Here is a 57,671-nt window from a genome sequence, read left to right as displayed (position 1 = left end):
GTGACGAGAGATGGCGTCCATCACTTCCTCGATGGCGACCATGCCTTGCGGACCGCCGAAACCACGGTAGGCGGTGTTCGACGCGGTATTGGTCTTGCAGCGATGGCCGTTGATGGTGGCATCGCCCAGGTAATACGAATTGTCCGAGTGAAACATGGCCCGGTCGACGATCGAGGCCGACAGGTCCGGCGAGCACCCGCAGTTGCCGGCCAGTTCCAGGGCAATGCCGTGCAGGCGGCCGGTGCTGTCGAAGCCGACATCGTATTCGACATAGAAAGGGTGGCGCTTACCGGTCATCAGCATGTCTTCGACGCGCGGCAGGCGCATCTTGGTTGGCTGGCCGGTGAGGTGGGCGATGACCGCGCACAGGCACGCCGGGCTGGCGGCCTGGGTTTCCTTGCCACCGAAGCCGCCTCCCATTCGGCGCATGTCGACCACGATCTTGTTCATCGACACGTCGAGCACTTCGGCGACGAGCTTCTGCACTTCGGTCGGGTTCTGCGTCGAGCAGTACACAATCATGCCGCCGTCTTCGGTCGGCATCACCGACGAGATCTGGGTTTCCAGGTAGAAGTGTTCCTGGCCGCCGATGTGCAAGGTGCCCTGTAGACGGTGTTCGGCTGTGGCTAATGCGCCGGCCGAATCGCCGCGCTGATGGGTGTGGCTGTCGAGCACGAAGTGGCGTTTGCGCAGGGCTTCGACGACGTCCAGCACCGGTTCCAGGTCTTCGTATTCGATGATCGCGGCCATGGCGGCCTTGCGCGCGGTTTCCAGATCCCTGGCGGCGACAGCCACCACCGGCTGGCCGACGAATTGCACGGTGTCGATGGCCAGCAACGGATCGCCCGGCAGCAGGGGGCCGATGTCTTTCAGACCCGGTACGTCTTCGTGGGTGATGGCGATGCGCACACCTTCGAAGGCATAGCAGGGGGTGGTGTCGATGCTGATGATCCGGGCATGGGCGCGGTCCGACAGGCGTGCATAAACGTGCAGCTGATTGGGGAATTCGAGGCGGTCGTCGATGTACTGCGCTTCGCCGGACACATGCTTGGCGGCGCTGTCGTGCTTGACGCTGCGGCCGACACCGGTGGTCAGGTCCTGCGCGAACAATTGCGCCAGTTCAGCCTGGGTCTTCTCTACGACGTGATGATTAGACATAAGCGGTCACCCGGGTCTCGATGTGCGGCGTTTGCAGTTCGATGAAGTATTTGCGCAGCAGGTTCTGGGCGCTGAGCAGGCGATATTCCTTGCTGGCGCGGAAGTCCGAGAGCGGCGTGAAATCCTCGGCGAGGGCGGCACAGGCACGCTCCACCGTGATGCTGTTGAACGGTGCGCCCCGCAATACGGTTTCGCAGGCATTGGCGCGTTTGGGGATCGCGGCCATGCCGCCGAAGGCCACGCGAGCATCGCTGATCACGCCGTTTTCCAGACGCAGGTTGAAGGCGGCGCAGACCGCGGAAATGTCATCGTCCAGGCGCTTGGACACCTTGTACGCCCGGAACAACTGTTCGGCGCTGGAGCGGGGCACGATGATCTTCTCGATGAACTCGCTGTCCTGGCGCGCCGTGACCCGGTAATCGATGAAGTAGTCCTCAAGGGCGATGGTGCGACGTGTGTCGCCCTTGCACAAAACGATCTGCGCGCCGAGGGCAATCAGCAGCGGTGGCGAGTCACCAATCGGTGAGGCGTTACCGATGTTGCCACCCAGAGTGCCCTGGTTGCGGATCTGCAAGGAGGCGAAGCGTTGCAGTAGTTCGCCAAAATCCGGGTACTCGGCCTTCAAGGCCTCGTAACAGTCGGACAGGGCAGTGGCAGCGCCGATTTCCAGACGATCGTCGAAGCGCTCGATGCGTTTCATTTCGGCGACATTGCCCACGTAGATCATCACCGGCAAGGTGCGGTGAAACTGCGTGACTTCCAGCGCCAGGTCGGTGCCGCCGGCCAGTAGCCGGGCTTGTGGATAGGCGTCGTAGAGGTCTGCCAGGTCGGCAACGGTCAGCGGCACCAGGCAGCGTTTGTCGCCACTGTTGAGTTCGCCGATGTCGGTGGGGGCGATCGCTTTCAGGCGGGTGATGGTCTCGGCCTCGCGGGCATCGAACTGGTCAGGCTTTTTCCCGCAGCACGATTGCTCGGCTGCTTCCAGGATCGGGCGATAGCCGGTGCAGCGGCACAGGTTACCGGCCAGGGCTTCGTGGGCCTTGTGAGGATCGGGGGCATCGCTGTTCTTTTGCAGGGCAAACAGCGACATGACAAAACCGGGTGTGCAGAAGCCGCATTGCGAGCCGTGGCACTCGACCATGGATTTTTGCACGCTGTGCAGTTCGCCCTGGTGCTTGAGGTCTTCGACGCTGATCAGTTGTTTGCCGTGCAGCGACGACACGAAGGTCAGGCAGGCGTTGAGGCTGCGATAGCGAATGTGTTCGCGCCCGGTCTCGTCGGTCTGCAACTCGCCGACGACCACGGTGCACGCGCCGCAGTCACCGCTGGCGCAGCCTTCTTTGGTGCCGGGCTTGCCCACATGGTCGCGCAGGTAATTGAGCACGGTCAGGTTTGGGTCCAGGGCGTGCTCGCTTCGAAGTTCCTGGTTGAGTAAAAACTGGATCACGGAAGGCCTCGCAGATTCATTATTGTTGTTAAGCGACTTGAACCGAATTTATCAGTTCTGACTTTTGGGTCAATGATTTTCTGACTTAAAGGTCAGGAAAAGTCATTTTGTCGATCAACAGCACGTTCCCTCAGTATTGACCCTTGCGGCGTCACCTGCTTTTTTGCGGGTTTCGTGCCAAAAACCGCTGTGTGGGCACTCCGCCACAACCCCTCATGTGCGCTACACTGCGCCGCTTGTGCAGATCGAAGAGTTTGAAGGGACAACCATGACGTTCAAGGCGCCGGACAGCCTCGCCGAGCAAATCGCGCACCACCTCGCCGAACGCATCATTCGCGGTGAAATGAAGCCCGGGGAGCGCATCCAGGAACAGAAGGTCACGCTGGCCCTCAATGTCAGTCGTGGTTCGGTCCGCGAGGCGCTGCTTATTCTCGAGCGTCGCCACCTGATCGCGATCCTGCCGCGACGCGGTGCCCACGTCACCGAGCTCACTGCCCACAAAGTGCGCAGCCTGTGCACCCTCATGGGCGAGTTGTACATCATGCTTGGCAACGCCGTGGCCACTGGCTGGCAAGTGCAGGCCGACCTCGCGCCGTTCGTGCAGATCCAGCAACGCCTGCAGGGCAGTTTCGAACGCCAGGACATCCGCACCTTCGTCGATGACAGCTTCAACGTGATGCGCGCCGCATATCCCTTCGCCGATAACCCGTATTTGCAGGAAACCGTCGAAAACCTGCAGCCGGCCATGAGCCGTGCGTATTTCCTGGCCCTGGACCAGCGCAAGGCGTCGATGAGCGAGTACCTGGCCTTGTTCTCCCAACTGCTGGGCGCGGTCATCGCCCGTGATTTCCAGCAGATACGTGAAGTGCTGACGGCCTATGGCCAGCGCAGCTGTGATCTGGTGATCTCTGCCCTGACGGACGCTTAAGCGTGCGGCTCAAGTGCATCAAGCTGGCGGGGTTCAAATCCTTCGTCGATCCGACCACGGTAAACTTCCCCAGTAACATGGCGGCGGTGGTCGGGCCCAATGGTTGCGGCAAGTCGAACATCATCGACGCCGTACGATGGGTGATGGGCGAGAGCTCGGCCAAGAACCTGCGTGGCGAGTCGATGACTGACGTCATCTTCAATGGCTCGACGAGCCGCAAGCCGGTGAGCCAGGCGAGCATCGAGCTGGTGTTCGATAACAGTGATGGCACCTTGATCGGCGAGTACGCCGCCTATGCGGAAATTTCCATTCGCCGCAAAGTGACCCGCGACAGCCAGAACAGCTACTTCCTCAACGGCGCCAAATGCCGCCGCCGTGACATCACCGATATTTTCCTCGGCACTGGCCTGGGGCCGCGCAGTTACTCGATCATTGAGCAGGGAATGATCTCCAAGCTGATCGAAGCCAAGCCGGAAGACTTGCGCAACTTCATCGAGGAAGCGGCGGGGATTTCCAAGTACAAGGAGCGTCGGCGCGAGACTGAAAACCGAATCCGGCGCACCCACGAAAACCTTGCGCGCCTGACCGACCTGCGCGAAGAGCTCGAACGCCAGCTCGAACGCCTGCACCGTCAGGCCGAGTCCGCCAAGAAATACCAGGAATACAAGGGCGAGGAGCGTCAGCTCAAGGCGCAGTTGTCGGCACTGCGCTGGCAGGCGCTGAACGAGCAGGTTGGTCAGCGCGAGGCCGTGATCGGCAATCAGGAAGTCACCTTCGAAGCATTGGTGGCCGAACAGCGCAACGCCGACGCCAGCATCGAACGCCTGCGTGACGGTCACCATGACCTGTCCGAGCGTTTCAACCTGGTGCAGGGGCGCTTTTATTCGGTCGGCGGCGACATCGCCCGGGTCGAGCAGAGCATCCAGCACGGTCAACAGCGTCTGCGGCAGTTGCAGGACGATTTGAAGGAAGCCGAACGCGCGCGCCTGGAAACCGAATCGCACCTGGGGCACGACCGCACCTTGCTGCTGACCCTCGGCGAAGAGCTGGACATGCTCGTGCCGGAGCAGGAGATCACCAGCGCTGCCGCCGAAGAAGCCGCCGCGGCGCTGGAAGAATCCGAAACCACCATGCACGGCTGGCAGGAACAGTGGGACGCGTTCAACCTCACAGCCGCGGAACCGCGTCGCCAGTCCGAAGTGCAGCAAGCGCGGATCCAACAGCTGGAAACCAGCCTGGAACGCTTGGCCGACCGGCAGAAACGCCTGGGCGAAGAGCGCGATTTGCTTTCGGCGGACCCGGAAGACGCGGCGATCATGGCGCTGACCGAACAGTTGGCGGCGAGTGAGGCGACCCTGGAAGACTTGCAGGCCAGTGAAGAGGCGCAGGTCGAGCGCCTTGAACAACTGCGCCAGCAACTGCAGCAGGCGCTGTCGGCGCAGCAACAGGCCCAGGGCGATTTGCAGCGCCTCAATGGGCGCCTGGCTTCGCTCGAAGCCTTGCAACAGGCTGCGCTCGATCCGGGCACCGGCACCGCCGAGTGGCTGCGCGAGCAACATCTGGCCGAGCGTCCGCGATTGGCTGAAGGCCTGAAAGTGGATGCGGGCTGGGAGTTGGCGGTGGAAACCGTGCTTGGCGCCGATCTGCAAGCGGTGCTGGTGGACGATTTCACCGGGGTCGACCTCGCGGGTTTCAGCCAGGGCGATCTGCGTTTACTCAGCCCCGCGAGCGATGGCGTGCGTGTGCCCGGCAGCCTGCTCGACAAGGTTGAAGCGCAGATCGACCTGTCTCCGTGGTTGGGCCAGGTCAAACCGGTCGACAGCCTGGAGCAGGCCTTGGCGCTGCGTGGTCAACTGGCGACCGGACAAAGCCTGATCAGCCGTGATGGCTACTGGGTTGGCCGGCACTTCCTGCGCGTGCGCCGGGCCAGCGAAGCGGAAAGCGGCGTGCTGGCGCGGGGCCAGGAAATCCAGCGACTGGGGCTTGAGCGCGAAGAGCGAGAGGCCTCGGTCGAGACCCTGGAAACGCAATTGCAGAACCTGCGGGCGCAACAGCGGCAACAGGAAAACGGTCGTGAACATTTGCGCCGACTGCTGCAAGACGAGGCGCGCCAGCAGGGCGAGCTCAAGGCGCAATTGTCCGCTGGCAAGGCCAAGGCCGAGCAATTGACCTTGCGCCGCCGCCGGCTCGATGAGGAGCTGGCCGAGCTGGCCGAGCAGCGCGAACTGGAGCACGAAAATATCGGTGAAGCGCGCCTGCAATTGCAGGACGCGCTGGATGCCATGGCGCTGGACACCGAGCAGCGCGAGCTGCTGCTGGCCCAGCGCGACAGCCTGCGCGAGCGTCTCGATCGCGTGCGTCAGGAAGCGCGGCAGCACAAGGATCATGCCCATCAATTGGCCGTTCGCCTGGGTTCGCTGCGGGCGCAGCACGACTCCACTCGCCAGGCGCTGGAACGTCTGGAAATGCAGTCCGAGCGCCTGACCGAAAAGCGCGAGCAACTGAGCCTCAATCTGGAGGAGGGCGAGGCGCCGCTGGAAGAGCTGCGCCTCAAGCTTGAAGAGCTGCTCGACAAGCGCATGACCGTCGATGAAGAACTCAAGACCGCGCAAATCGCCCTGGAAGATGCCGACCGTGAACTGCGCGACGCCGAAAAACGTCGTAACCAGGCCGAACAGCAATCGCAGCTGATTCGTGGCCAGATGGAATCCCAGCGCATGGAATGGCAAGCCCTGACCGTGCGCCGCAAGGCCCTTGAAGACCAGTTGCTGGAGGACGGTTACGATTTGCATGGCGTACTCGCCACGCTCGCGCCTGAGGCCAACGAGAAGGACGCCGAAGAAGAGCTCGAACGCATCGCTGCGCGCATTGCACGCCTGGGTGCGATCAACCTCGCGGCCATCGATGAATACCAGCAACAATCGGAGCGTAAACGTTATCTGGATGCGCAGAACGACGATTTGGTGGAAGCGCTGGATACCCTCGAGAACGTGATTCGCAAGATCGACAAGGAGACCCGCAACCGCTTCAAGGATACCTTTGATCAGATCAATGGTGGTTTACAGGCACTTTTCCCAAAAGTTTTCGGCGGAGGCAGCGCGTATTTGGAACTGACGGGCGAAGATCTACTCGATACAGGGGTGACAATCATGGCGCGCCCGCCCGGGAAGAAGAACAGCACCATCCATTTGCTCTCCGGCGGCGAGAAAGCGCTGACCGCATTGGCCCTGGTTTTTGCGATCTTCAAGTTGAATCCGGCACCGTTCTGCATGCTCGACGAAGTGGACGCGCCACTGGACGACGCGAACGTCGGCCGCTACGCACGACTGGTGAAGGAGATGTCGCAGACGGTGCAGTTCATCTACATCACCCACAACAAGATCGCCATGGAAATGGCCGATCAATTGATGGGGGTGACGATGCACGAGCCCGGATGTTCGCGATTGGTGGCGGTGGATGTCGAGGAGGCCATGGCGATGGTGGACGCCTAGCGGCGTAGCTTCGAGCTGCAAGCTGTAAGCTGCAAGAGGTTGTGCTTGGAACTTGAGGCTTGTAGCTTGAGCCGCGCGCCTGATTAAACGAGCAAATTGTTGGGCGAAGATGGCAAATCGACACAATTTGCGCGGCGATTTCGACAGACGGTGTAAAGTTGTCTTTGGTCGTGCTAGTTTAATGTCAAATTTTCGTATACGTGGGCAAAACGCCTGTCAGAACATAGAGTTGGCGCCACGTTTTAAAGCGGTTTACCAGTTGTAAACCCCTTATTTTTCAGCATTTTTTATAGAGGCACGGGATTACATGGAAATCGGTCTGCGCGAGTGGCTGATCGTCATCGGCATCATTGTCATTGCCGGTATTCTTTTTGATGGCTGGCGCCGGATGCGCGGCGGCAAGGGGAAACTGAAGTTCCGTCTTGATCGAAATCTGTCCAATTTGCCGGATGACGACGGTAATGCCGAGCTATTGGGCCCGTCCCGCGTGCTCGATACCCATAAAGAACCGCAACTGGACGAGCATGATCTGCCGTCGGTCAGCGCGCCGGCCCGTGAGGCTCGTGAGTCGGGTTCCAAACGTGGCAAGCGTGGCCATGGCGAACCATCCCAGGGCGACATGAACCTCAGCCTCGACCTCGACGGTGGCCCGAGCTTCAACAGCCGTGACGATGATTTTCCTGACGACAGCAAGTCCTCGCCGTCTCTGGGCGACAAGGAGCAGCCGCAAGCCGAAGAAGTGCTGGTGATCAGCGTGATCTGCCGCGACGCGGCCGGCTTCAAAGGACCGGCGCTGTTGCAGAACATCCTGGAAAGCGGTTTGCGTTTTGGCGAAATGGACATCTTCCATCGCCACGAAAGCATGGCCGGTAATGGCGAAGTGCTGTTCTCCATGGCCAACGCTGTCAAGCCGGGTATCTTCGACCTGGACGACATCGACCATTTCAGCACCCCGGCCGTTAGCTTTTTCCTCGGTCTGCCGGGTCCACGTCATCCCAAGCAAGCCTTCGACGTGATGGTGGCTGCGGCGCGCAAACTGTCCCAGGAGCTCAACGGCGAGCTCAAGGACGACCAGCGCAGCGTGCTGACCGCCCAGACCATCGAACACTACCGTCAGCGCATCGTTGAGTTCGAACGTCGCGCATTGACCCAGAAGCGTTGAGAACAGGATCGTGCCACGCGACCTGCACCTGTAGGAGCCGAGCTTGCTCGCGATGGCGTCTATGAGATCGCCATCGCGAGCAAGCTCGGCTCCTACAGTTAGTTTTGCCGCATCAACAGATTGAGCAGCCTCGGCTGCTCTTTTGCTTTATGAGAGAACACCCATGACCGCCGCCAAAAACCGCATTCTAGAGCTGCGCGCTGAACTCGATCAGCACAACTATCGTTATCACGTGCTGGACGAGCCGAGCATTCCGGACGCCGAATACGATCGCTTGTTCCACGAACTCAAAGCCCTCGAAGCGGCCAACCCGGAGCTGATCACCAGCGACTCGCCGACGCAGCGCGTCGGCAGCGCTGCGTTGTCGGCGTTCACCCAGGTGCGTCACGAAGTGCCGATGCTCAGCCTCGGCAACGCCTTCGAAGAAACTGATATGCGCGAGTTCGATCGCCGGGTGACCGAAGGTCTCGACCTGCCGGCCGGTGATCTGTTCGGCGGCGGTTCGGCAGTGGAATACAGTTGCGAGCCTAAACTCGATGGCCTGGCGGTCAGCCTGCTGTATCAGGACGGCGTACTGGTGCGCGGCGCGACCCGTGGCGACGGCACCACCGGCGAAGACATCAGCGTCAACGTGCGCACCGTGCGCAACATTCCGTTGAAGCTGCAAGGCACTGGCTGGCCGGCGACCCTGGAAGTGCGCGGTGAGGTGTTCATGTCCAAGGCCGGTTTCGAACGCCTGAACGCTACGCAGCTTGAAGTGGGTGGCAAAACCTTCGCCAACCCGCGCAACGCGGCAGCGGGTAGCTTGCGCCAACTGGATTCGAAGATTACCGCCAACCGTCCGCTGGAGTTCTGCTGCTACGGCATTGGTCAGGTCTCGCAAGACATCGCCGACACCCACATTGGCAACCTCAAGCAGCTGCAAGCCTGGGGCCTGCCGATCAGCCGCGAGCTGAAGCTGGCGCATGGCATCGACGAGTGCCTGGATTACTACCGCGACATCGGTGAGCGCCGCAATGGCCTGGCTTATGAAATCGATGGCGTGGTGTTCAAGGTCAACAGCATCGCCTCCCAGCGTGAGCTGGGTTTCCGTGCGCGTGAACCGCGCTGGGCGATTGCCCACAAATTCCCGGCAATGGAAGAGCTCACCGAACTGCTCGACGTGGAATTCCAGGTCGGTCGTACCGGTGCGGTGACCCCTGTCGCCCGATTGAAGCCGGTGAAGGTCGCCGGCGTCACCGTGGCCAACGCAACGCTGCACAACATGGATGAAGTGGCGCGCCTGGGCCTGATGATCGGCGACACCGTGATCATTCGCCGCGCCGGCGATGTGATTCCGCAAGTGGTGCAGGTGGTGCTCGAGCGTCGCCCTAAGGATGCACGCGCCGTACAGATTCCCGAGCGTTGCCCGGTGTGCGGTTCCCATGTCGAACGTACCCAACTGGTCAAGCGCAGCAAGGGTCGCGAAACCGTCAGTGAAGGCGCGGTGTATCGCTGCGTTGGCCGACTGGCCTGCGGCGCGCAGCTGAAACAGGCAATCATTCACTTCGTGTCGCGCCGCGCCATGGACATCGAAGGCCTGGGCGACAAGAGCGTCGAGCAACTGGTCGATGAAGGTCTGGTGAGTTCGCCGGCCGACCTTTATGCGCTGAAGTTCGAAGACATCGTCGAGCTCGAAGGTTTTGCCGAGCTGTCGAGCAAAAAGTTGCTCAGCGCCATCGAGGACAGCAAGCGCCCGAGCCTGGCGCGCTTCATCTATGCCCTGGGCATTCCCGATGTCGGCGAGGAGACGGCCAAGGTCCTGGCGCGCTCGCTGGGGTCGCTGGAGCGGGTCCAGCAGGCATTGCCAAACGTGCTGACCTACTTGCCGGACGTAGGGCTGGAAGTGGCCCACGAGATTCACAGCTTTTTTGAAGACAAGCACAACCAGCAAGTCATCGCCGATCTGCTCAAGCATGGTTTGCAGATTCAGGATCAGGGCGAGCTGAGTGCCGAGTTCGCTGCCAGCACGACCCTCGGTGGTTTCCTGGACAAGCTGCACATTCCGTCGGTCGGGCCGGGTGGCGCGCAGAAACTTGCGGAAAAATTCGGGTCGCTGGAAGGCGTGTTCAATGCCGATTGGCTGGACATGCGCCAGGCCCTGCCGGAAAAGCAGGCCAACTCGGTTCGGGAGTTTTTTGCCTTGGCCGAAAACCGGGAGTTGGCGCAAGCGGCGGAGCAACAATTGCGCGATTTCGGCATGCACTGGTTGAGCGAGAAAAAAGTCGTCGAAGGCTTGCCGCTGACGGGCCAGACCTGGGTGCTGACCGGCTCGCTGGAGTTGATGAGTCGCGACGTGGCCAAGGACAAGCTGGAAAGCCTCGGCGCCAAGGTGGCCGGTTCGGTATCGGCCAAGACCCACTGCGTGGTGGCGGGGCCCGGTGCGGGCTCCAAATTGGCCAAGGCGAATGAGCTGGGGTTGAAGGTGCTGGATGAGGAGGCGTTTGTCAGTTTCCTGGGTGAGCACGGCATATCTGCGTAGCTACCTCCTGTAGGAGCGAGCTTGCTCGCGATGATGATCGTTCCCACGCACGGCGTGGGAACGATCTCGATGGAGCAATGATCTAGTCTTGGCAACCCCCAAGGAAGAGATCGCCATGCTCCGTTTCTTCGAACAGCTCAGTTCGCGCATCGCCGCGCCCTTCATCGGCGAGCGTTCGCGCAACAGCAAGGTGTGGAACTGCCGCTGCGGGCAATCGCTGTTTTTTCCCAACAGCCAATGCCTGGCCTGTTCGGCGGCCCTGGGTTATCAGCCACAGCAAGGCCGCCTGACCTCCATGCAACCCGCCGAACAGGCGGGCACCTGGCTACTCGACGCCGACCCCGACGCCGGTGCCTGGCGCCGCTGTGCCAACCTCGACTCGCCGGCCGCCTGCAACTGGCTGTTTCCGGCCAGCGATTCTCACAGCTTATGCATCGCGTGCCGACTCAATCGCACCATCCCCGACCTGTCGATTGACGACAACCACGAGCGCTGGCGCAAGGTCGAAGCAGCCAAGCGCCGGCTGGTCGCCCAGTTGCTCGGCCTGGGCCTGCCGATCGTGCCCCGGTCCGAAGACGCCGAGGCGGGCCTGGCGTTCGACTTCATCGGCGTCGACCTGGAAGGCAAGCCGCCCACCACCGGCCACGCCAATGGCCTGATTACCCTGGATATCAGCGAAGCTGACGACGCCCACCGCGAACAGGTGCGGGTGCACATGCATGAGCCGTATCGCACGCTGCTGGGGCATTTTCGGCACGAAGTCGGCCACTATTACTGGGATCGATTGATTGCAAACACCGAGTGGCAGGCGCCGTTTCGTGACCTGTTCGGTGACGAGCGGGCGAGCTACGCCGACGCGCTGGAACGCCATTACCAGCAAGGTGCGCCTTTGGATTGGCAGCAACACTTCGTCAGCGCTTACGCCACCATGCATCCGTGGGAAGACTGGGCGGAAACCTGGGCGCACTACCTGCACATGATGGACGCAGTGGACACGGCCCTCGGTTTCGGCATGAGCGCCCGGGAGATGGACCTCGACTACCAGCCGTTCCCGGCCAGCGTCCTGTTCGATTCACAGCACCCCGGCGGCGCGGCGTTCCTCTCGTTCGTCAACGCCTGGATCGAACTGGCGAGCATGCTCAACGAACTGTCGCGCAGCATGGGGCAGGCAGATTTCTACCCCTTCGTCCTGCCACCGGCGGCCATCGCCAAGCTGCATTTCATCCATTTGGTCATCCAGCAGGCGGGCGGCAGGGCAGATGAAGTGGTGCAGGACATCTAAACCACCGGCCTTGCGGACGCCTTCGCGGGCAAGCCCGCTCCCACAGGATTTCAGGGTGAACAGGCAATTTGTTCACAGCGAAGATCCCTGTGGGAGCGGGCTTGCCCGCGATAGTTTGCATGTCCTTGAACCCACTCAAATTTTTTATCCCGGCCAACGGTTGTAACTTCGTCCCAGACAGGTACAATGGCGCGGCTCGCCGTCAGGCGGGCGTCGTTATGGTGACCCCATCGGTCCCCCCGCAACGATTACCCGTGAACCTGGTCAGAGCCGGAAGGCAGCAGCCACAGCGGGAACATTGTGTGCCGGGGTGTGGCTGGTGGGGTTGCCTCCATAACGCTACGCGGACCCTCTCTCGCGTTATCCCGCTTAAATCATCTTCCTTGCTCTGTCCTGAATGTGCTCAGGGGCGGATTTTTGTCGTTTGCGATTTGGCACACAAAAAAGGAGGCCGACCTGTCGATTCAGGTCGGCCTCCTTTTTTATGTCTGTCGCTCGAGCTTTGAAAGGGCCTGGTCGACCGCGGCGATCAGCTTGCCCAGATCCTTCGGCGCGGTTTTGTGGATGACGGAGAACAGGTAAGCGCGTTGTTCGTCTTCATCATCCAGATCGACAAAAAATGCCTTGAGCTGGACCCCCAGCACAGTGGCAAGCAGGAACAGCGCCTCCACGCTGGGCGTGTAGGTCCCGGTTTCGAAGCGGCTGATGGTTTTGGGGTCAAAACCGGTCCTTTCACCGAGCTCAGCCTGAGTAAGCCCTGCGACCTTGCGGTAACGACGAATGGCTGAACCCAAGCTTGAAATTTGCATCGCTCAATTCCCATTTAGAATCAAGAACTTAACGATAGATTTTCGCATTAGGCAACCGCTCGATTCATCACTTTGCTATGCAAATTGTGATGTAATTCGTAGAATCGTCACTCCCAAGGGGATATTGGGTGTCCGGTTCTCTGAAGTTCGCCTGGTGGCGCAGAGCCAGCACTGCGCTCCTCCCCACCAGTGAGTGGCGGGCTCAGCTTGGCTTTGCCGTGCAAAAAATTACCGAAATGGCCGTTGCTGCGTCTCTGTCGTTGAGGCTAGTAGATCGGCGGCTACCAATGGGCCATCAATGGCTGTACATGGAGTGATCACGTGGCGCTGCGCAAGTGGATTCAACTCTTCTTTACCGGTTATTGCGCGCTGGTCGAACGCGATCGCCGCTAGCGGCAGTGAGCCTGAATCATGGACGAGAAATACCGCAGGGCCGTGGATGCCGCCGCGATTTTTTCCGAGACGGACGTCACCGGTCGGATCACCTACGTCAACGATCAGTTCTGCGCCGTGTCCGGCTACAGTCGTGACGAACTGCTCGGACAGAACCATCGTCTGCTCAATTCCGGGCTGCACCCGACCGAATTCTTCCTCAACATGTGGCGCACCATCGCCTTGGGCAATGTGTGGAAGGGGAAATCTGCAATCGCGCCAAGGACGGCAGTCTGTTCTGGGTAGAGAGCACCCTGGTGCCGGTGCTGGACGACATCACTGGGCGGATTCACCGTTTCCTCGCCATTCGTTTCGACATCAGTGAAAAACGCCAACTGTTGCATTCCCTGCAATGGCGCGTGGGGCATGACGTCCTGACCGGCCTGCCCAATCGTGCGTTTCTTTCCGACTTGCTCGACCAGGCGTTGGCCTTTTCCCGTCAGGAAAACATTCCCTTGGCGGTGTGTATGCTCGACCTCGATGGTTTCAAGGCCGTCAATGATGGCTACGGGCATGCCAGTGGCGATCTGTTGCTGGTGGAAGTGGCCAGGCGCTTGCGCGACATCGTTCGCGGTGAAGACGTGGTGGCGCGGCTGGCGGGTGACGAGTTCGTGCTGGTGTTGCGTTATGTGCGCGACCTGCCGGAGCTGCGCGCGGCGCTCAATCGGGTGCTGGGGGCATTGTCTGCCCCTTATTCGGTGCAGGGCAAGGCGCTCAATGTCTTCGCCAGTATCGGTGTGACGCTGTTTCCCCATGACGACGAAGACGCCGAAACCTTGCTGCGCCACGCCGATCAGGCCATGTACGTGGCCAAACAGAGCGGGCGCAACCGGTTCCATTTGTTCGATGTGGGGCGCGATCAGGAGGTCAAGGCGACGCACAAGACCGTCGAGCGGGTGCGGCAGGCGCTGGCTGCTGGTGAATTGCGCCTTTATTACCAGCCCAAGGTGCATATGCGTCATGGCGTCATCGTCGGGTTCGAGGCGCTGCTGCGCTGGGAGCATCCGCAGAAGGGCACGATCCCGGCTCGGGAGTTCTTGCCGGTGGTGGCGCAAACTGACCTGATCATCGACATCGGAGAATGGGTGATCGATCAGGTGTTGCAACAATTGGGTCGTTGGCAGGCCGCCGGGCAGGGCTGGCCGATCAGCGTGAACATTGCCGCCCGGCATTTCCAGCGTGCCGACTTTGTCGACCGCCTTGATCAGTTGCTCGCGCGGCATGCCCACGTCCCGCCGCAGAGGCTGGACCTGGAAATCGTCGAGTCGGTCGCCGTCGAGAACATCCAGCATGTCAGTGCTTGCCTGCAAGCCTGTCAGGCGCTTGGGGTTCAGTTCTCGTTAGGGGACTTCGGCACGGGGTATTCCTCGCTCAGTTACCTCAAGCGCTTGCGCACGCAGACGATCAAGATCGACCGCTCGTTCATTCGAGACATTCTGCATGATCACGACGATCTGGCCCTGACCAAGGCCGTGATAGGCCTGGCACGGGCGTTTGGCCGGCAGGTGATTGCCGAAGGGGTGGAAAGCATCGAACATGGCCGGATGCTGTTGCAACTGGGGTGCGACATTGGCCAGGGATATTTCATCGCCCGTCCGATGCCGGAGGACGAGGTGCAGCGTTGGGCCGAACAGTATGTTGCGCCACGGCCATGGCGGCTGGACGAGGCCGTTCCGTGAAAAGGGCGCTTATCGATTGTCCGCATTACCCACATACAGCCGGATGATGTCGTCGATCTCCCCGGACATTTTCATCCGCAGCAGCGTGCGCAGGATGCGCTGCACGGGCACGTTCGGATCGTTGCGAACGAAGCAGCCAACACTTTGCTCCTGCAGCACCGCCACGCCTTGCAGTTGCCGATCTGAGGGCTGGCGCTGGTTGAACCAGTCCAGTGTCCACAGATTGCTCACCGCATAGCGATAGCGTCCGGCCAGCAGCTTCTCCAGCGCCTGATCCTGACTGCGCGCGTCCTCGCGCAGCAAGTGGCCGTTGTCGAACAGGGGTTGCAAGGTCGGATAGCTGTAACCCAGCACCGTACCGATGGTCTGGCGCGGCAGGTCTGCCGGGACCACGGCGAGTGGCGGGCCCCGGCGGCTGACCAGCACGTCCGGTTGAGTCCACAGCGGGATGCTCCAGATATAGTCGCCGGATTGATTCGGCAGCCACGATTGCGCGGCATAACAGCGCACATCGACTTCACCATGTTCCATCGCGCCCTGCACGCGTGCCCGGGGCAACACATGGAACTCGGCCGGCACGCCGACCTGAGTGGCCAGGCTGAGCATCGCGTCATACAGGATGCCTTGGGTCGGCTGGCCGCGCTCCAGTTGCACCATCGGCATGGCCCAACTGTCGGGCAGCACAAAGCGCAAGGGCGCCTCTGCGGCGCTGGCGTTCAGACCGATCAACAGCAGTGCCCCCAAGGCCAGCCGCATAGACGCTCCAGTACGGATCGAACCCGGGCCAATAAAAGCCCCAAGTGTGCATCTTAGCCAGATTAGACGAGCATGCCGGATGCAATTTTGCCCTTGCTCCGCTAGCATTAGCCGCTTCTGTTCCTTGGTTGCGACGGTTTTCGATGAGTTATCAGGTTCTTGCACGTAAATGGCGTCCGCGCTCGTTCCGCGAAATGGTCGGCCAGACCCATGTGCTCAAGGCTCTGATCAATGCCTTGGACAGCCAGCGGCTGCACCATGCCTACCTGTTTACCGGTACACGCGGGGTCGGCAAGACCACCATTGCGCGGATCATCGCCAAGTGCCTGAACTGTGAAACCGGCATCACCTCCAGCCCCTGTGGCGAGTGTTCGGTATGCCGTGAGATCGATGAAGGGCGCTTCGTCGACCTGATCGAGATCGACGCCGCGAGCCGGACCAAGGTCGAGGACACCCGCGAGCTGCTGGATAACGTGCAGTACGCGCCAAGCCGTGGGCGCTTCAAGGTCTACCTGATCGACGAAGTGCACATGCTGTCCAGTCACTCCTTCAACGCGCTGTTGAAAACCCTTGAAGAGCCGCCGCCCTACGTCAAGTTCATCCTGGCGACCACCGATCCACAGAAACTTCCTGCAACGATTTTGTCCCGTTGCTTGCAGTTCTCCCTGAAAAACATGACCCCGGAGCGGGTGGTCGAGCATTTGACCCATGTGCTGGGCGTCGAGAACGTTCCGTTCGAAGACGATGCGCTTTGGTTGCTGGGCCGTGCTGCCGATGGTTCGATGCGCGATGCCATGAGCCTGACCGACCAGGCGATTGCCTTCGGTGAAGGCAAGGTCATGGCCGCCGACGTGCGGGCAATGCTTGGCACCCTCGACCATGGTCAGGTGTATGACGTCTTGCATGCGCTGATCGAAGGTGATGCCAAGGCATTGCTCGAAGCGGTGCGCCACCTCGCCGAGCAAGGCCCCGACTGGAACGGCGTGCTGTCTGAAATTCTCAACGTGCTGCACCGGGTCGCCATCGCCCAGGCCTTGCCTGACGGCGTCGACAACGGCCACGGCGATCGCGACCGGGTGCTGGCACTGGCCCAGGCCTTGCCCGCCGAAGACGTGCAGTTCTATTACCAGATGGGCCTGATCGGCCGCCGCGATCTGCCGCTGGCACCGGACCCGCGTGGTGGTTTCGAGATGGTTCTGCTGCGGATGCTCGCGTTCCGTCCGGCAGACACCGAGGGCGCACCGAGGCAACCGCTAAAGCCAGTGGGAATCAGCCAGGCCACGGTTGATTCCGCCAAGTCAGTGGCTGCCGCACCGGTGGTTGCGCCGGTAGTCGTTGCAGCGCCGGCACCGGCTGCCGTTCCTGAGCCCACGCCCGAGCCGGTCGCTCCTGTGGTTGCGCCTGAGCCGGTTGCCGAGCCTGAGCATGTCGCGGTGGAAGAAGTCGTCGACCTGCCTTGGAACGATCCGGTAGAGCCCGAACCCGAAGTCATCCAGCAGCCTGCCGTCGAGCCGGTGCTGGAAACCATCGCTGAACAGCCCGAGCTGCCGCCAGTCCTGGCGCAGACGCCGGACAGCGTCGTGCCGGACGCACCGGACGTCCCGGAGTGGGCCTCTGCGTCGATTCCCGAGCCTTCTGTGGCTGACGTCGATGCCGCCACACCAGGCATCGACCTGGACGACGATGAGCCGCCGCTGGACGAGGACTACATCGAACCGGACATGGATTCGGCGTACAGCTACCTCGACGAACTGGCCAGCGAACACACCTCAGAGCCCGCGCCGGAGCCCGAGCCGGAACCTGCAGCGATGCCCGCCACCGGACTGGCGCTGGAATGGTTGGAGCTGTTCCCGAAATTGCCTATTTCCGGCATGACTGGCAGCATCGCCGCCAACTGCACATTAATCGCTGTCGATGGCGACACCTGGCTGTTGCACCTCGATCCAGCCCATAGCGCGCTGTTCAACGCGACCCAGCAACGTCGGCTCAACGATGCGTTGAACCAGTACCACGGACGCCCATTGACCCTGAACATCGAGCTCATCAAGCCCGAGCAGGAAACGCCCGCCCAGGCGGCATCCCGTCGTCGTGCCGACCGACAGCGCGAGGCGGAGGAATCGATCCATGGCGATCCGTTCATCCAGCAGATGATGCAGCAGTTCGGCGCGGTGATCCGTAACGATACTATTGAACCTGTCGAGGCCCTGGTCAGTCAGGGCTAGTAACTGAAGGCGTTCGACCTGGTGGCCGGACGCTGCTTGATATCCACGTACTTTGAGGTGATTACCATGATGAAAGGTGGCATGGCCGGCCTGATGAAGCAGGCGCAGCAAATGCAGGAAAAAATGGCCAAGATGCAGGAAGAGCTGGCCAACGCCGAAGTCACCGGTAAGGCCGGTGGCGATATGGTCACCGTGGTGATGACCGGTCGTCATGACTTGAAGAGCGTGAGCATTGACCCGAGCCTGGTCGAAGGCATGAGTGAAGACGACAAGGAAATGCTGGAAGCGGTCATTGCTGCGGCCGTCAACGACGCCGTGCGCAAGATCGAAGCCAACAGCCAGGAAAAAATGGGCAGCATGACCGCTGGCATGCAACTGCCACCGGGTATGAAAATGCCTTTCTGATTCGCCTTGGCGGATGAGATGAGTTAAACAGGATGCCAGGCTGAGTGCCTGGCATTTTTGTTTGTGCCTGAACGATATGTGGTGATTGTGAGGGTGCCATCGCGGGCAAGCCCGCTCCTACAGAAGACTTGTGAACACCACCGATCCAGTGTGGGAGCGGGCTTGCCCGCGATGGCGTCACCTCGGCCTTTCGGTCGGAAACATCGAACCCCAAACCGCCACCAAGGTCTGCTCATCTACACCGGCCAATCTCAACGATCAAAGGAGACGCTCACATGTCCGAAGCATTGACCCTCAACCAACGTATCGTACTGGCGTCCCGTCCGGTGGGCGCACCGACGCCCGAGAACTTCCGTCTGGAAAGGGAGGCACTGCCGGAGCTGGCCGATGGTCAGGTGTTGCTCAAGACACTTTATCTGTCGCTGGACCCTTACATGCGCGGGCGCATGAGTGACGCACCGTCCTACGCGGCACCGGTGCAGATCGGCGAGGTGATGACCGGCGGTGCTGTCAGTCGGGTCGAGCGTTCCTTGAACCCCAAGTTCCACGAAGGCGACCTGGTGGTCGGCGCTACCGGCTGGCAGAGCCACAGCATCAGTGACGGGCGCAACATCATTGCGGTGCCGTCCGGACTGCCGAGCCCGTCGATGGCCTTGGGCGTGCTGGGCATGCCGGGTATGACTGCCTACATGGGCTTGATGGATATCGGCCAGCCCCAAGAGGGTGAAACACTGGTGGTGGCTGCGGCGTCCGGCGCGGTCGGTTCCGTGGTGGGCCAGGTCGCGAAGATCAAGGGCTTGCGGGTCGTCGGCGTGGCGGGCGGTGCGGACAAATGCCGCTACGTGGTCGAAGAACTGGGGTTCGATGCCTGCATCGACCACAAAGGCGCGAATTTCGCCAGCGAACTGGCGTCGGCCTGTCCCAATGGCATCGACATCTATTACGAGAATGTCGGGGGCAAGGTCTTCGATGCGGTCGTGCCGTTGCTCAATCCCAAGGCACGTATTCCCTTGTGCGGCCTGATTGCGTCCTACAACGCCAGCGAGGCGCCGACCGGCCCGGATCGCCTGCCACAGTTGCAGCGCACGTTGCTGACCAAGCGCGTGCGCATCCAGGGATTCATCGTGTTCGATGACTACGGTGACCGCCAGCCGGAATTCGTCAGCGCCATGGCCCCGTGGGTGCGCGATGGCAAGGTGAAATTCCGCGAGGACGTGGTTGACGGTCTCGAGAACGCGCCCGAGGCGTTCATTGGCCTGCTGGAGGGACGCAACTTCGGCAAACTGGTGGTGCGAGTCGCGCAGGACTGAGTATTTGACGCTAAAGAGAGGCGCGGGTATAAACCGCGTCTCGTTGTTTTTGTCGGACTTTTCCCCATGAGCTTCAGCCCTTTGATTCGCCAACTGATCGATGCCCTGCGAATTTTGCCTGGGGTCGGTCAGAAAACTGCCCAACGCATGGCGTTGCAGCTGCTCGAGCGTGATCGCAGTGGTGGTGCGCGCCTGGCTTCGGCCATGAGCCAGGCCATGGAAGGGGTGGGCCACTGCCGCTTGTGCCGCACGTTGACCGAAGACGACCTGTGCCCGCAATGCGCCGATACCCGTCGCGATGACACCTTGCTATGCGTGGTGGAAGGCCCGATGGACGTCTACGCGGTGGAGCAGACCGGTTTTCGCGGCCGTTACTTCGTGCTCAAGGGCCACCTCTCGCCGCTCGACGGCCTCGGACCGGAAGCCATCGGCATTCCCCAGTTGCTGGCGCGTATCGACGAGGCGGGGACATTCGCCGAAGTCATTCTGGCCACCAACCCGACGGTCGAAGGTGAAGCCACCGCGCATTACATCGCCCAGTTGCTGGCGAACAAAGGCCTGATCGCTTCGCGCATCGCCCATGGTGTGCCGTTGGGTGGCGAGCTGGAGCTGGTGGATGGCGGGACGCTGGCGCATTCGTTTGCGGGGCGCAAGCCGATTTCGCTGTGATTCCATGGCGCCTGATCTGGCGCTATCGCGGGCAAGCCCGCTCCTACAGGGGACTTTTGGTGTGCGCAGATGCCCTGTAGGAGCGGGCTTGCCCGCGATGTCTGTCTGACCCGCACATTCTGGTTGAAAACCAAGCAAGCGCTCGGTTAACTTCGGCGAACCCCTTCAGCGGAGTTCGCCGATGCCTGCTTTCCAGGAATACTTCGACCCCAACCACCAAATGATCCGTGACAGCGTCCGACGCTTCGTCGAACGCGAGATTCTCCCGGGCATCGATCAATGGGAGGAGGCCGAGGGCTTTCCCCGTGAGCTTTACCTCAAGGCCGGTGCGGCGGGGATTCTGGGCATCGGTTACCCGGAAAGGTTCGGTGGCAGTCATGAGGGCGATCTGTTCGCCAAAGTCGCCGCCAGCGAAGAGCTGATGCGCTGTGGCTCGGGCGGGCTGGTGGCAGGGCTGGGATCGCTGGACATCGGCCTGCCGCCTATCCTCAAGTGGGCCCGGGCCGATGTCCGTGACCGTGTCGTGCCGCAGGTGTTGTCCGGCGAAAAAATCAGCGCTCTGGCCGTCACCGAACCCGGTGGAGGCTCTGACGTCGCCAACCTGCAGACCCGTGCCGTACGGGACGGCGATTTCTACCGGGTCAATGGCAGCAAGACCTTTATCACCAGTGGCGTGAGCGCCGATTTCTACACGGTGGCGGTACGCACGGGCGAACCGGGTTTCGCCGGCATCAGCCTGTTGCTCATCGAGAAGGGCACCCCTGGCTTCACTGTCGGGCGGTCACTGAAGAAAATGGGGTGGTGGGCCTCGGACACCGCCGAGCTTTTCTTCGACGATTGCAGGGTGCCCGTGGGTCATCTGATTGGCGGCGAGAACATGGGGTTTGCCTGCATCATGGGCAACTTCCAGAGTGAACGCCTGGCGCTGGCGCTGATGGCCAACATGACCGCGCAACTGGCGCTGGAAGAAAGCTTGAAGTGGGCGCGTCAGCGCGAAGCGTTCGGCAAGCCCATTGGCAAGTTCCAGGTGATCAAGCATCGCCTGGCGGAGATGGCGACGGCGCTGGAAGTCTCAAGGGAGTTCACGTATCGGCAGGCAGCAAAAATGGCGGCGGGGCAGAGCGTGATCAAGGAGATCTCCATGGCCAAGAACTTCGCCACCGACACGGCGGACCGGATCGTCAACGATGCCGTGCAGATCCTGGGTGGTCTGGGTTACATGCGCGAGAGTCTGGTGGAGCGGTTGTACCGTGATAACCGGATACTGTCGATTGGCGGGGGGACGCGGGAAGTGATGAACGAGATCATCAGCAAGCAGATGGGGCTTTGATCTGCGGTGTGGCGACCGACGCCATCCCTGTAGGAGCGAGCTTGCTCGCGATGGAGGTCAACGATAACGCGGGCTGTCTGACCCCCCGCGGTGTGGCGACTACCATCGCGAGCAAGCTCGCTCCTACAGGGATGGGGCCGTTACAAGTGCCGCTTACTTATCGGTCAACGCAAACTGCGTCAGGCAATACGTCGGTATCCCCATGTCTTCCAGGCGCTGCGAGCCACCCAGCTCCGGCAAATCGATGATCGCCGCGGCTTCATGCACTCGCGCCCCCATGCGCCGAATCAGGTTGGCCGCTGCGATCAGCGTACCGCCTGTGGCGATCAGGTCATCGAACATCACCACCGAGTCGCCTTCGCACAGGCTGTCGGCGTGCACTTCAAGGAAGGCTTCGCCGTACTCGGTCGCATAACCTTCGGCCAGTACATCCGCCGGCAGTTTGCCCTGCTTGCGAAACAGTACCAGCGGCTTGTTCAGTTGATAGGCCAATACCGAACCAATCAGGAAACCCCGAGCGTCCATCGCACCAATGTGGGTGAAGTCGGCTTCGACGTAGCGGTGGGCGAAGCTGTCCATCACCAGGCGCAGGGCGGTGGGGGACTGGAAGAGCGGGGTGATGTCACGAAAGATGACGCCCGGTTTCGGGAAGTCGATCACCGGGCGGATCAGGGATTTGATGTCGAAGGAGTCGAAGACCATCGTCGAGGTGTCCTGGCAGGCTGCAAACGTCGCAGTATAACGGCGGCAGAACCGTTTGGCTCAGCCGCCTTCGTCGCATCAGCTCTCGAGCGAGCCGCCGGCCAGAGCGCAGAGCTGGATCGGGTCGAGGATCTGGATTTCCTTGCCCTCGGCAGCGATCAGTTCGTTCGTCTGGAAACGTGTGAACACCCGCGACACGGTTTCCACCGCCAGGCCCAGGTAGTTGCCGATTTCGTTGCGCGACATGCTCAAGCGGAACTGGTTGGCCGAAAAGCCGCGAGCCCGAAAACGTGCCGACAGGTTGACGAGGAAGGTGGCAATGCGTTCGTCGGCAGTCTTTTTCGACAGCAGCAGCATCATTTGTTGATCGTCGCGAATTTCACGGCTCATCACACGCATCAACTGACGGCGCAGTTGGGGCAGTTGCAATGCCAGTTCGTCGAGGCGCTCAAAGGGAATTTCACAGACCGATGTGGTCTCCAGTGCCTGGGCCGAGACCGGATGTTTCTCGGTATCCATGCCCGACAGTCCAACCAGCTCGCTCGGCAGATGGAAACCGGTGAGCTGTTCTTCACCGCCATCGCTCAGGCTGAATGTCTTCAGCGCACCGGAGCGTACTGCATAAACGCAATCGAAGTTGTCGCCCTGGCGGAACAGGAATTCGCCTTTTTTCAACGGGCGGCCACGTTTAACGATTTCGTCCAGCGCATCCATGTCTTCCAGATTCAGAGAAAGTGGTAAACAGAGGGGGGCCAGGCTGCAATCCTTGCAATGAGCCTGGTTGTGAGCGCGCAGTTTTACTGGCTCGGACATTTCTTAAATCCTTGTGGGAAATCACACATAAGACGTAAGGGTAACTCAACGGCAGTCATTCAGGCCAGCGGTGTGCCGAATTGTCACATCATGATCAAGGGCGTCCGACGGAACTTTTCCAAAGAGGGGGCCTGCGGGGCCGTTTCAAATCACCCGGGAAAAACGCTGACGATTTTGCTGATCCAGGTAGGCGTCGAACACCATGCAGACCGAGCGTACCAGCAGGCGTCCTGCGGGCAGTACGATGATGCGATCCTCTTTCAGTTCAATCAAACCGTCTGCGGCCATGCCCTGCAATTGTGGCCACAGCGGAGCGAAGTAGCCGCGAAAGTCGATGTTGAAAGTCTGTTCGATGGCGGCGAATTCCAGCTCAAAACTGCAAATCAACTGTTGAATGATCGCGCGCCGCACGCGATCGTCGCTGGTGCACAGCAGGCCGCGGTTGGTGGCCAGTTGCGCCGAGGCCAGGGTGTTCTGGTATTGGTTCAGGTCGCTGCTGTTCTGGCAGTACAGGTCGCCGATCTGGCTGATGGCTGACACGCCCAGGCCAATCAGGTCGCAATGGCCATGGGTGGTATAACCCTGGAAATTGCGTTGCAGGGTCGACTCTTCCTGGGCAATCGCCAGCTCGTCGTCGGGCAGGGCGAAGTGGTCCATGCCGATGTAGCGGTAGCCGGCCCTGGTCAGTTGCTCGATGGTCTGTTGGAGCATTTCCAGTTTCTGTGCAGGCGTGGGCAACTCGTCGCTGTCGATGCGCCGTTGCGGCATGAAGCGTTCTGGCAAATGCGCATAGTTGAACACCGACAACCGATCGGGTTGCAGGCTGATGACTTCCTCGACGGTGCGGGCGAAGTGTTCCGGTGTTTGCTTGGGCAGGCCATAGATCAGGTCGATGTTGATCGAGCGAAATTGCAGGGTTCGCGCCGCCTCGATCACTGCGCGGGTTTCATCCGGACTTTGCAGGCGATTGACCGCCCTTTGCACGGTAGGGTCGAGGTCCTGCACGCCGATACTGACCCGATTGAAGCCCAGTTCACGCAACAGGCCCATGGTCGACCAGTCGGCCTCGCGCGGGTCGATCTCGATGCCGTAGTCGCCGCTGTCGTCGTCCAGCAAGTTGAAGCTCTTGCGCAACTGGGCCATCAGTTGACGCAGTTCGTCGTGGCTGAGAAAAGTCGGCGTGCCGCCGCCGAAGTGCAGTTGCTCGACTTTCTGTGCCGGGTCGAGATGACAGGCGATCAACTGGATTTCCTGCTCCAGGCGTTGCAGATAGGGCTGGGCGCGTCCGCGATCCTTGGTAATGACCTTGTTGCACGCGCAGTAGTAGCAAATGTTCGCGCAGAAGGGGATGTGCACGTACAGCGACAGGGGGCGCAGGGCCTTGCGGCTTTCGCGAAGGGCGTGGAACAGGTCGAAGGTGCCGACATGCCCGTCGAATTGTACGGCGGTCGGGTAGGAGGTGTAACGCGGACCCGCCAGGTCGTAACGGCGGATCAGGTCGGTATCCCAACGAATGTCGTCGAGCATCATGCGGGCATTCCCCGGATAGGCTGGCAGTGCGGCGAGTCTATGGGGTGCGGCGTTGGGGCATCTTGATTTGCGTCAACGCTCGAGATTTGGCGCGTCTACTCCAACCCTGTAGGAGCGAGCATGCTCGCGATGCGATGTATCAGGCGACGTGTGTATCGTCTGAAACGCCGCCATCGCGAGCAATCGAGCGTCGACCGGCTGCTCCTACAGGAATGGGGGGATTTAATGCCCCATCAACCAATGCTGATGCGGCCCCGGCAGGGTCCAGATTCCAAACAGGATCACCAGCAAGCCACCGGTCATGCGCACGCTGCGTTTGCGCAGCAGCGCCGTGACCCGTTCCGCCGCCAGCCCGGTGGCCAGCAATACCGGCCAGGTGCCCAGGCCGAACGCGAGCATCAGCAATGCGCTGTCCAGCGCATTGCCCTGGCTGGCCGACCACAGCAACGTGCTGTAAACCAGCCCGCACGGCAGCCAGCCCCATAGCGCGCCCAGCAGTAAGGCCCGTGGCAGGCTGGACACTGGCAGCAATGTGTTCGCCACCGGCTGGATATGCCGCCACAGGCCGCGTCCGAGGCTTTCGATACGGGTCAGGCCGCTCCACCAGCCGGCCAGGTACAAACCCATGGCGATCAGCAACAAACCCGCGAGGATGCGCATGAAGGTGGCCGCCGGGCTGTTCGCGACCGCCCAGCCGCCCAGGCCGATCAGCAGGCCGGCGGTGGCATAGCTGAGGATGCGCCCCAGGTTGTACGCCAAGAGCAGGCGAAAGCGTCGGCTGCGTTGCTCTTTCGGAATGGCCAGGGTCAGCGCGCCCATCAGTCCGCCGCACATGCCCAGGCAATGGCCGCCACCCAACAGGCCGAGTATCACCGCCGAGACCAGCAGTGGCGCCAGTTCAAACATGTGGCGGCGCCTTGTCGTTGTCCGGTTTGGCCGGTTGGCCCGTGGCCTCGTCGACCGCCGCCGTGTGATTGGGGTCCTGGTCGTCGAAGAGGATGCTGTGGGCCGGGCCGTCCAGGTCATCGTACTGACCACTGTCGACTGCCCAGAAGAAGATGTAGATCGCGATGCCGACGATCAGCAGCGCCGCCGGGATCATCACGTAGAGAGCTGGCATGGTAAGGCTCCAGACCCGCGCGGCTCAGGCCGGCAGCGGGCGATATAGCGGTGTGGCGCTGACGGCCGCCGATTTCGGCAGGCGAGTCAGGCGCAGGGCGTTCAGCACCACGACCAACGAACTGATGGACATGCCGACGGCGGCCCATACCGGCGTGATCCAGCCAAGGGCGGCGAACGGCAACATGAGGCCATTGTACAGTGCGGCCCACAGCAGGTTTTCGACGATGATCCGGCGCGTTCGCCGGGCCAGGCTGAAGGCCTGCACCAACGCGTCGAGGCGATTGGACAGCAACACGGCATCGGCACTGGTTTTCGCCAGGTCCGTGGCCGAACCCATGGCCACGCTGATGTCGGCAGCGGCCAGCACGGGAACATCGTTGACGCCGTCACCGAGCATCAGCACCTTGCGACCTTCCTTGTGCAATTGCTGCAGGACTTGCAACTTGTCGTCCGGGCGCAAGCCGGCGCGGGCTTCGTCCATGCCCAGTTCGGCGGCGACACTGGCGACCATCGGTGAGCTGTCACCGGACAGCAGCAGCGTGCGCCAGCCACGAGCCTTGCACGCAGCGATCAGCGCGGGCGCATCATCACGCAAACGGTCATCGAGAACGAACCACGCCAGCGGACCCTCGGTATCACCCAACAGTAGCCATTGCCCGGCTTCATCGGGCATCAACGGCGCGGCGGTGCCACTGAGTTCGCAGACAAAATCCGCCTGGCCGATGCGCAGACGCTGCGTGCCGACCCAGCCTTCCAGGCCCAGGCCCGGAGTGCTGTGAACGTCCTCGGCGGCCAGTGGCGCGCGGCCGAACGCTCGGGCAATCGGGTGCTCGGAGCGATTTTCCAGGGCGGCGGCAAGGCTCAGGCAATCATCGCTGCCCAATGTGCCGAGCGGGTGTATCGAACGCAATGCCAGTCGCCCTTCGGTGAGCGTGCCGGTCTTGTCGAAAATCACCGTGTCGATCTGGTTCAGGCCTTCGAGCACATGGCCGCGGGTCAATAGCAGTCCGAGTTTGTGCAGGGTCCCGGTGGCAGCGGTGAGCGCAGTGGGTGTGGCGAGGGACAGGGCGCAGGGGCACGTCGCGACGACCATCGCCAGCACGATCCAGAAAGCGCGTGAAGAATCCAGCTCCCACCACACCACACCGATGACCGCCGAGGCGATCAGCGAGAGCAACAGGAACCACTGCGCGGCGCGGTCGGCAATCTCCGCCAGGCGGGGTTTTTCCGATTGGGCCCGATCCAGCAGGCGGACAATCGCCGACAGTCGGGTGTCGTGTCCCAGGGCGAGGACTTCCACGGTCAGCGCGCCTTCGACGTTGAGCGTGCCGGCGGTGACAGCGTCGCCCGGCAAGCGCGGTTGCGGCAGGTATTCACCGGTCAGCAGGGATTCGTCGATGCTCGATTGACCTTCGAGGATCTTGCCGTCGGCTGGCAGGACGGCGCCAGGATGGACCAGCACCTGATCGCCGACACGCAATTCGCTGAGCAGGATGCGCTCGCTCTGGCCGTCGGCCGCCAGTCGCAGGCAAGAGGCGGGCAGCAGGTTGACCAGTTGCGCGGTAGCGGCGGCGGTGCGTTCCCGGGCGCGACGTTCCAGATAGCGCCCGGCGAGCAGGAACAGGGCAAACATGCCGACGGTGTCGAAGTACAGCTCCCCGACTCCGGTGATCGAAGTCCAGATCCCCGCGAGGTAGGCGCAACCAATCGCCAGCGACACGGACACGTCCATGGTCAGGTGGCGGGTGCGCAAGTCGCGCATCGCGCCCTTGAAAAACGGCGCACAACTGTAGAACACGATGGGCGTGGTCAGGAACATCGCGACCCAGCGCAGGATGGTGTGAAGTTCGGGGCTCAGATCGATATTGAATTCCGGCCAGGTGGCCATGGTCGCCATCATTGCCTGGAACCATAGCAGCCCCGCCACACCGAGCTGGCGCAGTGCCAGGCGATTCTCGCTGGCCAGCTGCTCGCTGGCTCGGTCGGGCTGGTAAGGGTGGGCGGCGTAACCGATCTCGCGCAATTGGCTGAGCATCTGGCTCAGCGGCAGTTGTCCATCGGCCCAGCGCACGTGCAGGCGATGGTTCGACAGGTTCAGGCGCGCCTCGGCCACAGCGGGCAGGCTGCGCAGGTGTTTCTCGATCAACCAGCCGCAGGCGGCGCAACTGATGCCTTCCATCAACAACGTGGTTTCGGCGAGTTCGCCATCGTGACGTACGAAAGGCTTTTGCACATCGGCGCGGTCGTACAGCGCCAGTTCATCGATCAATTGCACCGGCAACGCTTCGGGGTTCGCCGAGGCTTCACTGCGGTGTTGGTAATAGCTTTCCAGCCCACCCGCGACAATTGCCTCGGCCACGGCCTGGCAGCCCGGGCAACAGAATTCGCGGGTTTCTCCGAGGACGACGGCGGTGAAGCGGCTGCCGGTTGGGACAGGCAGGGCGCAGTGATAGCAGGCAAGGGGGCTGGTCATGGGGGATCTATATAGTTTTGAAGGTCCTCATCGCGAGCAGGCTCGCTCCTGTAGGAGCGGGCTTACCCGCAATGCGCGAAGCGCGGCTTTATTTTTTCAGGTCTTCGGCACCTTGAAGCGGCTCGTCACCCAGCAGCAGATCCTTGTCATGGTTGACCAGTTCTTCCTCGAACATACGCCAGGTCTTGTCGCCTTCCACGCCCAGCAGTTCGACAAACCGGCGACCTTCGATTTTATCGCTCAGTTGGCCGATGTAGCGGCCCTGTTCGGTCTCGCTGCGGGCCAGGCTGATCTTGCGATCCTTCTCCGGCTGGGTCGGCGAGATCAGGTTCAGTTCCAGGATTTTTGGCTGGCTGTTACCGCTCAGGCGCAAGTCGACTTCGCCAGTCACGTCGTCCAGGTGCACACTGGCACGCATCTGCAGAGTCTGCGCCAGCAGTTCGCGGTCCAGGGAGCGGTTGATGCCTTTGCCCGCCTCGTAGTAGTTGTCGTTGACCAGGTTGTCCGGGTTGTTCACCGCGATGGTCACCATGGACAAGGTCAGCGTCACCGAGCAGGCGAGGATACCAATGATGATCCACGGCCAAAGGTGCTTGTACCAGGGGCTTGCGGCATTTGCTGCGGGCATGATCACTTCTCTCAACGAATTTGTGGGCCGATGAATCGGCTCTTGGCTTCAACGTGGATGCTCTCGTCATCGGCGTCCTTGAGGATGAATTTTACCTCGTTGGTGCTCGATGGCAGTTTTTCCGGGGCCATGGACAGTTCCACTGGCTGGCTGACGATGTCACCCGCGACCACCTTGATCTCGCGTCGACCTTGCAGCTTCAGGTCCGGCAGCCCGCTGGCCTCGAGTACGTAGGTGTGGTCGCGTTGATCCTTGTTCATGATCTTCAGGCTGTAGACGTTTTCGATTCGGCCCTCGGCGTTCTCACGGTACAGGACGCGGTCCTTGCTGACGTCGAAGCCCACCAGCGAACGGGTCGCGAAGGCGGTGGCGAGAAGGGCGATCATGGCCAGCAACACCACGGCATAACCGATCAGGCGCGGACGCAGCTTATGGGTTTTCTGCCCCGAGAGGTTGTGTTCGGTGGTGTAGCTGATCAGGCCGCGCGGGTAGTCCATTTTGTCCATGATGGCATCGCAGGCGTCGATGCAGGCGGCGCAACCCACGCATTCGACTTGCAGGCCGTCGCGAATGTCGATACCGGTTGGGCAAACCTGTACGCACATGGTGCAGTCGATGCAATCCCCCAGTCCCAGGGCCTTGTAGTCCACGCCTTTCTTGCGCGGCCCACGGCTTTCGCCACGGCGTGGATCGTAGGAAATGATCAGGGTGTCCTTGTCGAACATCACGCTCTGGAAGCGTGCGTACGGGCACATGTAAATGCACACTTGTTCGCGCAGCCAGCCCGCGTTGCCGTAAGTGGCCAGGGTGAAGAAGCCGACCCAGAAATAGGACCAGCCATCGGCGTCGCCCGTAAAGAAGTCCAGCACCAGTTCGCGAATCGGCGAAAAGTAACCCACGAACGTCATGCCGGTGACGAAACCGATGAGAATCCACAGGGCATGCTTGCTGAACTTGCGCAGGAACTTGTTGGCGCTCATCGGCGCCTTGTCCAACTTGATGCGTGCGTTGCGGTCACCTTCGGTCACCTTTTCGCACCACATGAAAATCCAGGTCCAGACGAATTGCGGGCAGGAATAGCCGCACCAGACCCGTCCTGCATAAACGGTGATGAAGAACAGGCCGAAGGCGCTGACGATCAGGATGCCGGACAACAGAATGAAGTCCTGGGGCCAGAAAGTGGCGCCGAAAATGAAGAATTTGCGTTCCGGCAGGTTCCACCAGACGGCCTGATGACCGCCCCAGTTCAGCCAGACCGTGCCGAAGTACAGCAGAAACAGGAAACCGCCACCGATGATCCGCAAGTTGCGAAACAGCCCGGTGAAGGCGCGGTTGTAGATTTTTTCACGAGAGGCATAGAGGTCGACGCTTTTGTCCCCCTTGGCAGGTGGAGTCACGTCGTGTACCGGAATTTGGTTGCTCATCGGTTGCATCCCACGGCAGTGGAGAAATGCCCCGGTCAGTACGTGCCGACCGCGGTCAAAAAGGGGTATTGCAGTGGCGCAATGATACCCCTGTAGCTCTATCACAAGGGTGCGACCATTGGTCACGTTGGTGGAAATGAACTGACAGTGTAATGACCTGTATCAATTGACTGGTGAAATTATGGACGTTTTTGCGGTTGCGGACGCTCAATCCGTCCATGGGTTGATCAGCTCAACGCCGCTGGACTTGAAGTCGTCGATATTGCGTGTGACCACGGTCAGGCCATGCACCAGTGCAGTGGCGGCGATGAGGGCGTCGCTTTCGTTCGCCTGATCCGGAACATGCAGGCGTGCGCAGCGCAATGCCACGGCCGCATCCACCGCCAGGATCCTGCCATCGAAGGCCGGCATGACGTGCCGTTTGAGCCAGGTCCGCAAGACACTCCCCTGGACGGGGTCACGACGCTCCATGCGCAACACGCCGGTTTCCAGTTCCTTCAATGTGATGGCCGAGATAAACAGGCGTGGCGCGAGGATGCTTTTGGCCCAGGCGACGACGTTCGCATCGGCCTGGGGTTTGCGCAGTTCCGAGATCACATTGGTGTCGAGTAGGTACATCAGGTCAGGTCCACGGGGCGGTGAGTGATCACGGCACGCTCGGTTTCGAATTCGATATCCGCCGCTTCGGGCATCACCAGCAGCTCGACGATATTGGCGTTCATGCCGGTGAGTTTTTCGTAGTCCTCAATGCTTAGTAGTACATGAGCCGGCCTGCCACGGTCGGTGATGATTACCGGACCCTGACGGGTGGCTTTTTTGGCACTACTTGTGTCCTGGTTGAATTCACGGCTGGAGAGGGTAGTGATGGCCATGGAGGTATCCCCTTGCAAACAGATTTGTAGAAACGTTACTACATTGTCTGCCGGGTAACAATTCAAGTGGCCGCCATTCGTCGTTTCGACCCGCGCCGTGGAGGAGGTTTCAAGCAAAAAAAAGCCCCGTCGAATGACGGGGCCGTTTTTTGTAGCAGGCGTTTGCCTTACTGAGCGTCTGGCGCCGGGGCCTTCTCACCGTGAGACAGGCTGTAGACGTAAGCGGCCAGCAGGTGAACCTTGTCGTTGCCCTGCATTTGTTCCTGCGCAGGCATCTGGCCCTGGCGGCCGTAACGGATGGTCTGCTGCAGTTGAGCGAAGCTCGAGCCGTAGATGAACGCGCCTGGGTGGGTCAGGTCAGGTGCGCCCATGGCAGGCGTGCCTTTTCCTTGTGGGCCGTGGCACGCCACGCAGTTGGCTGCGAACAGTTTCTGGCCCGCCTCCGGATCAGCCTTCGCGCCTTCAGGCAGCTTGCGGCCATCGAGGTTGGTCAGCACGAATGCAGCGACATCCGCAACGCCTTGCTCGCCGATCACTTCAGCCCAGGCCGGCATCACGGCGTGACGACCGCCCATGATGGTGGTCTTGATGGTTTCCGGTTCGCCGCCCCAGCGCCAGTCGGCGTCGGTCAGGTTCGGGAAGCCATAGGCACCCTTGGCGTCGGAACCGTGGCAAACCGAGCAGTTGGAGGCGAACAGGCGGCCACCCATCTTCAGGGCTTGTGGATCCTTGGCCACTTCTTCGATCGGCATGGAAGCGAATTTGGCGAAGATCGGCCCAAACTTGGCGTCCGATTTGGCCATTTCCTTTTCCCACTCGTGAACGCCGGTCCAGCCGGTCTGGCCGTTGGCGAACGCGGTCTGCTTTTCGTTATCCAGGTAGTTGTATCCTGGCAGCAGGCCCTTCCAGTTGCCAAGGCCCGGGTACAGCACCAGGTAACCCAGGGCGAAAACGATGGTGCCCACGAACAGCATGAACCACCATTTCGGCAGTGGGTTGTCGTACTCCTCGATCCCGTCGAAAGAGTGGCCGACCGTCTCTTCGGTCTGCTCGGCGCGCTGGCCCTTGCGGGTCGACAGCAGCAGCCAGGTCAGGGAAAAGATCGTACCGAGACTGAGGACTGTGACGTACAGACTCCAGAATGTAGTCATTCTTTGTTACTCCTAGAAGCTTGCTCGACGTGCTTGATGGCTTCGGGATCATCCGCGAAAGGCAGCAAGGTCGCGTCTTCAAACTCCGACTTGCGCTTGGGGCTGAACACCCACAAGGCCAGACCCACAAAAGCCACCATCACAACGACGGTGCCCAGGCCACGAATCATCCCGATATCCATCCAGATCACCGTTTGCTTTTGATGATGGTGCCCAGGCCTTGCAGATAGGCCACCAGCGCGTCCATTTCGGTTTTGCCCTTCACAGCATCCTGAGCGCCGGCGATGTCTTCGTCGGTGTAAGGGACGCCGAGCGTACGCAAGACTTCCATTTTCTTGGCGGTGTCTTTGCCGTCGAGCTTGTTTTCCACGAGGAACGGGTAGGCCGGCATTTTCGACTCGGGCACGACGTTGCGCGGGTTGTACAAGTGCGCACGTTGCCAGTCATCGGAATAACGACCACCGACGCGGGCCAGGTCCGGACCGGTACGCTTGGAACCCCACAGGAACGGGTGGTCCCAGACGCTTTCACCGGCGACCGAGTAGTGGCCATAACGTTCGGTTTCAGCACGGAACGGGCGGATCATCTGCGAGTGGCAGCCGACACAACCGTTGGCGATGTAAATGTCGCGGCCTTCCAGTTCAAGAGCGGTGCGCGGCTTCATGCCTTCGACCGGCTTGTTGGTAACGTCCTGGAAAAACAGCGGAACGATCTGGGTCAGGCCGCCAACACTGACGGCGATAACCATGAAGAAGGCCAGCAGGCCAATATTCTTCTCGACTGCTTCATGCTTCATCAGTGAGCTCCAACTACAGCAATCTGTTCGGCGGCTTTGGCTTCAACCGGGTTCGAGGCGCGTACGGTACGGTAGACGTTGTAGGCCATGAACAGCATGCCGGAGGCGAAGAACGCACCGCCCAGGGCACGTACGATGAAACCAGGATGGCTGGCTTGCAGCGCTTCGACGAACGAGTAGGTGAGGGTGCCGTCATCGTTGATTGCACGCCACATCAGGCCCTGGGTGATGCCGTTGACCCACATCGAAGCGATGTACAGAACGGTACCGATGGTCGCGAGCCAGAAGTGCGCGTTGATCAGGCCAACACTGTGCATCTGGGCACGGCCGAACAGTTTCGGAATCATGTGGTAGATCGCGCCGATCGAGATCATCGCTACCCAGCCCAGAGCGCCGGCGTGTACGTGGCCGATGGTCCAGTCGGTGTAGTGCGACAGCGAGTTGACGGTCTTGATCGCCATCATCGGGCCTTCGAAGGTCGACATGCCGTAGAACGCCAGCGATACCACGAGGAAGCGCAGGATCGGGTCGGTGCGCAGCTTATGCCAGGCGCCCGAGAGGGTCATCATGCCGTTGATCATGCCGCCCCAGCTTGGCGCCAGCAGGATGATCGACATCGCCATGCCCAGCGACTGTGCCCAGTCCGGCAGCGCGGTGTAGTGCAGGTGGTGAGGACCGGCCCAGATGTACAGGGTGATCAGTGCCCAGAAGTGCACGATCGACAGGCGATAGGAGTAGATCGGACGTTCGGCCTGTTTCGGCACGAAGTAGTACATCATCCCCAGGAAGCCGGTGGTCAGGAAGAAACCCACGGCGTTGTGGCCGTACCACCACTGGATCATCGCGTCAGTCGCGCCTGAGTAGGCCGAGTAGGACTTGAAGAAACTGACCGGCAGGGAGGCGTGGTTGACGATGTGCAGCATGGCCGTCACGACGATGAACGCGCCGTAGAACCAGTTACCGACATAGATGTGCTTGGTGTTGCGCTTGGTGATGGTGCCGAAGAACACCAGACCGTAGGTCACCCAGACGATGGCCAGCAGAATAGCCAGTGGCCATTCCAGTTCCGCGTATTCCTTGGTGGTGGTGTAACCCAGTGGCAAGGTAATGATCGCGCCGACGATCACCGCTTGCCATCCCCAGAAGGTAAAGGCTGCGAGGCTGTCGGAAATCAGTCGCGTTTGGCAGGTTCGCTGCACGACGTAGTAAGAAGTGGCAAACAGTGCACATCCACCGAAGGCGAAAATCACCAGGTTGGTGTGCAGCGGGCGCAGGCGTCCAAAAGTCGTCCACGGCAGACCGAAGTTCAATTCCGGCCATACGAGCTGTGAGGCGATGAAGACACCGAGCCCCATGCCAAGGATCCCCCAGACCACCGTCATGATGGCGAACTGGCGGACTACCTTATAGTTATAAGCAGTCGGACTGATTGCTGTGCTCATTCTAAGGTTCCACGGTTTGGGTGTTTTATTAGGAGTAAAAATCGGTCGCAAGTATGGAGAAAGCGGGGGGTCATTGCAACGCGCCATGACCTGGGTCAATGCTTTCAACCGCTGATTCTGCGGCCTTTCCATGCGCCGCGTAGGGTCAAAAATACCCGACGAGAAAACGTCGTTGCGAATGGGAACGATGCGGGGGTCAGGTCGTATGTAACGAGCTGTGTTTAAACGCGACCATCAGGTGGTCGATGGCAAGGGTCGCAATAGCCGGTATCTACCAGCCTTTGCGGCCTGTCATCGCAAGATTCGTCGCACACATCGGGTTGGGTCGACCTCGAGCCGGCACTTGCCATCGCGTGTCGGAGCAAGCTTAGACCCGAATCGGGGGAACTGAAAGGAGGACTAACGAAGGGGTGCGACAAATAGAAGCAGGGCAAAGCTGCAAGCTGCGAGTTGCAAGTTAAAAACCTGTGGCTCGCCAGCTGTTCACTTTGCCCTGAGTACAGCGGGGCGTTGTGCTTTTGCTTTTACTTGTTGCTTGTAGCTTGCAACTTGTCGCTCAACGGCTCGCCCCCTTTCGAGAGACTGTAGACGTAGGCTGCGAGCAGTTGCACCTTGTCGTTGCCAAGCAGTTCGTTCTGCGCCGGCATATGACCTTGGCGTCCATGGCGGATGGTCTGTTGCAGTTGTGCCAGGCTGGTGCCGTAGATGAAGCCGGCGGGTTGCGTCAGGTTCGGCGCGCCCATGGCTTCGGTACCCTGGCCATTGGCACCGTGACAGGCTACGCACATGGTGCTGAACGCTTGCTGTCCGGCTTGCAGGTCGGCCGTGTCGTCAGCTGGCAAAGGCAGGCGTGCCAGATCATGACGCACGTAGGCGGCGACGTTTTTTACACCGGCTTCACCGAGCATTTCACCCCAGGCCGGCATCGCAGCGATGCGTCCGCCCATGATGGTGGTCTTGATGGTGTCGGCGTTACCGCCCCAGCGCCAGATGCTGTCGGTCAGGTTAGGGAAGCCGAAGGCGCCCTTGGCGTCGGAGCCATGGCAGACCGAGCAGTTCGAGGCAAACAGGCGACCGCCCATTTTCAACGCTTGCGGGTCCTTGGCCACTTCTTCCACGGGCATGGCGGCGAACTTGGCGAAGATCGGTCCAAATTTGGCGTCGGCCTTGTTCATCTCCTTTTCCCATTCGTTCACGCCGGTCCAGCCATTCTCGTAGCCGGGCAGGATGCCTTTCCAGTTGCCCAGGCCCGGGTAAAGGATCAGGTAGCCGACGGAAAACACCAGGGTGCCGGCAAACAGCATGAACCACCACTGCGGCAGTGGGTTGTCATACTCTTCGATGCCGTCGAAGCTGTGGCCCATGGTCTGATCGACGCTGCCCTTGGTTTCGCCCCTGCGGGTGCCGATCAGCAGCCAGGTCAGGCCGATCAGGCTGCCGATGGTCAGTACGCAGATCCACGTACTCCAGAAGGTGGTCATGACCGGGTACTCCTTGTGACAGGTTCTTGGGTGCTATCAGGTTGAGGCTCATCGGCAAACGGCAGCAGGCGCGCCTCGGCGAATTCCGGATTGCGCTTGCCGTTGAACACCCACAGCGTCAGGCCGACGAAGGCCACGAACACCACGACGGTGCCCAGGCCGCGGATCAAGCCAGTACTCATTTCCAGGTCCATGGCTCACCTCTTGCTCTTGATGGCAGTGCCGAGCACTTGCAGGTAGGCAACCAGGGCATCCATTTCGGATTTGCCTTTGAGCGATTCGGTGGCGCCGGCAATGTCGGCGTCGGTGTACGGCACGCCAAGGGTACGCATGGCCTTGATCTTCGCTTCGGTGTGGCTGCTGTCGAGTTGATTGGCAACCAGCCATGGGTAGGCCGGCATCTTCGACTCGGGCACCACGTTGCGAGGGTTGTACAAGTGCGCGCGGTGCCAGTCATCCGAGTAGCGGGCGCCTACGCGGGCCAGGTCCGGACCGGTACGCTTGGAGCCCCACAGGAACGGATGGTCCCAGACGCTTTCACCGGCAACCGAGTAGTGACCGTAGCGTTCGGTCTCGGCGCGGAACGGACGGATCATCTGCGAGTGGCAGCCGACGCAACCTTCGCGGATGTAGATGTCGCGGCCTTCCAGTTGCAGCGCGGTGTAGGGCTTCATTCCTTCCACCGGCTTGTTGGTCACGTCCTGGAAGAACAGTGGGACGATCTGGGTCAGACCGCCGATGCTCACCGCGAACACCATCAGCAGCATCAGCAGGCCGACGTTCTTTTCAATCGTTTCGTGTTTCATGGCGGACTCCTCAGGCCATTTGCGCGGCGGCAACGACGTCAGCAGGCTGCGAGGCCCGCACGGTGCGCCAGGTGTTGTATGCCATCAAGAGCATGCCGAAGAGGAAGATTGCCCCGCCTACCAGTCGCACGATGAAGCCTGGGTGGCTGGCCACCAGGGTTTCGACGAAGGAGTAAGTCAGCGTGCCGTCTTCGTTGACTGCGCGCCACATCAGGCCTTGGGCGATGCCGTTGACCCACATCGACGCGATGTACAGCACGGTGCCGATGGTCGCCAGCCAGAAGTGCGCATTGATCAGACCGATGCTGTGCATCTGCTCACGACCGAAGACTTTCGGGATCATGTGGTACAGCGCGCCGATGGAAATCATCGCTACCCAGCCAAGAGCGCCGGCGTGTACGTGGCCAATGGTCCAGTCGGTGTAGTGGGAGAGGGCGTTGACCGTCTTGATCGCCATCATCGGACCTTCGAAGGTCGACATGCCGTAGAACGCCAGGGACACAACGAGGAAACGCAGGATCGGGTCGCTGCGCAACTTATGCCAGGCACCCGACAGGGTCATCATGCCGTTGATCATGCCGCCCCAGCTTGGCGCCAGCAGGATCAGCGACATCACCATGCCCAGCGACTGTGCCCAGTCCGGCAGCGCGGTGTAGTGCAAGTGGTGAGGACCGGCCCAGATGTACAGGGTGATCAGTGCCCAGAAGTGCACGATCGAGAGGCGATACGAATACACCGGGCGCTCGGCCTGTTTCGGCACGAAGTAGTACATCATCCCCAGGAAGCCTGCGGTGAGGAAGAAGCCCACGGCGTTGTGGCCGTACCACCATTGCACCATGGCATCAGTCGCACCGGCGTACAGCGAGTAGGACTTGGTGAAGCTCACCGGCAACTCAAGGTTGTTGACGATGTGCAGGATGGCAACGGTAAGGATGAACCCGCCGAAGAACCAGTTACCGACATAGATGTGCTTGGTGTTGCGCTTGGCCACGGTGCCGAAAAACACGATGGCGTAAGCGACCCACACAATGGTGATCAGAATGTCGATCGGCCATTCCAGCTCGGCGTATTCCTTGGAACTGGTGTAGCCCAGTGGCAGGCTGATTGCCGCCAGCAGGATCACCAGTTGCCAGCCCCAGAAGCAGAATGCGGCGATTTTCGGCGCAAACAATTGGGTTTGGCAGGTGCGTTGCACCGAGTAGAACGAACTGGCGAACAGGGCGCAGCCGCCGAATGCGAAGATCACAGCGTTAGTGTGCAGAGGGCGCAAACGCCCGAAGCTGGTCCACGGCAAGTTGAAGTTGAGTTCGGGCCAGACCAATTGAGCCGCGAGAAAAACCCCGAGCCCCATGCCGACGATGCCCCACACCACCGTCATAATGGCGAATTGGCGGACCACCTTGTAGTTGTAGGCGGTACTGATAGAAGTGTTCATGGTTCCCCATCCACGGTTCAGCCCAAGGAAAAACGTTCGCGCAAGGCAGACGCACCCTTCGACTGGAGTTATAGGCAGACTAAAAGCGAGGCAAGCATGGACAAAGAGCACAAGGCCAGTATTGACGGGGATCAATGGGCGCGGTGCCTGGACGAACAGGGATGGTTATGGAATGCAGCGGCTGTAAAGGGTTCGGCGCCGTCCGCGACGCTGATTCTTGCCCATGGCGCCGGTGCGTCGATGGACAGCGACTGGATGACTGACATGGCCGTGCGCCTTGCCGCGCTTGGGGTCAACGTGTTGCGTTTCGAGTTTCCCTACATGGCCCAACGGCGTGTCGATGGTGGCAAGCGTCCCCCGAACCCCGCGCCCAGGCTGCTGGAGTGCTGGCGTGAGGTCTATGCGGTGGTGCGACGCCATGTCGCTGGGCGGCTGGCCATTGGCGGCAAGTCCATGGGCGGGCGAATGGCCAGTCTATTGGCCGATGAACTCGGCGCCGATGCGCTGGTGTGCCTGGGGTATCCGTTTTACGCGGTGGGCAAACCGGAGAAACCACGGGTCGAACATCTGGCGGGGTTGCAGACGCGCACGTTGATTGTCCAGGGCGAGCGCGATGCGTTGGGAAATCGGGAGGCGGTTGAGGGGTATGGGTTATCGCCGAGTATCGAGATCTGCTGGCTGGTGGCGGGGGATCATGACTTGAAGCCGTTGAAGGCGTCCGGGTTTACCCATGAGCAGCATCTGGCGGCTGCGGCGCAGAGGGTGGCGGGGTTTCTGCTTTAGGATATTTGTGGCCTGGACTTGCCCGCGAAGAGGCCAGGACAGCCAATAAAAAAGCCCGGACAGCACTCACTGTCCGGGCTTTGTTTTTCCCGCGGCACTCAGCGGTTAAACCGCTCCACCAGCGAATACTGGGTATTCGCCGTCTTGATCAGTTCCTCACTGAGCAGCGCCGAGTTCTGCGCCTGTTCCGAGGTCTGGTCCGCCAGGTGTGAGATGTTGCTGATGTTGCGGCTGATCTCTTCGGCCACCGAGTTCTGCTCTTCGGTGGCGGCGGCGATCTGCGTGGTCATGTCGGTGATGTTGGCCACCGCTTCGCTGATCCCGACCAGGGCCTGGTCTGCTTCCAGTACGCGTGCCACGCCTTCTTCAGCCTGGCGATGACCGGCGTCCATGGTCTGCACGGCGGAGTTGGCGGTCTGTTGCAGCTTGGCGATCAGGGCGTGGATCTGCCCGGTGGATTCGCTGGTGCGCTGCGCCAATTGACGGACTTCGTCTGCCACCACGGCGAATCCGCGTCCCATTTCCCCGGCGCGCGCCGCTTCGATGGCGGCGTTCAGGGCCAGCAGGTTGGTCTGGTCGGCGATGCCTTTGATCACATCGACCACGCCACCGATTTCGTCGCTGTCCTTGGCCAGTTGAGTCACGGTCAGGCCGGTCTCACCCACCACCTCGGACAGACGCTGGATCGCATCCCGGGTTTCCCCGGCGATATCGCGACCGCGCCCCGTCAGGCGATTGGCTTCCTGGGTGGCGTCGGCGGTGCGTTGCACGTGACTGGCCACTTCCTGGGTGGTGGCGGCCATCTGATTGACCGCGGTGGCCACCTGCTCGGTCTCGAGGCGCTGGCGCTCCAGGCCGGTTGAACTGTCGTGCGCCAGGGAGTCGGACTGCCGGGCTTGTTCGGTCAAGTGCTCGGCAGTGTCCTGCAGACGGGTCAGGCAGGTGCGAAGACGAGCTTCCTGGCTGAGGATGGACATTTCCAGGCGCGCCTGGGCGCCACGGCTGTCGGTGTACATCTGCGCAATCAGCGGGTCGGAGGTGGTCTGTTCCGCCAGGCGCAGCAGGCGCTTCAGGCCACGCTGTTGCCAGCTCAAGCCGAGCAGGCCCAGCGGCACGGACAGGCCCGCGGCCAGGGCAAAACCCCAATGGGAATTGAGCGAGGCGCCGATCAGGAAGCTCAGTTGGCTGACCAGGATGAAGGGCAGCCAGTCCTGTAGCACCGGCAGCCACTTGTCGGAGGAAGGAATCGCCGACTTGCCCTGGTTGATGCGCTGATAAAGCGCCTTGGCACGCTGGATCTGCTCGGCCGTGGGCTTGACCCTTACCGATTCGTAGCCAATGACCTGATTGCCCTCGTACACCGGGGTGACGTAGGCGTTAACCCAGTAGTAGTCACCGCTTTTACAGCGATTCTTGACGATACCCATCCAGGGTAAGCCTTGTTTGAGCGTGCCCCACATATGCGCAAACACTGCAGCCGGCACGTCGGGGTGACGCACCAGGTTATGCGGTGCACGGATCAATTCGTCGCGGGAATAGCCGCTGATTTCGACGAACGCATCGTTGCAGTAGGTGATCACGCCCTTGGTATCGGTTGTAGAAATCAACCGTTGCTGAGACGGGAAGGTCCGCTCGCTTTGAGTAATGGGCTGGTTGTTACGCATGGCAATTTAAGTCCGCAAGGCTTTCCAGTGTTGTCGGCACCTCCTGCGATTAACTGAAATTAATTTTTAATATTGGCACCTGCGCCGAGCCAGCCAGCGCTGTCAGCCGGCGAGCATCGGGTACGTGAACAAGCCGAAATGCAGCAGGTTCAGACCCAGGTGCGTGGCTATTGCCGCGGCCAAACCGCCGAATCGGTAAGCCAGGCCATAGCCGATGCCTGCCAGGGTTGCCAGCAGCACCCATTGCCAACCCGCGCCCAGGTGGGAAAGGCCAAACAGCAGGGCGGCGAGCAGCAGGGCGAGGTTTTCGCCCTGTGGCAGGCGGTTGAAGACACGGCTCAGTCCGCCCTGGATATAACCGCGAAACAGGGCTTCTTCCACCAACGTCACCAGCAGCAGGTTGTTGAGCAGCCATAACCAGGCCTGGTCGGGCCATTTCGGCGCCCAGCCGACCACACCCAGCGCCACGGCGCCACCCAGCGCCAGCACACCACTCACCATCAGGCCCAGCAGCGTGCCCAGCAGGGCCGGGCGCAGTGAGCGGCCAGCGACGATCCACGGGCAGACCAGCAAGAGCCAGACGCCAATCAGCGGTTTGTCGAGGTTCAGGTACATGGAAAACGGCACGGCATCGTCGGTAAAACGTTGTGTCGGGATGCCTCTTCCATTATGGAAGCCGGGAAGCCAGTGCATCGCCAGCGCCAGCGCCGTGCACACGAACAAGGCGTGTCCCAGGGGACGGCCGACGCCGATATGCGGCTGTCGGGCGGCGTAACCGGCGATCACCAGGGTCAGGACCGTGATGCCCGCCAGCCAGCCGAGTTGGCCGTAGGTCAGGGCCAGGCCGTAACCGAGGGTGAGCAGAATCAGATATGTCCATGGCGGGGCAGTGGGCATTGGGGGTGTCCTTGTGTCCAAAATTGCGTGCGCGCCTGCAGGGTGGCAGGTCCGATAAAAATGCGGCGATTATAAAGGCCGGGTAAATAAACACACCGCCTTGAGTTTTTCTTCTATCGTCGTATCGGTCGGGCGTTGCAATGGCCCGATGACGCTCTGATTGGGTCGCTGAAGCTTGAGTCGGGAGTGAATACGTGTGGGCTGTCATTCTTGTTCGTGTGGTCGGGATCAGTGCCTGGCGAGTGCCTATGTGGGCATAAACGCGTTGCCCGGTGGCGGACAGCACGTTTGGCACTGCTTTAAGTGAGGTCCCGGGTCGAGAAAATCGTGCTGGCCGCCGACCTTGCCGGTACGGCGGTATTTGCAATCGAAGGCGCGATTACCGCAATGCGCAGCGACCTCGACCTGCTGGGTGTGATGGTGATCTCGTTCATCGTCGCCCTGGGCGGTGGTGTCACCCGCGATTTGCTGATAGGCGCAACGCCACCCAATGCCATCAGAGACTGGCGCTATCCAGCGCTGGCGTTTTCGATGGGCGCGCTGGCATTCATTTTTCATGAGCACGTACTGGGCTGGTCCGGCTCGACCCTCATCGTACTGGATGCAGCGGGACTGGCCTTGTTTGCCGTGGCAGGGGCGCAGAAGGCGCTCAACTTTGGCATCACGCCGTTTGTGGCAATGCTCATGGGCACGATCACGGGCGTAGGTGGCGGGGTGTTGCGCGACATCGTACTGGCGCGGGTGCCGATGGTGCTGCAGGCTGACCTGTATGCGAGTTCGGCGTTCGTGGGTGCCGCCACCTTGATCATCAGCAGGCGCCTGGGCCTGCCGCCTGTGGCTGCGGCGTTTTTGGCGGGCGCAGCCTGTTTGCTGCTGCGCCTGCTTTCGGTTCATTTTGGATGGCAGTTGCCGAAAGTCATGGCGGGTTGATTGGCGATTATCTGCAGGAATCTGGCCCAGGGCTCTTGCGTGAAACGCCCACAAGCCGCGCGAGACAGATCTCTGAATCTGCGTGGGGATTGACCAAGGCACAACCCCCACCCAGGCTGATCAGGACGCGATCAACTGGCGCAGTACGTAATGCAGAATCCCCCCCGACTTGAAGTACTCGACCTCATTGAGCGTATCGATCCGGCACAACACCTCGACTTTCTCGCGGCTGCCGTTTTCGCGGGTGATGACCAGCGTCAGGTTCATCCGCGGGGTCAGTTCCTCGCCGGAAAGACCGAGGATGTCCAGGGTTTCCTTGCCGGTCAGATTCAAACTCTTGCGGTTTTGGTCCAGCTTGAATTGCAGCGGCAACACGCCCATGCCGACCAGGTTGGAGCGGTGGATGCGTTCGAAGCTTTCGGCGATGACAGCCTTCACTCCCAACAGGTTGGTGCCCTTGGCTGCCCAGTCACGGCTCGATCCGGTGCCGTATTCCTGGCCGGCAATCACCACCAGTGGCGTTGCCGTGGCCTGGTAACGCATGGCGGCATCGTAGATCGCCATGCGTTCCCCGGTGGGAATGTAGATCGTATTGCCACCTTCCTCGCCGCCGAGCATCTCGTTGCGAATACGGATGTTGGCGAATGTGCCACGCATCATCACCTCATGGTTACCGCGCCGGGAACCGTAGGAGTTGAAGTCGCGAGGCTCCACGCCTTTCTCGCGCAGGTAGCGTCCAGCCGGGCTGTCGGCCTTGATGTTACCCGCCGGGGAAATATGGTCGGTGGTGACCGAGTCGCCCAGCAACGCGAGAACGCGGGCACCCGTGACGTCCCCGACCGCCGGAGGTGGGCCGCCGATATCGTCGAAAAACGGCGGATGCTGGATATAGGTCGAATCATCCTGCCAGACATAGGTCGCCGCTTGGGGTACTTCGATGGCTTGCCATTGTTCGTCGCCGGCGAACACTTCGGCGTATTCCTTGTGGAACATCGCCGTGTTGACCTGGTTCACCGCGTCGGCAATTTCCTGGGTGCTTGGCCAGATGTCCCGCAGGTAAACCGGCTTGCCGTCCTTGCCGTTGCCCAACGGTTCGCTGCTGATGTCCATGCGCACCGTACCGGCCAACGCATAGGCGACCACCAGCGGCGGGGAGGCCAGCCAGTTGGTTTTCACCAGCGGATGCACCCGGCCTTCGAAGTTGCGGTTGCCCGACAGCACGGAGGCGACGGTCAAGTCGGCGTTCTGGATGGCTTTTTCGATCGGTTCCGGCAGCGGCCCGGAGTTACCGATACACGTGGTGCAGCCGTAGCCAACCAGGTCGAATCCCAATTGGTCGAGGTAGGGGGTCAAACCGGCCGCCTTATAGTAGTCGGTCACCACTTTGGAGCCAGGCGCCAGGGAGCTTTTCACCCAGGGCTTGCGCTTGAGGCCTTTCTCCACCGCTTTTTTCGCCACCAGGCCAGCGGCCATCATTACGCTCGGGTTGGAGGTGTTCGTGCAGGATGTGATGGCGGCAATCACCACTGCGCCGTTTTTCAGCCGGTGAGTCGTGCCTTCGAATTCATAGTCCACTTCTCCGGCCATGTCGGCATTGCCCACCGCCACGCCACCACCGCCCTCGCTTTCCAGGCGGCCTTCTTCCTTGCTGGTGGGTTTGAGGGTCAGGCCCAGGAAATCGCTGAATGCCTGCGCGACCTTGGGCAGTGCCACCCGGTCTTGCGGGCGTTTCGGCCCGGCAAGGCTGGCTTCGACGCTGGCCATGTCCAACGCCAGGCTGTCGGTGAACACCGGTTCCTTGCCCGGCAGGCGCCACAAGCCCTGGGCCTTGCTGTAGGCCTCGACCAGTTTCACGGTTTCCGGTGGTCGGCCGGAGAGGCGCAGGTAGTCCAGCGTGACTTCATCCACCGGGAAAAAGCCGCAGGTGGCGCCGTATTCCGGAGCCATGTTGGCAATGGTCGCACGGTCGGCCAGCGGCAGGTCCGCCAAGCCGTCGCCGTAGAATTCGACGAACTTGCCGACCACACCTTTCTTGCGCAGCATCTGCGTGACGGTCAGCACCAGGTCGGTGGCGGTGATGCCTTCCTTGAGCTTGCCAGTGAGTTTGAAACCGATCACTTCGGGAATCAGCATTGACACCGGTTGGCCGAGCATCGCCGCTTCCGCCTCGATGCCGCCGACGCCCCAACCGAGTACGCCAAGACCATTGATCATGGTGGTGTGGGAATCGGTCCCCACCAGCGTGTCGGGGAACGCATACGTGCGGTCGTCTTCGTCCTTGGTCCAGACGGTGCGGCCAAGGTATTCAAGGTTGACCTGGTGGCAGATGCCGGTGCCCGGCGGTACCACGCTGAAGTTATCGAAAGCGCTCTGGCCCCAGCGCAGAAAGGCGTAGCGTTCGCCATTGCGCTGCATTTCGATGTCCACGTTCTGTTCGAAAGCGCTGGGGCTGGCGAACTTGTCGACCATCACGGAGTGGTCGATCACCAGGTCTACCGGCGATAACGGATTGATGCGCTGCGGGTTGCCGCCGGCCTTTGCCATGGCGGCGCGCATGGCCGCCAGGTCGACCACGGCCGGAACGCCGGTGAAGTCCTGCATGAGCACGCGCGCCGGGCGGTACTGGATTTCCCGGTCTGAGCGGCGCTCCTTGAGCCAGGCGGCAATGGCCCGCAGGTCGGCACCGGTGACGGTTTTTTCGTCTTCCCAGCGCAGCAGGTTTTCCAGCAGCACTTTCAACGACATCGGTAACTTATCCAGGTCACCGAGGCTTTTGGCCGCATCGGGCAAGCTGAAGTAGTGGTAGGTCTTGTCGTCGACTTGCAGGGTTTTGAGGGCTTTCAGGCTATCGAGGGACGGCATTGCAATCACTCCTTTGCGTCCGCACGGCTACGGACTGAGGGGACGGGCAGAGCATTAAACCTAGCTCTATTTGCTGTGTAAGGCGAATGACCGGATGATCTTTGCGCCATCTCGGTGGGTACGATACTCAGAGTCTATGACCATCATGATCGTTCGAATCGATCGCCTCAATCGTCGGATGGTGTTAAGCCACTAAACCCAGGGATATCGAGGATGTGGACTGGGTCCGGGGTGGCGAACTCGGCTATCATGCGCCGGTTTTCGTGACAGGCTCTGCTTCAACGCAGCCTTCGCATTGCGCAGTGGTCGAATGTCTCGCCACGTGCCCAGGAGTAAGAATGAACACCCTTTTCATGCACTGCCGGCCGGGCTTCGAAGGTGAAGTCTGTTCCGAGATTTCCGAACATGCCGCTCTGCTCAACGTTGCCGGTTACGCCAAGGCGAAAGCCGCCAGCGCCTACGCCGAATTTGTCTGCACCGAAGAAGACGGCGCCCGACGCCTGATGCGCGGCCTGCGTTTCAGCGATCTGATTTTCCCTCGGCAATGGGCGCGGGGCGTTTTCATCGACCTGCCGGAAACCGACCGTATCAGCGTGATCCTCGCGCACCTGGAGGATGTTGCACCCTGTGGCAGCCTGTGGCTGGAAATGGTCGATACCAACGACGGCAAGGCCTTGTCGAACTTCTGCAAAAAGTTCGAAGTGCACCTGCGCAAGGCCCTGATCGCGGCGGGCAAGTTGGTGGATGATCCAGCGAAACCGCGTCTGTTGCTGACCTTCAAAAGTGGTCGCGAAGTGTTCATGGGCCTTGCCGAGTCGAACAACTCGGCCATGTGGCCGATGGGTATCCCGCGCCTGAAATTCCCCCGTGAGGCGCCGAGTCGCTCGACGCTGAAACTGGAAGAAGCCTGGCATCACTTCATCCCGCGCGAACAATGGGATGAGCGTTTGCACAGCGACATGACCGGCGTTGACCTGGGGGCCGCGCCGGGCGGCTGGACCTGGCAACTGGTTAACCGCGGCATGCTGGTGACCGCCATCGACAATGGCCCGATGGCCGAAAGCCTGATGGACACCGGCCTGGTGCAACATTTGATGGCCGACGGTTTTACCTACAAGCCACGGCAACCGGTGGACTGGATGGTCTGCGACATCGTCGAGAAGCCCGCGCGCAACGCGGCGATGCTGGAGGAGTGGATTGGTGAAGGCCATTGCCGCGAAGCGGTGGTCAACCTCAAGTTGCCGATGAAACAGCGATATGCCGAAGTGAAACGACTGCTGGAGCGCATCGCCGATGGCTTCAAGGCGCGCGGCATCCGGGTTGAGGTGGGCTGCAAGCAGCTGTATCACGACCGCGAGGAAGTGACCTGCCATTTGCGCCGTCTGGACGTGCCCAAGCCAAAATCCCGCTGATGCATCACCGCCTGTCCCTGTAGGAGGATCATGGCGTCACGCCACAGATGACCGAATACCCGCCAATGCGCGACAATGCCGGCCAGCTTCAGGAGTAAACCATGAGTGAAATGCTTGATACGCCGGTAGACGGCACCCTCGACGCCACGGGTCTCAACTGTCCGGAGCCGGTGATGATGCTGCACCAGCACATCCGTGACCTGGCACCCGGCGGCCTGCTCAAGGTGATCGCGACGGATCCGTCGACGCGTCGCGACATCCCCAAGTTTTGCGTGTTCCTCGACCATGAACTGGTTGCCCAGCATGAAGAGGCCGGTACCTACCTCTACTGGATTCGCAAGAAGCTCGCCTGAGCTTCGCGATGGCTTATGCCCGAACTGCCAACCCGCCAAAGGAACCTGCGATGCTGATCGTTGCCGACGAAAATATTCCGCTGCTCGATGCATTTTTCGAACACTTCGGTGAAATCCGCCGCGTTGCAGGTCGCTCCATCGACCGCGCCACCGTCGAACACGCTGACGTTCTGCTGGTGCGTTCGGTGACCAACGTCAACCGCGCGTTACTCGAAGGCAGCAACGTTCGCTTCGTCGGCACCTGCACCATTGGCACTGATCACCTGGACCTCGAATACTTCCAGCAGGCCGGTATTACCTGGTCCAGCGCCCCCGGTTGCAATGCTCGCGGGGTGGTCGACTATGTGCTGGGGAGTTTGCTGACCCTCGCCGACATCGAAGGCGTCGACCTCAACCAGCGCACTTATGGCGTGGTCGGCGCGGGGGAGGTCGGTGGCCGGCTGATCGAGGTGTTGAAAGGGCTGGGCTGGAAGGTGCTGGTGTGCGACCCGCCACGGCAGGCGTGCGAAGCGGGCGACTACGTCAGTCTCGAGCAGATCATCGAACAATGCGATGTCATCAGCCTGCACACGCCGCTGACGAAACAGGGCGCGGAGTCCACCTGGCATCTGTTCGATCGCAATCGTTTGAACCAGCTCAAGCCTGGCGCCTGGCTGATCAACGCCAGCCGTGGCCCGGTGGTGGATAACGCCGCGTTGCGCGAAGTGTTGCTGCAGCGCGAAGACCTGCAAGCAGTATTGGACGTCTGGGAAGCCGAGCCCGAGGTCGATGTCGCGCTGGCTGAGCTCTGCGTGTTGGCCACTCCGCACATTGCCGGCTACAGCCTCGACGGCAAGCAACGTGGCACGGCGCAGATTTATCAGGCCTACTGCGATTTTCTCGGGCAGCCGGCCCAGGTCCAACTCAGCGAGCTGCTGCCGCCGCCCTGGTTGTCGCAGGTGACATTGAGCGCTGACAGTGACCCGGCCTGGGCGTTGGCGATGATGTGCCGGGGCGTTTACGACCCGCGCCGAGATGACGCGGATTTTCGCCGCAGCCTTGGGGGCAGTGTGGGTGAGCAGCGCGCCGCGTTCGATGTGCTGCGCAAGAACTATCCGCCACGCCGGGAGATCGATGGGTTGCAGGTGCGGATCGAAGGGGATTCGCCGCCGTTGCGGGCAATGGTGTTGGCGTTGGGGGCTTCGCTGGTCTAGAGATCGGGTGGGCCCTATCGCGGGCAAGCCCGCTCCCACAGGTTTCTCAGGTCCCGGAGCCCCTGTGGGAGCAGGCTCGCCCACAAAAAACCCGGCCATCAGGGCCGGGTCCGGAAGACGCAGGCTTATCAGTCTTGTTTTGCAGGCTTGACCAATCGTTTTTCCAGTTCGCGGCAGGCGTCCTGGATCATCCCTTCGGTGATTGGTACTTCGCGGCCTTTTTCGTCAATGATCGAGCAACCCAGAGACTGGTTCGGCTGCGTGCGGATCACTTGAATCTTGTCGCTGCTGCTGTTTTGCAAGGACATGGCCTGTCTCCTCATCAGGTTGTGTGCCTACTGTAGAACCGCCAGGTGACCGGGCTGTGACAACTCCCTGCGGTCTGCACGAGGCGGCGATATCAGTCCAACAGAAATATCCGCACATGACTACCCCATAGCTTAGATCGATAGCGCCTAGGGTTGGGTCATCACGGTCATAATTAACCTGACTCATTGTGATTTACAGAGTTCCCCCCATTAAGAGGGGGTAGCAGTCCCTTTATTCTGTGAACTGGAAAATCCTGATGCTTTCTGCCCGTCACCGTCGTGCGATTCGCCTGGCCAGTCGATTCCTCATGCCTTATCGCTGGCAATCCCTGGGCGCCTTGCTCGCGCTGATTGTCACCGCAGGCATTACCTTGTCCATGGGGCAGGGGATTCGGTTGTTGGTGGACCAAGGCTTCATGACCCAGTCACCGCACTTGCTCAACCAGACTATCGGCCTTTTCATGTTGCTGGTGGCGGGTCTGGCGGTCGGCACGTTCGTGCGGTTTTACCTGGTGTCGTGGATTGGCGAACGGGTGGTGGCCGACATTCGCCGTCAGGTATTCAGCCATCTGGTTTACCTGCACCCGGGATTTTATGAAAACAATCGCAGTTCCGAGATCCAGTCGCGGTTGACTGCCGACACGACGCTACTGCAATCGGTGATCGGTTCGTCGTTGTCGTTGTTTTTGCGCAATCTGTTGATGGTGATCGGCGGGGTCGTGCTGCTGTTCATCACCAACCCCAAACTCACCAGCATCGTGGTCGTTGCCTTGCCGCTGGTGATCGCACCCATTCTTATATTCGGCCGACGGGTACGCAGCCTGTCGCGCCTGAGCCAGGACCGAATCGCCGATATCGGCAGTTATGTGTCCGAAACCCTCGGCCAGATCAAAACCGTGCAAGCCTACAACCACCAGGTCCAGGACGAGCAGCGATTTGCCGCGACCGTGGAAGAAGCGTTCAACACCGCCCGCAAGCGGATTTTTCAGCGCGCCTGGCTCATTACTCTGGTGATCGTGCTGGTGCTGGGGGCGGTTGGCGTCATGTTATGGGTCGGCGGCATGGACGTGATGGCCGGACGAATCTCCGCGGGCGAGCTGGCGGCTTTCGTTTTCTATAGCCTGATCGTCGGCAGCGCGTTCGGCACCCTGAGCGAAGTGATCGGCGAGCTGCAACGGGCGGCGGGCGCCGCCGAGCGGATCGCCGAGCTGCTGCGCTCTGAAAATATCATTCAGCCACCGGCGACGGGGCTGATAACGTTGCCCGAGCGCGTCGCGGGCAATCTGGTGCTGCAAGACGTGCGCTTTTCCTATCCCTCGCGCCCTGAAAGCTACGCCATCGATGGCTTGAACCTGACGGTGAACGCTGGGGAAACTCTCGCGCTGGTCGGCCCTTCCGGCGCCGGCAAGTCGACGGTCTATGACCTGCTGCTGCGCTTCTACGACCCTGCCGAAGGGCGAATCCTGCTGGACGGCGTGCCACTGAGCCAGTTGGACCCACTCGACTTGCGCCGTTGCTTCGCCCTGGTCTCGCAATCCCCGGCCCTGTTTTTCGGCAGCATCGAAGAGAACCTGCGCTACGGTAACCCGACGGCGACGCTGGAACAGGTCAAGGAAGCCGCAAAAATTGCCTACGCCCACGACTTCATCGAGGCAATGCCCCAAGGCTACCAGACCCACCTGGGCGATGCCGGCCTCGGTCTGTCCGGTGGTCAGCGACAACGCCTGGCCATTGCCCGCGCATTGCTGGTGGACGCGCCCATCCTGCTGCTCGACGAAGCCACCAGCGCCCTCGACGCCCAGAGCGAACACTTGATCCAGCAGGCCCTGCCAAGCCTGATGAAAAACCGCACCACCCTGGTCATCGCCCACCGCCTGGCCACCGTGAAAAACGCCGACCGGATCGCTGTGATGGATCAGGGCAGGCTGGTGGCGGTGGGCACGCACCAGGAACTGATCGCCAGTAACGCGTTGTATGCGCGGTTAGCGGCGTTGCAATTTAACGCCACGAACACCCTGTAGGAGCGAGCTTGCTCGCGATGAACGTCCAGACACCGCAGGGTACCAGGCATCCCGCGTCATCGTTCACGGCCATCGCGAGCATGCTCGCTCCTACAGATCGACCAAGTAACCGACCAAGTAAAAGCATCCGGCTACACCAGGCGGATTGAACATCCGGCAAAAAAAAGCCCGCATTTTTCAATGCGGGCATTTTTGTCAGCGCCTCAAGTCGGCTCACTGGTCATCAAAATACCGCTCATGCCAATCCACCAGCGGTTGTGGTGAATTGAGCTTCTGGCCGTAGATCACCGAATACGACAGCACGTTCTGCACATACTGGCGCGTTTCGTCGAACGGGATGCTTTCGACCCACACGTCGAAGCTCAGGTGATCGGCGCCTCGCAGCCACTGCCGTACGCGGCCGGGGCCTGCGTTGTAGGCGGCTGAGGCGAGGACGCGGTTGCCGTTGAACTGGCTGTGCACCTGGCTAAGGTAGGCGGCGCCGAGCTGGATATTCTTGTTCGGGTCGAGCACCTGTTGTGGCGACGCCAGGGGAATGCTGAATTTGCGAGCGGTCTCCTTGGCGGTGCCGGGCATCAGTTGCATCAGGCCGCTGGCGCCGACGCTGGAACGAGCGTCGTCCATGAAGGCGCTTTCCTGGCGAGTGATGGCAAACACCCAGCTTGAATGCAGGCCACGCACCTTGGCTTCGCGTACCAAGGTGTCGCGGTGGGCCATCGGGAAGCGAATGTCCAGGTCATCCCAGTATTGCGCCTGGCTGATGGTGCGGATCGCCGGGAAATACCATTTCAGGTCGTAGGCCAGTTTCGCCTGGGCGACCATTTCGTCACGGTTGAAGTGCCGGCTGACGTGGTACCACTCGCGACGCCCATCGACGATTTGTCCGCGTGCATGGAACTCCAGGGCGCGTCGCACACCGGGCGTGTTGCGCACTTTGTTCATCAGTGCCTGGCTGAGCACCAGCGGCTTGTTGACCAGCGAGTACGGCTGTTGTGACCGGTCGGCGGCGAGGAAGCCGTAGAAGTCGCGTTCACGAGCAAGGTTCTTGTACAGGGTCAGCGCTTCCGGGTTCTGCGGCTGCGCGAGCTCCAGGCTGCGTGCCTGCCAGTAACGCCAGCGGTTGGTGGTCGCCAGGTCCTGCGGCAGGCGGCGGGTCAACTGATAGGCGTCGTCCCAACGTGCCAGGCGCAACAGCAGGCGAAGGCGCCATTCGGACACGGTGTTGTCGCGCAGTTCCGGGTCGTATTTGGTCATCACGTCCAGTGCGCGGCTGTCGAAACGCCGGGCGAGGGTCAGGCCGATTTCCCGGGCGATCGCCACTTTTTCATCGCGGGAAAAGTGCATGCTGCTGGCATAGCCATCGAGCAATGCCATGGCCTTGTCCGGGTCCTGCCGGGCCAGGCGACGCAGGCCGAGACTGACGATGTCGGACATTGGCTCGTCCGCCGGGGTGAAGCGCGACGGCTGGTTGAGCAGTTCAGGTTTCTGCGCCACATCCACCAGCAGGCGGCCGCGTGGGGCGAGGGTGCTCAGGCCGTTGACCAGGCTGTTGGCCAGCGGGTAATTGCGGGCCTGGGCGGCGAGCTTGGTGCGCTCCCAGCGTTTCTGTTCCGTCAACTGGCCTTCGGCGGCCCACATGCCGAACAGCGCATCGCAAGCGGCGGGCTGCGATTTGCCGGTCAGCCAAAGCTTGTTGGCGTTGGCGTAGCCTTCGGACTTGAGGTTATGGCTGATCTGGTATTGCGCGTTCAGGCAGTCCAGTTCAGTGAAGTTGAGCTTGGGATCGTAGTATTTGACGAAAGTCGCCCAATCGCCGCGCTCGGCCAACCAGCGCAACCAGCGCAGTTTCATCCAGTTGGCCTGCGGCAGGTCGCCATGTTCGGCGAGAAATTTCTCGATCTCGGCGTTGCTCGCCGTTTTCAGGCGTGCGGTCAGCTCGTCATAGGCCAGATACGGCTCCAGCGGATAAGTGCTCAGTGCCTGGCTGTAACGAAAGTAAGGGCCGGTATCACCCTTGGCCAGGGCGCGTTTGGCTTCATCGTAATACTGGCGTTGGGTGGACAGGTCCACCGCCTGGACTGTTTGAGCGGCAGTGGCAGAGAGGAGCAAGCAGGATAAAAGACTGAAAAGGCGACTGCGCATGAGACATCCGGGCAGAAAAAACATGACAAGCGCGGACATCGCCCGCGCTGAATTATCTGTAGCTTAGCCTTTTGCCAGCAGCGGGCGAAAGCTTTGCGGCCTCGTCAGCATCAGTTCGCAACATTTGTGTCGCAGAGTGTCTCTCAGGTGAAATTGCCGGCCTTCTGAAGCCTCGATTCAGGTAGAATGCGCGCCCGGTTTTTGGAGAAGCTCATGACCCTGCTCAAATTCAGCGATGTGTCCCTTGCTTTCGGCGCTATGCCGTTGTTGGACAAGGTGTCCTGGCAGATCGCCCGTGGTGAGCGGGTGTGCATCATCGGCCGCAACGGCACTGGCAAGTCCAGCATGATGAAGCTCGTCAAGGGCGACCAGAAGCCCGATGACGGCGCTGTCTGGCGTGCCCCCGGCCTCAAGATTGGCGAATTGCCGCAAGAATTGCCGGTAGCCGACGAGCGGACCGTCTTCGACGTGGTGGCCGAGGGCCTGGACGGTGTCGGCGCGCTGCTGGCCGAATATCACCACTTGAGCCAGAACATCGTCACTGATGCCGATCTGGACAAGTTGATGCACGTCCAGCATGACCTCGAAGCCCGTGACGGCTGGCGTTTGCAAACGCTGGTCGACAGCACCCTCAGCCGCCTGCAACTGCCGGCCGACAAGACCCTCGCCGAATTGTCCGGCGGCTGGCGTCGTCGCGTCCTGCTGGCCCAGGCCCTGGTGTCCGAGCCTGATCTGCTGCTGCTCGACGAACCCACCAACCACCTGGACATCGGTGCGATCGCCTGGCTTGAAGAAGCACTGAAGGATTTCCAGGGGGCCGTGCTGTTCATCACGCACGACCGCTCCTTCCTGCAGAATCTGGCAACCCGTATCCTCGAACTGGACCGCGGTGGCCTGATCGACTGGAACGGCGACTACGCCAGTTTCCTCGTGCACAAGGAAGCCGAACTGGCTGCGGAGGCTACTGCCAATGCGCTGTTCGACAAGCGCCTGGCTCAGGAAGAGGTGTGGATCCGCCAAGGCATCAAGGCCCGTCGTACCCGTAACGAGGGCCGCGTTCGTGCTCTGAAGGCCCTGCGTGTCGAGCGTAGCGAACGCCGTGAGCGCACCGGCAAGGCCAACATTCAACTGGAAACCGCGGAGAAGTCCGGCAAACAGGTCATGGTGCTCGAGAACGTCAGTTTTGCGCACCCGGACGGCCCGTTCCTGATCCGCGATTTCTCCATGGTGCTGCAACGTGGCGACCGTATCGGCCTGCTCGGCGCCAACGGCACCGGCAAGACCACGCTGCTGAAACTGATGCTCAGTGGCTTGCAGCCTACCAGCGGCAAGGTGGAGGAGGGCACGAAGATCGATGTCGCCTACTTCGACCAGTTGCGCCATCAGTTGGATCTGGAAAAAACCGTGATCGATAACGTCGCCGAAGGCCGCGACTTCATCGACATCGACGGTCAGAGCCGTCATGTGCTGAGCTACCTCGGTGAGTTCCTGTTCAGCCCCCAGCGTGCGCGTACGCCGGTCAAGGCGTTGTCCGGTGGTGAGCGTGCCCGACTGTTGCTGGCCAAACTGTTCAGCAAACCGGCCAACCTGCTGGTCCTCGACGAACCGACCAACGACCTCGATGTGGAAACCCTCGAACTGCTGGAGGAGGTGCTGCTGACCTTCAACGGCACCGTACTGATGGTCAGTCACGACCGGGCATTTCTCGACAACGTGGTCACCAGCACCCTGGTGTTCGAAGGTGAAGGCAAGGTTCGTGAATACGTCGGTGGTTACCAGGACTGGCTGCGGCAGGGCGGTTCGCCGCGCCTGCTGGGCGTGACCGAGAGCAAGTCCGGCAAGGCTGACCTGAATTCGGCGGTGGTCAAGGCGGAGCCGGCACCGGTTGCGGCTGAGGCATCGGTCGAAGCGCCTGCGGCGAAGAAGAAACTCAGCTACAAGTTGCAGCGTGAGCTGGAAATGTTGCCTGGCCAGATCGAAGCGATGGAACAGCAGATCGCTGCCATTGAAGCGCAAATGGCGGATGCCGGTTTCTACCTGCGTCCTGCTGCGGAGACCGCTGCGGTGATCGCCAAGCTGGAACAGATGCAGGCCGAGCTCGACGTAATGGTCGAGCGTTGGGCGGAGCTGGATGCCTGATTGACTGCGCGGTGAACGCCGGATTTGCGATGTTCACTGTGCTGTAGGAGCGAGCTTGCTCGCGAGAGCGGTGTCAATCGACATATCAGTTGCCTGACACACCGCCATCGCGAGCAAGCTCGCTCCTACAGGGAGCGTGATTTCAGCTTTTGACCAGGCGCACCGCCAGCACATCGCAAGGTGCGCCGTGCAACACGTCATTGGCGGTCGAGCCTAGCAGCAATGCCAGGCCATGCCGGCCATGGCTGCCCACGACGATGAGGTCGCAACCCTGCTCCTTGGCCAAGTGGTGAATTTCCTGGCGCGGCTGGCCGTAGGTCAGGTGGCTGAATTCCCGGGAAACTTCCGGATATTTCACAATCAGCCGGTCCAGACGGTCCTTGGCTTGATCGAACTGTTGCTGCTGCAATTGGGAAAGATCCATCGGCACGTCGCCGCCGAACGCCATGGCCATCGGTTCGACGATGTGCACCAGGGACAATTTCGCGCCACTGCTCACCGATAGCTCGCGAGCGCGCTTGATGACAGGGTCACACTCTTCTGTGAGATCTACCGCAACCAGAATGTGTTCATAGGGCATGAGATGCTCCTCCTGAGAACTGCAATAAGAGTAAGTATGGCTGGTTTCAAGCGCTTTGTTTTCAGAGTGGCTTCAAGCGCTCATCAAGAATCGGGTGTACACATATGACGGTCTGGATAGTGGTGTCAATCCTGTTGGTGGTCTTGAGCCCTCTGGCATGGCTACGACCGTCACGCGCCCAGAGTGGGCGAATCGCCCTGCGCACGGAGGCACGCCGTATCGGATTGGCCATGCAACTGGCGCCTCAGGAATGGCCGCACTGGCTGCACCCGGAGCCGCCAAACCCCTGTGCGCAGTACCATCGGCCCCGTCGTGGCAGCCAACCGGCTTGCTGGGTTTACTGGCAGAAATCGCCGGGTGTATGGGTCAATCAGTGGCAGGAGCCCTGCGACGATCAGGCGCTGCTCAATCATTTCGAAAAATTGCCGGCCAACGTGTACAAGGTCGAAGCCGACAAGCAGATGATCACCTTGTATTGGGGGGAGAAGGGCGAAGCCGAGGTTTTGCAGCGTATCGATGCGACGCTCAAAGCGTTGGCCTGATGTGGGAGCGGGCTTGCCCGCGTCATCGTTAACGACCATCGCGAGCATGCTCGCTCCTACAGGTCCGCAATAAAAAGCCCGACAACATCGTCGGGCGGGGTTGGCCAGGCAGGCCGGTAATTCGGTCGGGCTGATCCCGCGCATGGCGCTCGCCAGTGCGTTCATCTTTCCCTGTGGTTTCGCCAGCTTAGCCTGTTCCGCGCAGGCTGCGGTGAATTAGGGCGACTTTTCTAATGATTGATTCTATGAATGTGTATACATGCCATTGCGCGTAGCACGCCTTTTTCCTACAGAAATGACTGCAAAGTCGCTTTTCAACCCGCATTTTGGGCGATTGACAATTGCCGGAAATTCCGTGAAGGTGGCGTACCCAAATCAAACGGGCGTATGAATTGAGCGTTTGCATTAGAGCGCGCTCCAACAGAATCCCGACTATCGCGTTGGCGGGTGTGTCGGGTGGATTGGCGTAGCATCGACGAGGTCGTCCCTGCCAGCCATTCGCCTGCTTCCGACGTGTACTGTTCAGCTTCCATATCGTGGAGATCAGTTGATGATTTACGAAGGTAAAGCCATCACGGTTAAGGCTCTTGAAAGTGGCATCGTCGAACTGAAGTTCGACCTCAAGGGTGAGTCCGTCAACAAGTTCAACCGTCTAACCCTGAATGAATTGCGTCAGGCCGTAGACACCATCAAGGCAGATGCGTCGATCAAGGGTGTGATCGTCAGCAGTGGCAAGGACGTGTTCATCGTCGGCGCCGACATCACCGAATTTGTCGACAACTTCAAGCTGCCGGATGCAGAGCTTGTTGCTGGCAACCTCGAAGCCAACAAAATCTTCAGCGATTTCGAAGACCTCAACGTCCCGACCGTAGCCGCGATCAACGGCATCGCCCTGGGCGGCGGTCTGGAAATGTGCCTGGCTGCGGACTACCGCGTCATGTCCACCAGCGCCAAGATCGGTCTGCCGGAAGTCAAGCTGGGTATCTACCCGGGCTTCGGTGGTACCGTTCGCCTGCCGCGTCTGATCGGTGCCGACAACGCCATCGAGTGGATTGCCGCCGGCAAGGAAAACCGTGCTGAAGACGCACTGAAAGTCGGTGCCGTCGACGCCGTGGTTGCGCCTGAGAAGCTGCAGGACGCCGCACTGGAACTGATCAAACGCGCCATTTCCGGCGAGTTCGACTACAAGGCCAAGCGTCAGCCGAAGCTGGAAAAACTGAAACTGAACGCCATCGAGCAGATGATGGCCTTCGAAACCGCCAAAGGTTTTGTGGCCGGTCAAGCGGGCCCGAACTACCCGGCGCCGGTTGAAGCGATCAAGACCATCCAGAAAGCCGCGAACTTCGGTCGCGACAAGGCGCTGGAAGTCGAAGCGGCCGGTTTCGTCAAGCTGGCCAAGACCTCAGCTGCGCAGAGCCTGATCGGCTTGTTCCTGAACGATCAGGAGCTGAAGAAAAAGGCCAAGGCCTACGACGAGATCGCCAGCGATGTGAAGCAGGCTGCCGTATTGGGCGCCGGCATCATGGGTGGCGGCATCGCCTATCAGTCGGCTTCCAAGGGTACGCCGAT

47 protein-coding genes, 1 other RNA gene and 1 pseudogene (2 of these 49 only partly in view) are annotated in these 57,671 nt (G+C 60.8%); 21 read left to right on the top strand and 28 right to left on the bottom strand.

Features of this window, described 5'->3' with window-relative positions; all coding sequences use genetic code 11:
* Window positions 1-1,158, bottom strand: the start of a protein-coding gene (gene xdhB, locus AB4N33_RS12870) for a xanthine dehydrogenase molybdopterin binding subunit (RefSeq protein ID WP_460116926.1). The gene continues 1,242 nt to the left of window position 1, outside the view; 1,158 of the gene's 2,400 nt are visible here — the first part of the coding sequence; its start codon is at window positions 1,156-1,158; its stop codon lies beyond the left edge, outside the window.
* The gene (xdhA, locus tag AB4N33_RS12865; protein WP_476457475.1) at window positions 1,151-2,605 is read right to left on the bottom strand and encodes a xanthine dehydrogenase small subunit; all 1,455 of its coding nucleotides are present in this window, start codon (window positions 2,603-2,605) and stop codon (window positions 1,151-1,153) included. The genes xdhB and xdhA overlap by 8 nt, the downstream gene beginning before the upstream one ends.
* A gap of 268 nt (window positions 2,606-2,873) precedes the next feature.
* On the opposite strand from xdhA, the gene AB4N33_RS12860 reads away from it, so the two are divergent.
* From AB4N33_RS12860 to ffs, 6 genes are all read left to right on the top strand, one after another.
* Window positions 2,874-3,533: a GntR family transcriptional regulator gene (locus tag AB4N33_RS12860; protein WP_476457474.1), complete on the top strand. Its 660-nt coding sequence runs from the start codon at window positions 2,874-2,876 to the stop codon at window positions 3,531-3,533.
* A gap of 2 nt (window positions 3,534-3,535) precedes the next feature.
* Window positions 3,536-7,024, top strand: a complete 3,489-nt coding sequence (gene smc, locus AB4N33_RS12855) for a chromosome segregation protein SMC (protein ID WP_460116923.1) — start codon at window positions 3,536-3,538, stop codon at window positions 7,022-7,024.
* 307 nt (window positions 7,025-7,331) lie between these two features.
* Window positions 7,332-8,186 carry a cell division protein ZipA gene (gene zipA / locus AB4N33_RS12850; RefSeq protein ID WP_460116922.1) on the top strand — a complete coding sequence of 285 codons (855 nt, stop codon included), beginning with the start codon at window positions 7,332-7,334 and terminating at the stop codon, window positions 8,184-8,186.
* 163 nt (window positions 8,187-8,349) lie between these two features.
* Entirely contained in the window at window positions 8,350-10,707 is a 2,358-nt protein-coding gene (gene ligA / locus AB4N33_RS12845; protein WP_476457473.1) for an NAD-dependent DNA ligase LigA, read from the top strand.
* 115 nt (window positions 10,708-10,822) lie between these two features.
* On the top strand, window positions 10,823-11,989 hold the full coding sequence (locus AB4N33_RS12840; protein WP_476457472.1) for a zinc-binding metallopeptidase family protein: 1,167 nt from the start codon (window positions 10,823-10,825) through the stop codon (window positions 11,987-11,989).
* A 228-nt stretch (window positions 11,990-12,217) separates the two neighbouring features.
* Window positions 12,218-12,314: signal recognition particle sRNA small type (ffs, locus tag AB4N33_RS12835), an RNA gene on the top strand.
* Window positions 12,315-12,471: 157 nt separating this feature from the next.
* On the opposite strand, the gene AB4N33_RS12830 is transcribed toward ffs, so the two are convergent.
* Window positions 12,472-12,798, bottom strand: coding sequence for a helix-turn-helix domain-containing protein (locus AB4N33_RS12830; RefSeq protein ID WP_460116919.1), 327 nt, complete (start codon window positions 12,796-12,798; stop codon window positions 12,472-12,474).
* 411 nt (window positions 12,799-13,209) lie between these two features.
* Here AB4N33_RS12830 and AB4N33_RS12825 point away from each other — a divergent pair.
* A pseudogene (locus AB4N33_RS12825) lies at window positions 13,210-14,909 on the top strand (putative bifunctional diguanylate cyclase/phosphodiesterase).
* Window positions 14,910-14,918: 9 nt separating this feature from the next.
* On the opposite strand, the gene AB4N33_RS12820 reads toward AB4N33_RS12825, so the two are convergent.
* Window positions 14,919-15,665, bottom strand: a complete 747-nt coding sequence (locus tag AB4N33_RS12820) for a substrate-binding periplasmic protein (protein WP_460116917.1) — start codon at window positions 15,663-15,665, stop codon at window positions 14,919-14,921.
* Between the two features lie 143 nt (window positions 15,666-15,808).
* Here AB4N33_RS12820 and dnaX point away from each other — a divergent pair, with 143 nt between their 5' ends.
* The 5 genes from dnaX (at window position 15,809) to AB4N33_RS12795 (ending at window position 21,601) form a co-directional block, all read left to right on the top strand.
* The gene (gene dnaX / locus AB4N33_RS12815; RefSeq protein ID WP_476457471.1) at window positions 15,809-17,887 is read left to right on the top strand and encodes a DNA polymerase III subunit gamma/tau; all 2,079 of its coding nucleotides are present in this window, start codon (window positions 15,809-15,811) and stop codon (window positions 17,885-17,887) included.
* A 66-nt stretch (window positions 17,888-17,953) separates the two neighbouring features.
* Window positions 17,954-18,292 carry a YbaB/EbfC family nucleoid-associated protein gene (locus tag AB4N33_RS12810; protein ID WP_460116915.1) on the top strand — a complete coding sequence of 113 codons (339 nt, stop codon included), beginning with the start codon at window positions 17,954-17,956 and terminating at the stop codon, window positions 18,290-18,292.
* 275 nt (window positions 18,293-18,567) lie between these two features.
* Window positions 18,568-19,602 carry an NADP-dependent oxidoreductase gene (locus AB4N33_RS12805; RefSeq protein ID WP_460116914.1) on the top strand — a complete coding sequence of 345 codons (1,035 nt, stop codon included), beginning with the start codon at window positions 18,568-18,570 and terminating at the stop codon, window positions 19,600-19,602.
* Between the two features lie 66 nt (window positions 19,603-19,668).
* Window positions 19,669-20,271: a recombination mediator RecR gene (gene recR / locus AB4N33_RS12800; RefSeq protein WP_460116913.1), complete on the top strand. Its 603-nt coding sequence runs from the start codon at window positions 19,669-19,671 to the stop codon at window positions 20,269-20,271.
* A 181-nt stretch (window positions 20,272-20,452) separates the two neighbouring features.
* Window positions 20,453-21,601 (top strand): acyl-CoA dehydrogenase family protein, encoded by a 1,149-nt coding sequence (locus AB4N33_RS12795; RefSeq protein ID WP_476457470.1) that lies wholly within the window; start codon window positions 20,453-20,455, stop codon window positions 21,599-21,601.
* A 153-nt stretch (window positions 21,602-21,754) separates the two neighbouring features.
* Here AB4N33_RS12795 and AB4N33_RS12790 read toward each other — a convergent pair whose 3' ends face one another.
* The 18 genes from AB4N33_RS12790 to ccoN (AB4N33_RS12705) form a co-directional block, all read right to left on the bottom strand.
* Entirely contained in the window at window positions 21,755-22,303 is a 549-nt protein-coding gene (locus AB4N33_RS12790; protein ID WP_368553529.1) for an adenine phosphoribosyltransferase, read from the bottom strand.
* A 78-nt stretch (window positions 22,304-22,381) separates the two neighbouring features.
* The gene (fnr, locus tag AB4N33_RS12785; RefSeq protein ID WP_476457469.1) at window positions 22,382-23,116 is read right to left on the bottom strand and encodes a fumarate/nitrate reduction transcriptional regulator Fnr; all 735 of its coding nucleotides are present in this window, start codon (window positions 23,114-23,116) and stop codon (window positions 22,382-22,384) included.
* Between the two features lie 144 nt (window positions 23,117-23,260).
* Window positions 23,261-24,643 carry an oxygen-independent coproporphyrinogen III oxidase gene (hemN, locus tag AB4N33_RS12780; protein ID WP_476458816.1) on the bottom strand — a complete coding sequence of 461 codons (1,383 nt, stop codon included), beginning with the start codon at window positions 24,641-24,643 and terminating at the stop codon, window positions 23,261-23,263.
* 225 nt (window positions 24,644-24,868) lie between these two features.
* Complete coding sequence (locus AB4N33_RS12775; RefSeq protein WP_476457468.1) at window positions 24,869-25,552, bottom strand: sulfite exporter TauE/SafE family protein; 684 nt, start codon at window positions 25,550-25,552, stop codon at window positions 24,869-24,871.
* A complete protein-coding gene (gene ccoS / locus AB4N33_RS12770) occupies window positions 25,545-25,766 on the bottom strand; it encodes a cbb3-type cytochrome oxidase assembly protein CcoS (protein ID WP_476457467.1) in 222 nt (73 codons plus the stop codon). Before ccoS ends, AB4N33_RS12775 begins: the two co-directional genes overlap by 8 nt.
* A gap of 24 nt (window positions 25,767-25,790) precedes the next feature.
* Complete coding sequence (locus AB4N33_RS12765) at window positions 25,791-28,241, bottom strand: heavy metal translocating P-type ATPase (RefSeq protein WP_476457466.1); 2,451 nt, start codon at window positions 28,239-28,241, stop codon at window positions 25,791-25,793.
* Window positions 28,242-28,329: 88 nt separating this feature from the next.
* Window positions 28,330-28,869, bottom strand: a complete 540-nt coding sequence (locus AB4N33_RS12760; RefSeq protein ID WP_460139835.1) for a FixH family protein — start codon at window positions 28,867-28,869, stop codon at window positions 28,330-28,332.
* Between the two features lie 11 nt (window positions 28,870-28,880).
* On the bottom strand, window positions 28,881-30,293 hold the full coding sequence (gene ccoG / locus AB4N33_RS12755) for a cytochrome c oxidase accessory protein CcoG (protein ID WP_476457465.1): 1,413 nt from the start codon (window positions 30,291-30,293) through the stop codon (window positions 28,881-28,883).
* Window positions 30,294-30,500: 207 nt separating this feature from the next.
* Window positions 30,501-30,911, bottom strand: coding sequence for a PIN domain-containing protein (locus AB4N33_RS12750; protein WP_476457464.1), 411 nt, complete (start codon window positions 30,909-30,911; stop codon window positions 30,501-30,503).
* Entirely contained in the window at window positions 30,911-31,165 is a 255-nt protein-coding gene (locus tag AB4N33_RS12745) for a type II toxin-antitoxin system Phd/YefM family antitoxin (protein ID WP_460116905.1), read from the bottom strand. Before AB4N33_RS12745 ends, AB4N33_RS12750 begins: the two co-directional genes overlap by 1 nt.
* Window positions 31,166-31,332: 167 nt before the next feature.
* Entirely contained in the window at window positions 31,333-32,316 is a 984-nt protein-coding gene (gene ccoP, locus AB4N33_RS12740) for a cytochrome-c oxidase, cbb3-type subunit III (protein WP_460139832.1), read from the bottom strand.
* A complete protein-coding gene (locus tag AB4N33_RS12735; protein ID WP_032831505.1) occupies window positions 32,313-32,498 on the bottom strand; it encodes a CcoQ/FixQ family Cbb3-type cytochrome c oxidase assembly chaperone in 186 nt (61 codons plus the stop codon). The genes ccoP (AB4N33_RS12740) and AB4N33_RS12735 overlap by 4 nt, the downstream gene beginning before the upstream one ends.
* A 5-nt stretch (window positions 32,499-32,503) precedes the next feature.
* Window positions 32,504-33,112 carry a cytochrome-c oxidase, cbb3-type subunit II gene (gene ccoO / locus AB4N33_RS12730; protein ID WP_460116903.1) on the bottom strand — a complete coding sequence of 203 codons (609 nt, stop codon included), beginning with the start codon at window positions 33,110-33,112 and terminating at the stop codon, window positions 32,504-32,506.
* A complete protein-coding gene (gene ccoN / locus AB4N33_RS12725; RefSeq protein ID WP_460116902.1) occupies window positions 33,112-34,554 on the bottom strand; it encodes a cytochrome-c oxidase, cbb3-type subunit I in 1,443 nt (480 codons plus the stop codon). Before ccoN (AB4N33_RS12725) ends, ccoO (AB4N33_RS12730) begins: the two co-directional genes overlap by 1 nt.
* A gap of 524 nt (window positions 34,555-35,078) precedes the next feature.
* Window positions 35,079-36,035, bottom strand: a complete 957-nt coding sequence (ccoP, locus tag AB4N33_RS12720; RefSeq protein WP_476457463.1) for a cytochrome-c oxidase, cbb3-type subunit III — start codon at window positions 36,033-36,035, stop codon at window positions 35,079-35,081.
* Window positions 36,032-36,229, bottom strand: a complete 198-nt coding sequence (locus AB4N33_RS12715; protein ID WP_460116900.1) for a cbb3-type cytochrome oxidase subunit 3 — start codon at window positions 36,227-36,229, stop codon at window positions 36,032-36,034. The genes ccoP (AB4N33_RS12720) and AB4N33_RS12715 overlap by 4 nt, the downstream gene beginning before the upstream one ends.
* A 3-nt stretch (window positions 36,230-36,232) precedes the next feature.
* Window positions 36,233-36,841, bottom strand: coding sequence for a cytochrome-c oxidase, cbb3-type subunit II (gene ccoO / locus AB4N33_RS12710; RefSeq protein WP_192301849.1), 609 nt, complete (start codon window positions 36,839-36,841; stop codon window positions 36,233-36,235).
* A gap of 10 nt (window positions 36,842-36,851) precedes the next feature.
* The gene (gene ccoN, locus AB4N33_RS12705; RefSeq protein WP_460116899.1) at window positions 36,852-38,276 is read right to left on the bottom strand and encodes a cytochrome-c oxidase, cbb3-type subunit I; all 1,425 of its coding nucleotides are present in this window, start codon (window positions 38,274-38,276) and stop codon (window positions 36,852-36,854) included.
* 96 nt (window positions 38,277-38,372) lie between these two features.
* Between ccoN (AB4N33_RS12705) and AB4N33_RS12700 the strand changes: the two genes are divergently transcribed.
* Window positions 38,373-39,059 (top strand): alpha/beta family hydrolase, encoded by a 687-nt coding sequence (locus tag AB4N33_RS12700; protein WP_476457462.1) that lies wholly within the window; start codon window positions 38,373-38,375, stop codon window positions 39,057-39,059.
* A 98-nt stretch (window positions 39,060-39,157) separates the two neighbouring features.
* Here AB4N33_RS12700 and AB4N33_RS12695 read toward each other — a convergent pair whose 3' ends face one another.
* Window positions 39,158-40,723: a methyl-accepting chemotaxis protein gene (locus AB4N33_RS12695; protein WP_460116895.1), complete on the bottom strand. Its 1,566-nt coding sequence runs from the start codon at window positions 40,721-40,723 to the stop codon at window positions 39,158-39,160.
* 102 nt (window positions 40,724-40,825) lie between these two features.
* The gene (locus AB4N33_RS12690) at window positions 40,826-41,620 is read right to left on the bottom strand and encodes a lysostaphin resistance A-like protein (RefSeq protein ID WP_476457461.1); all 795 of its coding nucleotides are present in this window, start codon (window positions 41,618-41,620) and stop codon (window positions 40,826-40,828) included.
* 303 nt (window positions 41,621-41,923) lie between these two features.
* Here AB4N33_RS12690 and AB4N33_RS12685 point away from each other — a divergent pair, with 303 nt between their 5' ends.
* Entirely contained in the window at window positions 41,924-42,550 is a 627-nt protein-coding gene (locus AB4N33_RS12685) for a trimeric intracellular cation channel family protein (protein ID WP_476457460.1), read from the top strand.
* Window positions 42,551-42,670: 120 nt separating this feature from the next.
* Here AB4N33_RS12685 and acnA read toward each other — a convergent pair whose 3' ends face one another.
* Complete coding sequence (gene acnA / locus AB4N33_RS12680; protein ID WP_476457459.1) at window positions 42,671-45,412, bottom strand: aconitate hydratase AcnA; 2,742 nt, start codon at window positions 45,410-45,412, stop codon at window positions 42,671-42,673.
* 338 nt (window positions 45,413-45,750) lie between these two features.
* Here acnA and rlmM point away from each other — a divergent pair, with 338 nt between their 5' ends.
* The 3 genes from rlmM (at window position 45,751) to pdxB (ending at window position 48,370) form a co-directional block, all read left to right on the top strand.
* Window positions 45,751-46,824: a 23S rRNA (cytidine(2498)-2'-O)-methyltransferase RlmM gene (gene rlmM, locus AB4N33_RS12675; protein ID WP_476457458.1), complete on the top strand. Its 1,074-nt coding sequence runs from the start codon at window positions 45,751-45,753 to the stop codon at window positions 46,822-46,824.
* A gap of 101 nt (window positions 46,825-46,925) precedes the next feature.
* Window positions 46,926-47,177 (top strand): sulfurtransferase TusA, encoded by a 252-nt coding sequence (gene tusA / locus AB4N33_RS12670; protein WP_054054315.1) that lies wholly within the window; start codon window positions 46,926-46,928, stop codon window positions 47,175-47,177.
* Between the two features lie 50 nt (window positions 47,178-47,227).
* Window positions 47,228-48,370: a 4-phosphoerythronate dehydrogenase PdxB gene (gene pdxB / locus AB4N33_RS12665; protein ID WP_460116887.1), complete on the top strand. Its 1,143-nt coding sequence runs from the start codon at window positions 47,228-47,230 to the stop codon at window positions 48,368-48,370.
* A gap of 128 nt (window positions 48,371-48,498) precedes the next feature.
* Here the strand turns inward: pdxB and AB4N33_RS12660 are convergent, their stop codons facing one another.
* A complete protein-coding gene (locus AB4N33_RS12660) occupies window positions 48,499-48,678 on the bottom strand; it encodes a PA1571 family protein (RefSeq protein WP_192301840.1) in 180 nt (59 codons plus the stop codon).
* Between the two features lie 257 nt (window positions 48,679-48,935).
* Between AB4N33_RS12660 and AB4N33_RS12655 the strand changes: the two genes are divergently transcribed.
* Window positions 48,936-50,699 (top strand): ABC transporter transmembrane domain-containing protein, encoded by a 1,764-nt coding sequence (locus tag AB4N33_RS12655; RefSeq protein ID WP_476457457.1) that lies wholly within the window; start codon window positions 48,936-48,938, stop codon window positions 50,697-50,699.
* A 213-nt stretch (window positions 50,700-50,912) separates the two neighbouring features.
* Here AB4N33_RS12655 and AB4N33_RS12650 read toward each other — a convergent pair whose 3' ends face one another.
* Window positions 50,913-52,841, bottom strand: a complete 1,929-nt coding sequence (locus AB4N33_RS12650; protein WP_460139821.1) for a transglycosylase SLT domain-containing protein — start codon at window positions 52,839-52,841, stop codon at window positions 50,913-50,915.
* A 213-nt stretch (window positions 52,842-53,054) separates the two neighbouring features.
* On the opposite strand from AB4N33_RS12650, the gene AB4N33_RS12645 reads away from it, so the two are divergent.
* Window positions 53,055-54,980, top strand: coding sequence for an ATP-binding cassette domain-containing protein (locus tag AB4N33_RS12645; protein ID WP_476457456.1), 1,926 nt, complete (start codon window positions 53,055-53,057; stop codon window positions 54,978-54,980).
* Between the two features lie 142 nt (window positions 54,981-55,122).
* On the opposite strand, the gene AB4N33_RS12640 is transcribed toward AB4N33_RS12645, so the two are convergent.
* On the bottom strand, window positions 55,123-55,560 hold the full coding sequence (locus AB4N33_RS12640) for a universal stress protein (protein ID WP_460116882.1): 438 nt from the start codon (window positions 55,558-55,560) through the stop codon (window positions 55,123-55,125).
* A 104-nt stretch (window positions 55,561-55,664) separates the two neighbouring features.
* On the opposite strand from AB4N33_RS12640, the gene AB4N33_RS12635 reads away from it, so the two are divergent.
* Complete coding sequence (locus AB4N33_RS12635) at window positions 55,665-56,102, top strand: hypothetical protein (RefSeq protein WP_476457455.1); 438 nt, start codon at window positions 55,665-55,667, stop codon at window positions 56,100-56,102.
* 550 nt (window positions 56,103-56,652) lie between these two features.
* Window positions 56,653-57,671: the beginning of a fatty acid oxidation complex subunit alpha FadB gene (gene fadB / locus AB4N33_RS12630; protein ID WP_460116879.1), read on the top strand. 1,129 nt of this gene lie beyond the right edge of the window; the window shows 1,019 of its 2,148 coding nt (coding positions 1-1,019); its start codon is at window positions 56,653-56,655; its stop codon lies off the right edge, out of view.

The organism is Pseudomonas sp. S1_E05 (assembly GCF_056337105.1).
Note: the sequence above shows the minus strand (reverse complement) of the source record. Positions and strands in the feature narration are given on the sequence as shown.

Coding starts and splice junctions, on each gene's coding strand:
- acnA (WP_476457459.1), bottom strand. CDS start 45,412: ATGCCGTCCCTCGATAGCCTGAAAGCCCTCAAAACCCTGCAAGTCGAC.
- AB4N33_RS12645 (WP_476457456.1), top strand. CDS start 53,055: ATGACCCTGCTCAAATTCAGCGATGTGTCCCTTGCTTTCGGCGCTATG.
- ccoN (WP_460116902.1), bottom strand. CDS start 34,554: ATGAGCACAGCAATCAGTCCGACTGCTTATAACTATAAGGTAGTCCGC.
- rlmM (WP_476457458.1), top strand. CDS start 45,751: ATGAACACCCTTTTCATGCACTGCCGGCCGGGCTTCGAAGGTGAAGTC.
- ccoO (WP_192301849.1), bottom strand. CDS start 36,841: ATGAAACACGAAACGATTGAAAAGAACGTCGGCCTGCTGATGCTGCTG.
- zipA (WP_460116922.1), top strand. CDS start 7,332: ATGGAAATCGGTCTGCGCGAGTGGCTGATCGTCATCGGCATCATTGTC.
- AB4N33_RS12715 (WP_460116900.1), bottom strand. CDS start 36,229: ATGGACCTGGAAATGAGTACTGGCTTGATCCGCGGCCTGGGCACCGTC.
- tusA (WP_054054315.1), top strand. CDS start 46,926: ATGAGTGAAATGCTTGATACGCCGGTAGACGGCACCCTCGACGCCACG.
- AB4N33_RS12745 (WP_460116905.1), bottom strand. CDS start 31,165: ATGGCCATCACTACCCTCTCCAGCCGTGAATTCAACCAGGACACAAGT.
- fnr (WP_476457469.1), bottom strand. CDS start 23,116: ATGTCCGAGCCAGTAAAACTGCGCGCTCACAACCAGGCTCATTGCAAG.
- ccoP (WP_460139832.1), bottom strand. CDS start 32,316: ATGACTACATTCTGGAGTCTGTACGTCACAGTCCTCAGTCTCGGTACG.
- ccoP (WP_476457463.1), bottom strand. CDS start 36,035: ATGACCACCTTCTGGAGTACGTGGATCTGCGTACTGACCATCGGCAGC.
- AB4N33_RS12830 (WP_460116919.1), bottom strand. CDS start 12,798: ATGCAAATTTCAAGCTTGGGTTCAGCCATTCGTCGTTACCGCAAGGTC.
- AB4N33_RS12700 (WP_476457462.1), top strand. CDS start 38,373: ATGGACAAAGAGCACAAGGCCAGTATTGACGGGGATCAATGGGCGCGG.
- AB4N33_RS12820 (WP_460116917.1), bottom strand. CDS start 15,665: ATGCGGCTGGCCTTGGGGGCACTGCTGTTGATCGGTCTGAACGCCAGC.
- AB4N33_RS12795 (WP_476457470.1), top strand. CDS start 20,453: ATGCCTGCTTTCCAGGAATACTTCGACCCCAACCACCAAATGATCCGT.
- AB4N33_RS12860 (WP_476457474.1), top strand. CDS start 2,874: ATGACGTTCAAGGCGCCGGACAGCCTCGCCGAGCAAATCGCGCACCAC.
- hemN (WP_476458816.1), bottom strand. CDS start 24,643: ATGCTCGACGACATTCGTTGGGATACCGACCTGATCCGCCGTTACGAC.
- ccoS (WP_476457467.1), bottom strand. CDS start 25,766: ATGCCAGCTCTCTACGTGATGATCCCGGCGGCGCTGCTGATCGTCGGC.
- ligA (WP_476457473.1), top strand. CDS start 8,350: ATGACCGCCGCCAAAAACCGCATTCTAGAGCTGCGCGCTGAACTCGAT.
- AB4N33_RS12750 (WP_476457464.1), bottom strand. CDS start 30,911: ATGTACCTACTCGACACCAATGTGATCTCGGAACTGCGCAAACCCCAG.
- AB4N33_RS12810 (WP_460116915.1), top strand. CDS start 17,954: ATGATGAAAGGTGGCATGGCCGGCCTGATGAAGCAGGCGCAGCAAATG.
- ccoO (WP_460116903.1), bottom strand. CDS start 33,112: ATGAAGCATGAAGCAGTCGAGAAGAATATTGGCCTGCTGGCCTTCTTC.
- AB4N33_RS12640 (WP_460116882.1), bottom strand. CDS start 55,560: ATGCCCTATGAACACATTCTGGTTGCGGTAGATCTCACAGAAGAGTGT.
- AB4N33_RS12655 (WP_476457457.1), top strand. CDS start 48,936: ATGCTTTCTGCCCGTCACCGTCGTGCGATTCGCCTGGCCAGTCGATTC.
- dnaX (WP_476457471.1), top strand. CDS start 15,809: ATGAGTTATCAGGTTCTTGCACGTAAATGGCGTCCGCGCTCGTTCCGC.
- AB4N33_RS12805 (WP_460116914.1), top strand. CDS start 18,568: ATGTCCGAAGCATTGACCCTCAACCAACGTATCGTACTGGCGTCCCGT.
- AB4N33_RS12695 (WP_460116895.1), bottom strand. CDS start 40,723: ATGCGTAACAACCAGCCCATTACTCAAAGCGAGCGGACCTTCCCGTCT.
- AB4N33_RS12775 (WP_476457468.1), bottom strand. CDS start 25,552: ATGTTTGAACTGGCGCCACTGCTGGTCTCGGCGGTGATACTCGGCCTG.
- AB4N33_RS12690 (WP_476457461.1), bottom strand. CDS start 41,620: ATGCCCACTGCCCCGCCATGGACATATCTGATTCTGCTCACCCTCGGT.
- recR (WP_460116913.1), top strand. CDS start 19,669: ATGAGCTTCAGCCCTTTGATTCGCCAACTGATCGATGCCCTGCGAATT.
- pdxB (WP_460116887.1), top strand. CDS start 47,228: ATGCTGATCGTTGCCGACGAAAATATTCCGCTGCTCGATGCATTTTTC.
- AB4N33_RS12840 (WP_476457472.1), top strand. CDS start 10,823: ATGCTCCGTTTCTTCGAACAGCTCAGTTCGCGCATCGCCGCGCCCTTC.
- AB4N33_RS12635 (WP_476457455.1), top strand. CDS start 55,665: ATGACGGTCTGGATAGTGGTGTCAATCCTGTTGGTGGTCTTGAGCCCT.
- AB4N33_RS12790 (WP_368553529.1), bottom strand. CDS start 22,303: ATGGTCTTCGACTCCTTCGACATCAAATCCCTGATCCGCCCGGTGATC.
- AB4N33_RS12660 (WP_192301840.1), bottom strand. CDS start 48,678: ATGTCCTTGCAAAACAGCAGCAGCGACAAGATTCAAGTGATCCGCACG.
- AB4N33_RS12765 (WP_476457466.1), bottom strand. CDS start 28,241: ATGACCAGCCCCCTTGCCTGCTATCACTGCGCCCTGCCTGTCCCAACC.
- AB4N33_RS12735 (WP_032831505.1), bottom strand. CDS start 32,498: ATGGATATCGGGATGATTCGTGGCCTGGGCACCGTCGTTGTGATGGTG.
- ccoN (WP_460116899.1), bottom strand. CDS start 38,276: ATGAACACTTCTATCAGTACCGCCTACAACTACAAGGTGGTCCGCCAA.
- AB4N33_RS12760 (WP_460139835.1), bottom strand. CDS start 28,869: ATGCCCGCAGCAAATGCCGCAAGCCCCTGGTACAAGCACCTTTGGCCG.
- AB4N33_RS12650 (WP_460139821.1), bottom strand. CDS start 52,841: ATGCGCAGTCGCCTTTTCAGTCTTTTATCCTGCTTGCTCCTCTCTGCC.
- ccoG (WP_476457465.1), bottom strand. CDS start 30,293: ATGAGCAACCAAATTCCGGTACACGACGTGACTCCACCTGCCAAGGGG.